General features: G+C 63.5%; 47 protein-coding genes (2 of these 47 only partly in view). 17 read left to right on the top strand and 30 right to left on the bottom strand.

Annotated features, from left to right (window positions below; all coding sequences use genetic code 11):
- Together hisZ and LG373_RS02105 are read right to left on the bottom strand one after the other, a co-directional pair.
- Positions 1-737, bottom strand: the 5' end (the start) of a protein-coding gene (hisZ, locus tag LG373_RS02110) for an ATP phosphoribosyltransferase regulatory subunit (RefSeq protein WP_216529779.1). 979 nt of this gene lie to the left of the window's left edge; the window shows 737 of its 1,716 coding nt (coding positions 1-737); its start codon is at positions 735-737; the stop codon falls past the left edge of the window.
- Between the two features lie 929 nt (positions 738-1,666).
- Positions 1,667-2,560: a DUF2797 domain-containing protein gene (locus LG373_RS02105; protein WP_216529778.1), complete on the bottom strand. Its 894-nt coding sequence runs from the start codon at positions 2,558-2,560 to the stop codon at positions 1,667-1,669.
- A gap of 314 nt (positions 2,561-2,874) precedes the next feature.
- Here LG373_RS02105 and LG373_RS02100 point away from each other — a divergent pair, with 314 nt between their 5' ends.
- Positions 2,875-6,345 carry a hypothetical protein gene (locus LG373_RS02100; RefSeq protein ID WP_225748852.1) on the top strand — a complete coding sequence of 1,157 codons (3,471 nt, stop codon included), beginning with the start codon at positions 2,875-2,877 and terminating at the stop codon, positions 6,343-6,345.
- Positions 6,346-6,445: 100 nt separating this feature from the next.
- On the opposite strand, the gene LG373_RS02095 is transcribed toward LG373_RS02100, so the two are convergent.
- From LG373_RS02095 to gatC, 5 genes are all read right to left on the bottom strand, one after another.
- The gene (locus LG373_RS02095) at positions 6,446-6,721 is read right to left on the bottom strand and encodes a holotricin-3 (RefSeq protein WP_114568028.1); all 276 of its coding nucleotides are present in this window, start codon (positions 6,719-6,721) and stop codon (positions 6,446-6,448) included.
- A gap of 55 nt (positions 6,722-6,776) precedes the next feature.
- Positions 6,777-8,291, bottom strand: coding sequence for a sodium:alanine symporter family protein (locus LG373_RS02090; protein WP_114568029.1), 1,515 nt, complete (start codon positions 8,289-8,291; stop codon positions 6,777-6,779).
- Between the two features lie 63 nt (positions 8,292-8,354).
- Positions 8,355-9,929: an Asp-tRNA(Asn)/Glu-tRNA(Gln) amidotransferase subunit GatB gene (gene gatB / locus LG373_RS02085; RefSeq protein WP_216529776.1), complete on the bottom strand. Its 1,575-nt coding sequence runs from the start codon at positions 9,927-9,929 to the stop codon at positions 8,355-8,357.
- Positions 9,930-9,931: 2 nt separating this feature from the next.
- Positions 9,932-11,557: an Asp-tRNA(Asn)/Glu-tRNA(Gln) amidotransferase subunit GatA gene (gene gatA / locus LG373_RS02080; protein WP_216529775.1), complete on the bottom strand. Its 1,626-nt coding sequence runs from the start codon at positions 11,555-11,557 to the stop codon at positions 9,932-9,934.
- Positions 11,557-11,868 (bottom strand): Asp-tRNA(Asn)/Glu-tRNA(Gln) amidotransferase subunit GatC, encoded by a 312-nt coding sequence (gatC, locus tag LG373_RS02075; protein WP_114568032.1) that lies wholly within the window; start codon positions 11,866-11,868, stop codon positions 11,557-11,559. Before gatC ends, gatA begins: the two co-directional genes overlap by 1 nt.
- 659 nt (positions 11,869-12,527) lie before the next feature.
- On the opposite strand from gatC, the gene LG373_RS02070 reads away from it, so the two are divergent.
- The 3 genes from LG373_RS02070 to LG373_RS02060 are packed head-to-tail and all read left to right on the top strand — an operon-like array spanning position 12,528 to position 14,504.
- The gene (locus tag LG373_RS02070; RefSeq protein ID WP_114566865.1) at positions 12,528-12,842 is read left to right on the top strand and encodes a PadR family transcriptional regulator; all 315 of its coding nucleotides are present in this window, start codon (positions 12,528-12,530) and stop codon (positions 12,840-12,842) included.
- Entirely contained in the window at positions 12,839-13,477 is a 639-nt protein-coding gene (locus LG373_RS02065) for a DUF1700 domain-containing protein (RefSeq protein ID WP_225748851.1), read from the top strand. The genes LG373_RS02070 and LG373_RS02065 overlap by 4 nt, the downstream gene beginning before the upstream one ends.
- The gene (locus tag LG373_RS02060; RefSeq protein ID WP_225748850.1) at positions 13,464-14,504 is read left to right on the top strand and encodes a DUF4097 domain-containing protein; all 1,041 of its coding nucleotides are present in this window, start codon (positions 13,464-13,466) and stop codon (positions 14,502-14,504) included. The genes LG373_RS02065 and LG373_RS02060 overlap by 14 nt, the downstream gene beginning before the upstream one ends.
- A 74-nt stretch (positions 14,505-14,578) precedes the next feature.
- On the opposite strand, the gene LG373_RS02055 is transcribed toward LG373_RS02060, so the two are convergent.
- From LG373_RS02055 to LG373_RS02045, 3 genes are all read right to left on the bottom strand, one after another.
- Complete coding sequence (locus tag LG373_RS02055) at positions 14,579-15,277, bottom strand: pirin family protein (protein WP_225748849.1); 699 nt, start codon at positions 15,275-15,277, stop codon at positions 14,579-14,581.
- A 145-nt stretch (positions 15,278-15,422) separates the two neighbouring features.
- Positions 15,423-18,764, bottom strand: a complete 3,342-nt coding sequence (locus tag LG373_RS02050; RefSeq protein ID WP_225748848.1) for a hypothetical protein — start codon at positions 18,762-18,764, stop codon at positions 15,423-15,425.
- Between the two features lie 198 nt (positions 18,765-18,962).
- Positions 18,963-20,984 carry a RecQ family ATP-dependent DNA helicase gene (locus LG373_RS02045; RefSeq protein WP_225748847.1) on the bottom strand — a complete coding sequence of 674 codons (2,022 nt, stop codon included), beginning with the start codon at positions 20,982-20,984 and terminating at the stop codon, positions 18,963-18,965.
- A gap of 290 nt (positions 20,985-21,274) precedes the next feature.
- On the opposite strand from LG373_RS02045, the gene LG373_RS02040 reads away from it, so the two are divergent.
- Complete coding sequence (locus LG373_RS02040) at positions 21,275-21,730, top strand: RNA polymerase sigma factor (RefSeq protein ID WP_225748846.1); 456 nt, start codon at positions 21,275-21,277, stop codon at positions 21,728-21,730.
- Positions 21,720-22,481 carry a hypothetical protein gene (locus LG373_RS02035; RefSeq protein WP_225748845.1) on the top strand — a complete coding sequence of 254 codons (762 nt, stop codon included), beginning with the start codon at positions 21,720-21,722 and terminating at the stop codon, positions 22,479-22,481. The genes LG373_RS02040 and LG373_RS02035 overlap by 11 nt, the downstream gene beginning before the upstream one ends.
- Positions 22,482-22,529: 48 nt before the next feature.
- On the opposite strand, the gene LG373_RS02030 is transcribed toward LG373_RS02035, so the two are convergent.
- The 5 genes from LG373_RS02030 to LG373_RS02010 form a co-directional block, all read right to left on the bottom strand.
- A complete protein-coding gene (locus tag LG373_RS02030) occupies positions 22,530-23,843 on the bottom strand; it encodes an amidohydrolase family protein (protein ID WP_225748844.1) in 1,314 nt (437 codons plus the stop codon).
- Positions 23,844-23,942: 99 nt separating this feature from the next.
- The gene (locus tag LG373_RS02025; protein WP_225748843.1) at positions 23,943-25,202 is read right to left on the bottom strand and encodes a GNAT family N-acetyltransferase; all 1,260 of its coding nucleotides are present in this window, start codon (positions 25,200-25,202) and stop codon (positions 23,943-23,945) included.
- 9 nt (positions 25,203-25,211) lie between these two features.
- Complete coding sequence (locus tag LG373_RS02020; protein WP_225748842.1) at positions 25,212-26,339, bottom strand: aldo/keto reductase; 1,128 nt, start codon at positions 26,337-26,339, stop codon at positions 25,212-25,214.
- A gap of 87 nt (positions 26,340-26,426) precedes the next feature.
- Entirely contained in the window at positions 26,427-27,491 is a 1,065-nt protein-coding gene (gene ychF / locus LG373_RS02015) for a redox-regulated ATPase YchF (protein ID WP_225748841.1), read from the bottom strand.
- A 363-nt stretch (positions 27,492-27,854) separates the two neighbouring features.
- A complete protein-coding gene (locus LG373_RS02010; protein ID WP_114566848.1) occupies positions 27,855-29,237 on the bottom strand; it encodes a sodium-dependent transporter in 1,383 nt (460 codons plus the stop codon).
- Between the two features lie 382 nt (positions 29,238-29,619).
- On the opposite strand from LG373_RS02010, the gene LG373_RS02005 reads away from it, so the two are divergent.
- Positions 29,620-30,645: an LCP family protein gene (locus LG373_RS02005; protein ID WP_225748840.1), complete on the top strand. Its 1,026-nt coding sequence runs from the start codon at positions 29,620-29,622 to the stop codon at positions 30,643-30,645.
- Between the two features lie 21 nt (positions 30,646-30,666).
- Here LG373_RS02005 and LG373_RS02000 read toward each other — a convergent pair whose 3' ends face one another.
- Together LG373_RS02000 and LG373_RS01995 are read right to left on the bottom strand one after the other, a co-directional pair.
- Positions 30,667-31,422, bottom strand: coding sequence for a GNAT family N-acetyltransferase (locus LG373_RS02000; protein ID WP_147269863.1), 756 nt, complete (start codon positions 31,420-31,422; stop codon positions 30,667-30,669).
- A complete protein-coding gene (locus LG373_RS01995; RefSeq protein ID WP_114566845.1) occupies positions 31,409-32,152 on the bottom strand; it encodes a MarR family transcriptional regulator in 744 nt (247 codons plus the stop codon). The genes LG373_RS02000 and LG373_RS01995 overlap by 14 nt, the downstream gene beginning before the upstream one ends.
- Before the next feature lie 290 nt (positions 32,153-32,442).
- Between LG373_RS01995 and LG373_RS01990 the strand changes: the two genes are divergently transcribed.
- Entirely contained in the window at positions 32,443-33,261 is an 819-nt protein-coding gene (locus tag LG373_RS01990) for a MerR family transcriptional regulator (RefSeq protein ID WP_114566844.1), read from the top strand.
- Positions 33,262-33,427: 166 nt separating this feature from the next.
- On the opposite strand, the gene acs is transcribed toward LG373_RS01990, so the two are convergent.
- Together acs and LG373_RS01980 are read right to left on the bottom strand one after the other, a co-directional pair.
- Entirely contained in the window at positions 33,428-35,422 is a 1,995-nt protein-coding gene (gene acs, locus LG373_RS01985; RefSeq protein ID WP_114566843.1) for an acetate--CoA ligase, read from the bottom strand.
- 28 nt (positions 35,423-35,450) lie between these two features.
- Entirely contained in the window at positions 35,451-36,101 is a 651-nt protein-coding gene (locus tag LG373_RS01980) for a hypothetical protein (RefSeq protein WP_225748839.1), read from the bottom strand.
- Positions 36,102-36,469: 368 nt separating this feature from the next.
- Between LG373_RS01980 and LG373_RS01975 the strand changes: the two genes are divergently transcribed.
- From LG373_RS01975 to LG373_RS01955, 5 genes are all read left to right on the top strand, one after another.
- Complete coding sequence (locus LG373_RS01975; protein ID WP_114566841.1) at positions 36,470-37,162, top strand: DUF3793 family protein; 693 nt, start codon at positions 36,470-36,472, stop codon at positions 37,160-37,162.
- Positions 37,163-37,277: 115 nt separating this feature from the next.
- Positions 37,278-37,700 (top strand): flavodoxin, encoded by a 423-nt coding sequence (locus LG373_RS01970; RefSeq protein WP_114566840.1) that lies wholly within the window; start codon positions 37,278-37,280, stop codon positions 37,698-37,700.
- 209 nt (positions 37,701-37,909) lie between these two features.
- Positions 37,910-39,157, top strand: a complete 1,248-nt coding sequence (locus tag LG373_RS01965; protein WP_225748838.1) for an MFS transporter — start codon at positions 37,910-37,912, stop codon at positions 39,155-39,157.
- On the top strand, positions 39,154-39,429 hold the full coding sequence (locus LG373_RS01960) for a metal-sensing transcriptional repressor (RefSeq protein WP_114566838.1): 276 nt from the start codon (positions 39,154-39,156) through the stop codon (positions 39,427-39,429). The genes LG373_RS01965 and LG373_RS01960 overlap by 4 nt, the downstream gene beginning before the upstream one ends.
- Positions 39,430-40,045: 616 nt before the next feature.
- Positions 40,046-41,995 carry a cation-translocating P-type ATPase gene (locus LG373_RS01955; protein ID WP_225748987.1) on the top strand — a complete coding sequence of 650 codons (1,950 nt, stop codon included), beginning with the start codon at positions 40,046-40,048 and terminating at the stop codon, positions 41,993-41,995.
- On the opposite strand, the gene thrH is transcribed toward LG373_RS01955, so the two are convergent.
- A complete protein-coding gene (gene thrH / locus LG373_RS01950; protein WP_114566836.1) occupies positions 41,976-42,578 on the bottom strand; it encodes a bifunctional phosphoserine phosphatase/homoserine phosphotransferase ThrH in 603 nt (200 codons plus the stop codon). The two genes, LG373_RS01955 and thrH, sit on opposite strands and share 20 nt — an antisense overlap.
- A 308-nt stretch (positions 42,579-42,886) precedes the next feature.
- Between thrH and LG373_RS01945 the strand changes: the two genes are divergently transcribed.
- Positions 42,887-43,795 (top strand): NAD(P)/FAD-dependent oxidoreductase, encoded by a 909-nt coding sequence (locus tag LG373_RS01945; protein WP_225748836.1) that lies wholly within the window; start codon positions 42,887-42,889, stop codon positions 43,793-43,795.
- A gap of 139 nt (positions 43,796-43,934) precedes the next feature.
- Here the strand turns inward: LG373_RS01945 and LG373_RS01940 are convergent, their stop codons facing one another.
- Positions 43,935-45,350: an MATE family efflux transporter gene (locus LG373_RS01940; protein WP_225748835.1), complete on the bottom strand. Its 1,416-nt coding sequence runs from the start codon at positions 45,348-45,350 to the stop codon at positions 43,935-43,937.
- Between the two features lie 150 nt (positions 45,351-45,500).
- Here LG373_RS01940 and LG373_RS01935 point away from each other — a divergent pair, with 150 nt between their 5' ends.
- Both LG373_RS01935 and LG373_RS01930 read left to right on the top strand, forming a co-directional pair.
- Positions 45,501-45,917, top strand: a complete 417-nt coding sequence (locus tag LG373_RS01935) for a hypothetical protein (protein WP_225748834.1) — start codon at positions 45,501-45,503, stop codon at positions 45,915-45,917.
- Positions 45,911-46,612, top strand: a complete 702-nt coding sequence (locus tag LG373_RS01930; RefSeq protein ID WP_225748833.1) for a helix-turn-helix domain-containing protein — start codon at positions 45,911-45,913, stop codon at positions 46,610-46,612. The genes LG373_RS01935 and LG373_RS01930 overlap by 7 nt, the downstream gene beginning before the upstream one ends.
- On the opposite strand, the gene LG373_RS01925 is transcribed toward LG373_RS01930, so the two are convergent.
- The 5 genes from LG373_RS01925 to feoB form a co-directional block, all read right to left on the bottom strand.
- A complete protein-coding gene (locus tag LG373_RS01925) occupies positions 46,498-47,460 on the bottom strand; it encodes a sensor histidine kinase KdpD (protein ID WP_225748832.1) in 963 nt (320 codons plus the stop codon). The two genes, LG373_RS01930 and LG373_RS01925, sit on opposite strands and share 115 nt — an antisense overlap.
- A gap of 15 nt (positions 47,461-47,475) precedes the next feature.
- The gene (locus tag LG373_RS01920) at positions 47,476-48,252 is read right to left on the bottom strand and encodes an ABC transporter permease (RefSeq protein WP_225748831.1); all 777 of its coding nucleotides are present in this window, start codon (positions 48,250-48,252) and stop codon (positions 47,476-47,478) included.
- Positions 48,243-49,166, bottom strand: a complete 924-nt coding sequence (locus LG373_RS01915) for an ABC transporter ATP-binding protein (RefSeq protein ID WP_225748830.1) — start codon at positions 49,164-49,166, stop codon at positions 48,243-48,245. The genes LG373_RS01920 and LG373_RS01915 overlap by 10 nt, the downstream gene beginning before the upstream one ends.
- A 496-nt stretch (positions 49,167-49,662) precedes the next feature.
- Positions 49,663-50,373: a response regulator transcription factor gene (locus LG373_RS01910; RefSeq protein WP_225748829.1), complete on the bottom strand. Its 711-nt coding sequence runs from the start codon at positions 50,371-50,373 to the stop codon at positions 49,663-49,665.
- Positions 50,374-50,491: 118 nt separating this feature from the next.
- On the bottom strand, positions 50,492-53,080 hold the full coding sequence (feoB, locus tag LG373_RS01905) for a ferrous iron transport protein B (protein WP_225748828.1): 2,589 nt from the start codon (positions 53,078-53,080) through the stop codon (positions 50,492-50,494).
- A gap of 265 nt (positions 53,081-53,345) precedes the next feature.
- Here feoB and LG373_RS01900 point away from each other — a divergent pair, with 265 nt between their 5' ends.
- Positions 53,346-54,491, top strand: coding sequence for an ABC transporter substrate-binding protein (locus tag LG373_RS01900; protein ID WP_225748827.1), 1,146 nt, complete (start codon positions 53,346-53,348; stop codon positions 54,489-54,491).
- Positions 54,492-54,766: 275 nt separating this feature from the next.
- Here the strand turns inward: LG373_RS01900 and LG373_RS01895 are convergent, their stop codons facing one another.
- The 4 genes from LG373_RS01895 to LG373_RS01880 form a co-directional block, all read right to left on the bottom strand.
- A complete protein-coding gene (locus tag LG373_RS01895; RefSeq protein WP_225748826.1) occupies positions 54,767-55,642 on the bottom strand; it encodes an ABC transporter ATP-binding protein in 876 nt (291 codons plus the stop codon).
- Complete coding sequence (locus LG373_RS01890) at positions 55,639-56,769, bottom strand: iron ABC transporter permease (protein ID WP_225748825.1); 1,131 nt, start codon at positions 56,767-56,769, stop codon at positions 55,639-55,641. The genes LG373_RS01895 and LG373_RS01890 overlap by 4 nt, the downstream gene beginning before the upstream one ends.
- The gene (locus LG373_RS01885; protein WP_114566828.1) at positions 56,766-57,311 is read right to left on the bottom strand and encodes an FmdE family protein; all 546 of its coding nucleotides are present in this window, start codon (positions 57,309-57,311) and stop codon (positions 56,766-56,768) included. The genes LG373_RS01890 and LG373_RS01885 overlap by 4 nt, the downstream gene beginning before the upstream one ends.
- A 109-nt stretch (positions 57,312-57,420) precedes the next feature.
- Positions 57,421-57,671: the 3' portion of a metal-dependent transcriptional regulator gene (locus tag LG373_RS01880; RefSeq protein ID WP_181792559.1), read on the bottom strand. The gene runs 145 nt beyond the window's last position; 251 of the gene's 396 nt are visible here — the last part of the coding sequence; the start codon falls outside the window, past its right edge; the stop codon is at positions 57,421-57,423.

Below are 57,671 nucleotides of genomic sequence, written 5' to 3'. Positions count from 1 at the left end.
CGTACCTCGTCGATCGCCTCGCGGCCGCCGCGGACGCGCGGCAGCGCGCGGATGGCGGCGGCGAACACCGGAGGGACCGCGACGCGACCCGTGAAGCGATCGGGATTCGAGACGGGATCGACCGGCGGGACCGCCCCCTCGGGGCTTGTCAAGCGATCGAGCTCCACGAAGTTCGAGGCGTGGTACGCATCGAGCACCTGCTCCTTCCACCAAGCGGGCGCGCCACTTGCCTCCAGAAGCGCGCGCAGGACGCCCACCGTGGCAAGCGCCATGGTGCAATCGCGTACGCCCGCCAGGGAAAGCGCCTCGGCGAGAAGCCCCACCACCTCGGCATCGGCCTCGGGGCCCGACACGCCGATGCACTCGACGCCCATCTGCGTAAGTTCGCGCGCGGCGGCTTGCAGCTCCACTTCGGCCTCGCGGAACACGCGTTGCATGTAGCGGAACCGGAACGGCCCGGGCTGGCCCGGCAGCCGCGTGGCCACCATGCGCGCCACTTGCAACGTTACGTCGGGACGCATGGCCAGCAGGTCGCCTTGCGAGTCGAAGAACTTGAAGGGGGATCCGGGCAGACGGCCGCTCGCCCGCATGACGTCCATCGCTTCGAGCGTGGGCGTTTCGATGGGCGCGTATCCGCACGAAGCGAACCGATCCTGCACGGCGCGTGCGATGAGCTCGCGCTGCTGCGCTTCTTCTGACAGCACGTCTCTGAAACCTGCCGGCGTTGCGAAATTCATCGGCTCCTCTTCCCTGCTCGTCTTGGCATTGCACCTGTTCGTTATGGCGCGCTGCGGCGTTGTGGCCGCGGGCGCGCTGCGTGGCGGCGCGGCTTGCGTTGCCGTGCGGCTTGCGTTGCTGCGCGGCTTGCGTTGCCCCGCGCGCCTCCACGCTGCGGTCGCGAACCCGCCCCGTGCGTCGTACTTTATCACAGTAGAGTAGTAAAGCAAGAAGAATATGGGATTGCCTGCATTTTACGACGCGAACGGCACATCGAGAGCGGTTTACCGGCAAAAGCAGCGATGCGCTGCGTGCAAGCGGCGACAAGGCATGTCGCCAGAAGCGCCAGCTTCGACGCGTGCGCGCGGCGGCGGAGCCTGCTCGCTATTCACGAGCAGCAGCAAGAAGGACCGACACGGCATTTGCAACTCGAAGCAAGGGGGCGCGCACGAAAAACCGCCTTCGCTGGCAGGTTTTGACGGTTTGAGGTCTTCGAAAGCAGCAGGACGAACGCCCGCGAACGCGCGATGCAGCAGACCAGCGCTATGAGCAGGCGAAACGCAAAGCAAGCCGCACAGCGGCGGACAGGACGCTCGCCCTGACGACCCCTAAACGTCAAAACCTGCCAGCAAACGGGATTTTTCGTGCGCAAGGCATCTGCGCAGGAGTCGCAATGCCTCTGCGCGGAGGCCGCGAGCACGCAATCACACGTAGGGCCTTCGTCCACTCCGGCAGCATCGAGGCAAGACCTCCGCGCGGCAATCGCAAACACCCGCACATGCACAAAAGGGACGCACACCCCTTCGAAGCCAAAAACGAACCGATGGCGCACCCCTGCGCCTCGCTTCGCCTGCCAGCGGCGCAAGCAGGAGGCGGGTCAGCCGCCCAAACGACCACCGCTCTCCCGCCAGCGCGTGCGCCGCCGCCCGCACAGCGGCCCGCGAACAACCTAGAACAGCGAGAACTGCTGAGGCTCGAAGGCGTATTCGCAGATGACCTCATCCTTTAGAAGCTCGACCTCATGGGACTCCCAATCCTTCACCGCCACCACGTAGTTGGTGCCGCTCTGCTCGAAAACGAGCGCGCCGCCCACCATGCCGATGCAACGGCCGCCGCATTCGCCTTCGTGCCCATCGGGAATCTGCAGGTCGTGCACGTCAGGCGACGGGCCGCCGAAGTAGTAGGGCGAAAGATCCTGCGCCGGCTCGGCGTCCTCAAGGCCCAAGCGCTCCGCCGTAGCGTCAAGCACGCGCTTCGCCTCGGAAAAGTCGAACCGCGCCTCGACGAGCAGCTTCGTCTTCACGGAAGCGCGCATGGTTTCCAGAATGCCCTGCTGCGAACACAGCGCGGCTTCCAGTTCGCGCGCATCGTCCGCACAGCCGAACCGCCCCACAATGCGAGCCGCACGAGCGCCCTGCTCGAGCAAGCGCTCGATGCCGCGCGTTTCAGACGAGATGCCGGCCTTCACGTGCTGGGGCGAGAAATAGGCCAGGTACGTGAAATGCGGCGTCAGATTGTAAGCGCGCTGCTGGGCGGAAATAAAGTCGGCATAGTAGAACGAAGGGTTGAAGCCCGTGGCTTCGATACACGCGGGGCACATGGTTTCCTTCGCATCGGGCAGCAGCTCCACGTTGAGCGGGCACGTGCTTTTCACCTGCGTTTCCAAGTCGAAACGCCCTACGCAGCGACGTCGCGGCAGTCGCTTGAGCGAGAAAGTCTTGCCCAGAACCGAAAAGCGCAGCTGCTCCGCTCGGTCCACATCGTTAATCAACAGATAGGGGCCATTCTCATCGAACCCGTGCCCCGCCAGAACAGCCGTGCGGCCGTGAAAAAAATTCGTCATATCAGCATCCTTGTGCAACTCGTACAGACCAGATCACCTTTTTCGCCCGAAATGATAGCGCACAAGAAGCATTCGATGCGAGGGTAATCGGGCAAACGTCAAAAATCCCACGCATCCCAAACACGAGGCGCTTGCGGGACGCCGCGCGCGATCGCGACCAAACGCAACCGGCAAGCGACCCGAAAGAAGACAAATCCTCGCGCCGGAGACGATCTTCTGCGGATCCGGCGCCTTCTGTACGCATCTGGTGTTTTATACTATCGCTGATGCGTTTACCAGTAAAACGGTCCGCCCTGCCATAGAATCGAGGCACCATGACGCGCCCCACACCAGCCTCCGCATCCATGCCGCTTGCTTTTGCGATGATCGCAGCGCTCCTGATCGCCGTCGCCTGCGCGCTTCCCGCGCATGCGTACGCCGAGGAAGCAGGAGCCGACGACCCGCCCATCCCGAAGATCGTCGGCTCGTTCGACAAGGACGCGTACGAACCCGGCGATCAGGCCGTCGTCACGTTCTCCGTTGCGAACAACACGCCTGTCACCTGGAACAAGGTGCGGCTGGAAGCCCAACTGCCGCAGGGCGTGAAGCTGGCTCGCGACGGCGATGCCACGGCTCGTGAGGCCGACACGCTGGCAGCTGGCGAAACGATCGAGCTGAAGCTGAACGTCTTGTTCGAATCCTCCCTGTTCAAGCGGCTTGCGCCCACGGGCGATAGCGGAAGCGCCGCCGGCATCGCGCTGGCGGCCGCTGCAGCTGCGGGCTTCATCGCGCTGGCGGCCGCCACGTTCTCGCGCAAGCAGGCGCGCAGCCGCCGGGCGAAGGGGACCATGGGGGCGCTCATGAGCGTCGTGCTCGTAGCGGGCTTGGCGCCCCTGGTGCCGCGCGAAGCCCACGCTGACGAAGCGAGCGAACAGGGCGCGGTGACCTCGTTCACCCTCGAAGGTTCCGCAACCTGCACCGTGCCGGGCGCCACCGTAGCCGCCACGCTCACGGTTGGGTCCACCGACCAGGAAGCCGCGTTCTCCCAAGCGAACGTGGAAGTGGTCGACGGAGCAGCCGCCTCGGCGAATGCGAAACGCGCCCGGATCAACCTGGTGTCCAGCCTGCCCTTCGCCGACAAGCCGTCCATCGACGCCATCTCGCTCGACGGCGATTTCAAAAACCTGTCCGTCACCGCCGTCGAACATGCCGGAACCGCGACGATGCTCGACGGCACCGAGGGATCGGCCCTCGCCGTCACCCTCGAAGGCGACCTTGGGGCACCGGGCGCGCGAGGAGTCATGATCTTCGGCCCGGGATCGTTCGCCGACGCCGCCGCAAGCGGCGAAGCCACGCTGGCCGTCGAAGGGGCCCTCATCACGTTCGATGTTGACGAGGGTTCCTACGAAAACAGCACGTTCACCTTCCCCGTTTCGCTCGAGAACGGGCGGTTCTCTGCAGGCGCGCAGGCTGCGCATTTCGCCTTCAGCGATCGAGCCCTATCCGCTGCGTCGTTTACCGTCGACGCGAACGACGCGACGCGCGGCACCCTTGCCGTGACGGTAACCGCCGACACGCCGCTCAACCAGTTCAAGGCGCTGTCCGCCGCCCTCGATGCCGACGACCAGCTTACCGTCGATCCAGCCGCCCTTGACGGAGAAGCCCCCGTCGCCATCGCGCACCCCTATTACTATGATGGAGACGATGCTACCGAAGACGCTGTCTCCACCGCCGATGCCGCAGCAGCCGTTCCGTACGGCACGGTAAAGGCGGAAAGCGTCACGGAAAACAAGGACGGTTCCCTGACCGTGCACAGCACGGTTGAGTTCAGCGCACTGGACGGCAGCGTGAATATCACCGATTCCAGCCTGACCAACAACTCCCAGATCACCCTACCGGGTCAAGCCCCCACCCTCCCCCCCGGCTACGACACCAGCGAATCGGGAGACGAGGGAATCCTGGAAAAGAACCCAGGAGCCGTGAAGTTCACCGAGGTGCGCAAGAACGGCTTCGATTTCGATTTCGCCATCGACGCCGCCACGGTGAAAAGCTGGTATGGCGCCTATGTTGACGCGTACGCCGGAAGCGGCCTTTCTGAAAAGGAGGAAAAAGAAAAGGCTCGGGAGCAGTTCCTCAACGAGATGACGCAGCTCATGTGCGGCCACGAGGTCGACCTGGCCGACGGCGTGGTCCTCAACAAGCTGGGCATCGCCCAGGGACCCTGCGCCATCAACCTCTCCGACGAATCGCTGGCCAACATCGTAGGTGGAACGGCGCTTTACAGCCAAGAGGACGACATGCGCACCGCGAAAATGGTGTTCGAGGTGCTGGAGAAGCTGGTTTCGGCTATCAGCTACTTCTGCTCGTCCGACCCATCCAACATCGGCCAGGGCATCTCGCAGATCCTGGGTATCATCGCCGCGCTGCTGGAAACCGGCCCCCAATACGACATCAAGGACGTGCTTGACGAACTGAATCAGATGAAGGGCCAGCTCACGCGCATGGAAACCAGCGTTGACAACCTGGCTATCCAGCTGCGCGCCATCGACAAGCGCGGCGGCTTCGAGTCGGACTGGTACCAGGTGAAGTGGCTCATGGACCATCTGAACAGCTACGGAACCCTGTACACGGCAACCATCGGGAGCATGACAAAGGAAGAACTGGCGAACGGAGGCGCGGACGCGGAGGTCTTCGAAAAATTGACGGACGAGAACCAGGAGACGCTGACGAACTTCAAGCAAGCCATCGACGCCAAAAACGGGCTGCTCAGCACCACCGTGTACGCCGACACGGTGAACCTGGGCAGCATGATCACAGGAACCGGTACCAAAGACGTGGTGAGCGACTACTACAACTGGATCGAAACGTACTACAACTGGGATCCGGAAACCTTCGAGATCAAAGACGTGTACCTGGGCTGCATGATCACCTCGTACCTGTACGGCTACATGTCGTCCATGGCATACCTTTCGGCAGTCGAGGGCACTGGCACTGACGCCGAGAAACTCAACGCCACGCTCGCCAAAGAAGACCTCAAGAAACAGGCAGATCAGGTGTTGAAGAAGCTTGTTGGGCAACGAGAGCGCGTGTGGGACCAAGAATCTATGACCTATAAGGAAAAGTTCCAGAAGTCCCCGCTGCGCCAAGCAACCGAGCCGCTTGCGAACAAAAAAATACGCTGCTTGATCAACGAGCATGTGTATTCGCTCGACAACCACACCGGCCCGCTTTCCGGGCGCATGTACGACGATGCATACTTCGGAAACGCTTCGTTCGGGAAGAGCGTAGATCGCGAAGACGTCCTGATGTACTCGTTCACCGGCGATCTCAATCTGGCTCAATGGCAGCAGATGGAAGCAAACCTGCCCCAGATCCGAAAGATCAAGTACAACCAAAGGCCCCTTCACGACTACGAGCTGAACATGAGCGACGCAAGCAACATCTTCAGCGAACTGCGCGCGCTAGGCTTCACTATGCTCGCGACCCGCACCAGCAACACCCATACCGGCGACTACCCCAAGGGGCGTCCGAAACCGCTCGTGCAGTGGAAGAGCAAGGAAGCGCCGCCCGCCCATGTGGTGGTAAGCGATGCGAGCTACAACAAGGTGAGCGACCAGCTAGCTGTTCGCCACGTGCGCACCGTTTCGGTAGACGTGTACGACATCAAGACATCCCGGGTAATGCGCGGCGTTACGGCCGCGCGGCACGAAAGCGTGTACTGGGTGGGCTACGGCTGGGGCTACCTCCACGACGTATGGCCCTGGTGCACCTCGGAGACGAAATACGAAAATAGAGGAATGGTATAGGACACATTGGAACGAACAACGAAAAGGGGCGGGACCCGAATCAGGATCCCGCCCCTTTTTTGCGCAAAGCCCGTTTCAACGACGGCGGCACGCGAATCGCTTAGCCAACCTGCATCGCCTGCACGGCTTGCGACATGGTCCACGCGAAGTACACGGTTACGGCTACGAACACCGTGCAGAGCAGCTTCACCACGATATGCCAATCGCTGCGCCACACCAGCACGATACCCACCGGCCAGAATATCACCAAGAAGAAGATGATCCAAAACGTCTGGTCGTACCACTTCTTAGGATTATCGTCTTCTACCAGGTCGTTCGCGTTCTGTCGCAGATCCTTGCGCTGCCAGTCTCCCGGACGCCTTTCGTTGCCTGCCATGAGTCGCTTCCCTTCCCGTGCATGTTCTCGGGCGACCGAGCCGCCCGACTCTTCGCTACTTCAATCCTGCGTACTCCGCATCAAGCGCCTCGTCCAGATACTCCTGCACCGGAGGCTTGCCGTAATCCTCGACCTCCGACACGTGCCAGCAATCGGTCTTCGGCAAACCGGGAATGCTGTCGGCCACGAACACCGGGTCGACGCCCTGCTTGCGCTGGCGCGTGTAGTCGTCGAGCGCAGCCAGCGCCCATTTGCCCAGAAGCAAGATGGCGATCAGGTTCACCAGCGCCATGAAGCCCATGAAGATGTCGGCCAGGTTCCACGCCAGGTCGAAGCTATTGACGGCACCGTAGAACACCACGCCCAGGCACACCAGGCGAAACACCGTCAACAGCACTTTGCTGTTGCCCTTGATGAAGCGCAGGTTGCTTTCGGCGTAGAAATAGTTGCCGATCAAGCTGGAGAACGCGAACGCGAAGATGGCGAACGTGATGAAATGAATGCCGATCTCGCCCACCGAGTTGTTCACGGCCATCTGCACAAGCGGCATGCCGTTGAGCGACGCGGCAGCCTCGGGGTCCTGCACGTAGAACACGAGCACCATCATAGCCGAGCACGTGCAGATGAGCAGCGTGTCGATGTACACGGAGAGGCTTTGCACGAGACCCTGCTTGACCGGATGCGACACGCTGGCCGTAGCGGCGGCGTTCGGAGCGGAGCCCATGCCGGCCTCGTTGGAGTACAGGCCGCGCTTGATGCCCAGCATGACCACCGATCCGGCGAATCCGCCGAAGATGGACTGGAAATCGAACGCCGAGGCGAACACGAGCGAGAACACGGCCGGCAGCTCGCCGATGTTGACGATAGTGGTCCACAGCGCGATGGCGATATAGCCGAGCGCCATGATGGGCACGATGATGGAAGTGATGATGCTGATGCGCTTCGCACCGCCGAAGATCACGAACGCGGTCATGACGGCCAGCACGATGCCGCAGGCCACCGCCGCACCGTTCGTGGCGTAATCGGGAATGTAGTACTCGAGCGCCGACGTCGCGTTGAACGCCTGCAGCCCGTTGAACCCGAAGGCGAAGCACAGGATGAGCAGAATGGCGAACACGATGCCCAACCAGCGCGCGCCGAGCGCCTTTTCAATGTAGTACGCCGGACCGCCGCGGAACTCGCCGTCCTTGCCGCGCACCTTCCAGATCTGCGCGAGCGTCGACTCGACGAACGCCGAAGCCGCGCCGATGATCGCCATCAAGCCCATCCAGAACACCGCGCCCGGGCCTCCCGTGGCAATGGCCGTGGCCACGCCTGCGATGTTGCCCGTGCCCACGCGGCTGGCAGTGGAAACCATCAGCGCCTGGAACGACGAGATGGAGCGTTCCCCTTGAACGTGCTTCTTCTCCGTCAACTGCGTGAACATATCCTTGATGTAACGGATCTGCACGCCCTTCGTGCGAATGGTGAAGTACACGCCCACGAACACGAGCAGTATCAGCAGGATGTACGTGTACAGGTACCCGCTTACCTCGCCGGTGAAATTCACCAGCATTTCGTTGATGTCCATGCATCCCCTTTCTCAAAAGTCCGCGGGCCGTCGCTCCTCCCCGAAGAACGACGGCCCGTCACGTTAGCCCAGCTTGCTTGCAAGCAGTTCGTTGATAACCTTGGGATTGCCCTGGCCGCGCATCTCCTTCATGCACTGGCCCACGAAAAATCCGATGAGGCCGGTCTTGCCGCCGCGATACTGCTCCACCTTGTCGGGGTTCGCAGCCAGAACCGCGTCCACCACAGCCTCGATGGCGCCCGTGTCCGACACCTGCTTCATGCCGCGCTCGTCCACGATGGCCAACGGATCCTTGTCCTCGTCGAGCACGGCTGCGAACACTTCCTTGGCCTGCTTGGACGAGATGACGTCCTGAGCCTGCAAGCCCACAAGCTCGATCGCGCGCGCGGGCGTGAGCGGCGAGGATGCCAAATCAACGTCTTCGTGCGCGTTCAGATACGCCGTCACATCGTTGATGACCAGGTTCGCCACGGGCTTCGCCAGCTTACCTGCGTCCGCGCCCGCCGCCTCCATGCACTCCTCGAAGAAGTTCGCTGTGACGCGGTGATCCACCAAATGGCGCGCATCGTAGGCCGAGAGCCCGAACGCGTCCTCGAAACGGGCTGCCTTCTGAGCGGGCAGCTCGGGCAGCTTCGCCCGCACCGACTCGATCCACTCGTCGGACAGATCGTAGGGAGCCAGATCGGGATCGGGGAACAGACGATAGTCGTCGGCCGTCTCCTTCACGCGCATGACGATAGTGCGCTTCTGGGACGGATCCCAGTGACGCGTCTCCTGGTAGATCTGGCCGCCTTCTTCAAGCACCTCGGCCTGGCGGCAGATTTCGTAGGCCAAGCCGTCGTGGAGGTTCTTGAAGCTGTTCATGTTCTTGAGCTCGGTCTTCACGCCGAACTCCTTCGCGCCCCGACGGCGCAGCGACACGTTGCCGTCACAGCGCATGCTGCCCTCTTCCATCGAGCAGTCCGAGATGCCGAGCGCCAGGTAGATCTGGCGCAGCTTCTGCATGAACAGGCGCGCCTCTTCGGGCGTGCGCAGGTCGGGCTCGGTCACCAGCTCGGTCAGCGGCGTGCCGGCGCGGTTGTAGTCCACCAGCGAATGCGTAGCGCCGGCGATGCGGCCCTCGCCGCCGCCCACGTGCACCATCTTGCCCGCGTCCTCTTCCATGTGGATGCGCGTGATGCCCACGTGCGCGGTGTAACCGTCGGCCGTGCGCGTCACGTTGCCGCGGCTCTCGCCCACCTCGAGCCCGTCCAGGTCGATGCGCTCCTTCGCAGCCGGGCCGTCCACGTCCAAATCCAAATGCCCGCGCATGCAGAAGGCCACGGGGCCCTGCGTGGTCTGGAAGTTCTTGGACATGTCGGGGTACATGTACGTCTTGCGGTAGAACATCGAGTGCTTCTCGATGTCGCAGTTCGTAGCCAGGCCCGCCAGCACGATGGACTCGATGGCGGAGCGGTTGGGAACCGGCAACGCCCCGGGAAGCCCCAGGCACACGGGACACGTGTGGGTGTTCGGCTCGGCGCCGAACTCCAGCTTGCAGCCGCAGAACATCTTGGTGTCGAGCGTGGTGAGCTCGGCATGGATCTCAAGGCCGATGACGGCCTCCCAATCCTGCAGGACCTCTTCAAGCTTGCGCATGGCTACTCACCTGCCCTTTCCACCTGCGAGGGAGCGCCGTCGGCAGCGCCCTTCTCCGTTAGCAAACCCGGCAGATCGACGCCCGGAACCGCATCGGCGGCGTCGGGGATGGTCGCGGGAGCGGTCTTGATAGCCGGAGCCTCGCCCGTAAAGTCCGGCGCCACGGGAGCCGGCCCGTACACCGTTTCGAGCGCGGCGGCCACGCGCAGCATGTTCTCGTCCTTGAACGGCGGCGCGATCAACTGCACGCCGACGGGCAGGCCCGTTTCGGCGCCCAGCCCCACCGGCAGGCTCATGCCGCCGTTGCCGGCGATGTTGATGGAGATGGTGAACATGTCGGACAGGTACATCTCCGTGGGGTCCGACACCTCGCCGAACGTGAACGCCGTGCGCGGGGCAACAGGCGAGAGAATGCAATCGACCTGCTCGTAGGCGCGTGCGTAATCCTGCGTGATGAGCGTGCGGACCTGCTGCGCCGGGTAGTAGTACTGCTCGTACACGCCCGCGGACAGCAAGTAGCTGCCCAGCATGATGCGGCGGCGCGCTTCCGGACCGAAGCCCTTCGCGCGGCTGGCCTCGTACTGGCCACCCAGGTCTTTATGGTCCGGGTCGCAGTAGCCATAGCGCACCGAATCGAAACGCGCCAGGTTGCTGAACGCCTCGCACGGGCCCAGCACGTAGTACGCGCTCATGGCGGCCTGCGCGTTGGGCAGGTCCACCTCGATCAGCTCGGCGCCCAGCGCGCGCAGATGATCGGCCGCTTCCTCGACCTTCGCCTTCACTTCCGACGTCAAGCCCTGCGCGTCCATGAACGCCGGCACGATGCCGATCTTCATGCCGCGCACGCCCTCCGCCAGATTCGCGGTGAAGTCCGTGCGCACGTCCTGGCTGGTGCAGTCGAGCGCGTCGCGGCCGGAAATGGCGTTCAGCGCGTACGCCGCGTCCTCGACCGAGCGCGCGAACGGCCCTACCTGGTCGAGCGAGCTGCCGAACGCCACCACGCCGTAGCGCGAGACCACGCCGTACGTGGGCTTGACGGCCACGATGCCGCAGAAGCTGCCGGGCTGGCGGATGGAGCCGCCCGTGTCGCTGCCGAGCGAGATGGTGGCCAGGCCCGCAGCCACGGCCGACGCGCTTCCGCCCGAAGAGCCGCCCGGCACGCGGGAGAGGTCCCAGGGGTTCTTGGTGGCGCCGAATGCGCTGGTCTCCGTGGAGGAGCCGAACGCGAACTCGTCCATGTTGAGCTTGCCAAGCGGGATGCCGCCGGCTTCGATGGTGCGCGCGGCGCACGTGGCGGTGTACGGGGACACGTAGTTGGCCAGCATGCGCGAGGAGCACGTGGTGTGCGTGCCCGCCAGGTTCATGTTGTCCTTGAACGCCACCGGCACGCCCGCGAGGGGGCCGGCCGCAGCCAGATTGCCGGCCGCCACGGCGGCGTCCACTTTCGAGGCTTGCTCGAAGGCCAGCTGCTGCGTGGTTTCAAGGTACGCATGCGTGGCGCCGTCGAGCGCGCGCACGCGAGCGAGCGACGCCTCGGCGATCTCGCGCGCCGAGAACTCCTTCGCGGCAAGACCTTCCCGAATGGCGCGCACGCTCATGCAGGTGAACACGTTGCTTGCTTGCGTCATCAGCGATCGCCTCCTTCGCCCAAAATGGACGGGATGAGGAAGCTGCCGTCCTGCTGCTTGGGCGCGTTCTCAAGCGCGACCTCTTGCGAGAAGCCGGGCTCTTCGGCATCCTCGCGCATGACGTTGGACAAGCCGCCGATGGGATGGAAGGTGGGCTCGACCCCGGAAAGGTCGTATTCGGTGATGGGCTTCAGGCTGTCCACGATGGCGTTGAGGTCGACGGTCATCTGCGCCACCTCGTCGCCGGAAAGCCCGATGCGCGCGTACTCCGCGATGTCGCGGACGTCGCGTTCGGTCAAATGCTGGGTCATAGGGCTTGCTCTTTCCTTCTCTCGTTTTCACCCGCGTCGCGCGCTTTGCGGCAACGGGGGTGGAAGAGGTGAAACCATAACCGAACCATAATAGCAAACCCGCAGCCCCTGCGGCGAAATACGCCCTATGCGCTTGGATATTTCTTGGCTGCGCGGGGCATGCGGAGACGCGCGGGCGCAAGGGACGTGCGTGAAGGGCGCGGGTGCAAACGCTGCCCATGGTCACGCTTTCTGCACGGTTTTGCCCTCAATGTTGCGCATGGTTCGCGCATTGGACGCGCCCTCCCTTGGAAGCGTGCACCCCCGCGGACGTTTTACCTGGTCGCACAGGGGCGGGATCGGGGCGTACCAAGCCGAGCGCAACATTGAGGGCAAAAGTGCGCATCGCAAGCTTGATTCGCGCCCAGGCTCTCAAGAACCATCTTCGCTTGAGGATGAAATCCGTAGACCCAATCGCCGCGGAAGCCCCGCCCGCCCACGCCGAGACGCGGCTCCCGCGGCGATTGACAGCGAAAAAGACGCCGATAAGGCGAAGGACGGGACTCGATACCGGCGAGCGCGCTCCCCGACACCGGACAAAGCGGCTCCGACACGCCCTCCATACCACTTGACGCCTTATACTATGTATCATATAGTATAAGGCGAAAGGAGGTATGCGAATGGATGCACAACTGAAGCGAGGCTTCCTCGACGTCTGCGTGCTCGCGTCGATCAATCGGCAGGATTCCTACGGGTACCAGATAGTCAAAGACGTCCCCGAAAGCCTGCACCTCACGGAATCGACTCTCTATCCCCTGCTCAAACGATTGGAAGCAGCGGGATATCTGACCGTGTACGCAGTCGAACACAACGGGCGCCTGCGCAAGTACTACCGGATCACGCCGGAGGGCACCGCCTACCTGAACACCTTCCTGGACGAATGGGATGACGTCATGAACGTCTACGACTACGTAAAACGAGGTGCAAACCGATGAACAAATCAGAATTCGCACGCGATCTGCGGCGAGCATTGGGCAAACTGCCATCATACGAAGTGGAGCAGTCGATCAATTTTTACACGGAGGCCATCGAGGATAGGATCGAAGACGGCATGACTGAGCACGAAGCCGTAGCCGCGCTCGGCTCCGTAGACGCGATCGCAGCGCAGATCATCGCCGAAACGCCGCCCATTCCGAAGGCCATCGCCAAGGCGAACACCGGCAGCCGCACGCTCAACATCGTGCTGCTGGCCGTGCTCTCCCCCATCTGGGTGACGCTGGCGTTGGCGTTCGCTATCACGGTGCTCTCCATCTACATGGCCATTTGGGGCGTCATCGTGGCGCTGTGGGCCGCCGTGATCGTACTGCTGCTGTGCGCGCCCATCGGCGCGTTCGGCCTCGCCTGGTGCGCGGCCATCGGGCACCCGATCTCGGGCGCCTGGATCTTCGGCTGCGGGCTTACCGGCACCGGCATAGGGCTGTTCTCCTGGTTCGGCGTCCTTACCGCCAGCAAGGGCCTGGTCAACCTCACCCACACGTTCGCCTGCTGGGTGAAGGGGCTGTTCATCAAGCTGCAGCGCACCGACGCCAACCCGATCGCACCGGAAGGAGCAACCCATGTCCAAAGGTAAGAAGACGTTGCTTATCGTGGCAACGGTCCTCGTCGTCAGCGGCTGCGCCATCTCCTTCGGTGCGTTCGCGGCGGCCGGGTTCAATCCCGAGAACCTCTCGACCGAATCACGCAGCTGGACTCCCACCACGAAGACGTTCCGCCCTGAAGCGGAAAGTCCCCACACCGCCATCGTCCTACGCGACGAAGGCCAGAACGTGCGCATCGAGGCAACCGACGGCGACGCCATCGAAGTGACGTACTGGACGAACGAACGGAAGCGCTTCGACGTGACGGACAACGGCGGCACCATCACCGTCAAGGGGTCGCACGAATCGTACATCGGCATCATGATGATCGGATCGTTCGAGGACCATACCACCGTCGTAAAGGTTCCGCGCAGCTACGTCGGCACGCTCGACGTCGACCTTATGAGCGGCAGCATGGACATGACGGGCCTGGACGGCTTGGATTCCGTCACAGCGAAGACCGCGAGCGGCGACGTCAAGCTCGCCCGCCTCGTCGCCAACGACATCACGACGAGCACGGCCAGCGGCAACGTGCTGATATCGAACGCTCGGTGCTCTCAGCTGAGCGCCACCACGATGAGCGGCAACGTGGATCTCTCCGACATCGAGGCGTCCGAAATCGTGAAGCTCGACACCACGAGCGGCAGCCAACTGCTGCGGGGCGTGAGCACCCTCGCCCTCGATGCGCATATGGGCAGCGGCGACATCCTGGCAACGAACGTGTCCGCCGTCGACGCGAAGTTCGATGCCGTGAGCGGCAGCGTGAGCGCCTCGTTCGTCGGATCGGATCGCGAGTACGTCATCGAAGCCTCGTCGGCGAGCGGCAGCGTGTACGCTCCGGCGGGCAGCGCCACGGCTTCACGCCGCGTGAGCGCCCACACGATGAGCGGCGACGTGACGCTCACGTTCTCCGACGGCGGTGCGAGCGGCAGCGAAAGCAGCGCCTCGAACCCGCCATCCTTCCCGGAAGCGCCCGAAGCACCGAAGGCTCCCGAAGCGCCTGCGGCTCCGACCCTCTAAACCCCCTGCGCGAAAGCATGGAGGAGGCCCGCGGCAACCGCTGCGGGCCTCCTCCGCACAGCAAGCAGGCGCCCCTACTCGGCTGCAAGATCGAGCAGGATGTAATGCGACGGCTCGACGGCCCGCACGACCACCTCGCGCTCCGCGGTGATCTCGGCGGCATCGCCCTCTTCAAGCGAGAATCCGTTCACCGTGCCCTCGCCTTCGATCTGCACGAGGTACGCCTGGCGACCGGGCTCGAGGTCGTAGCGCAGCTCCTCGCCCTCGCCTATTGCGGAAACCGAAATGCGCACGTCCTGGTGCACTCGAATGGGACCGTCCTGCGACCCCGACGCCACAAGAAGCCACGTGCCCACGCGATCCTCCCAGGCGAAGCGACGATCCCCGTAATCGGGATCGAGGTTCTGCTCATCGGGCGTAATCCATATCTGCAAGAACCGCAAAGGGTGCTCGGTCTTGTTGAATTCGCTGTGCAGGATTCCCGTGCCGGCGCTCATGTACTGCACGTCGCCACGACCCAAGCGGTTCCCGTTGCCCAAGCTGTCCCGGTGCGTGAGCTCGCCCCGCACCACGTAGCTGAGTATCTCCATGTTGTCGTGAGGGTGGGTGTCGAAGCCGCCGTACGCGTCGAACACGTCGTCGTTGAGCACGCGCAGCGCCCCGAACCGCATGTTGTCGGGATTGTAGTACTCGGCAAACGAGAAGTGGAACCTGCTGTGCAACCATCCGTGCTCGCCCGAGCCCATGCTCGCGCTCTTGACGACGTTGACCATGGCGAACTCCTTCAGTCGAGGGTTTCGCTCATCATAGCGCGCGAACATCGCCGCAGCATGGCGGATGCATGACGGGGCGGCAACAGTCGGCGCTCGACCGACACAGCCGATCGAGCGCCGAAAGCGAACCGCGTTGCCGCTGCGCTTACGGAACGGCGACGATGGGGTACAGATGATGACGGTAGCCCCACCAAACCGGGAACACCAGGTACACCTCATGATGCCAGCTTGCCTGATGGGTCTCCACCCTGCCCGTCATCAGGTTGAAGGCATCGAGCGTGGTCGTACGATTATGCTCCGCGCCGGCTTGGTCGTAAATCTTGTTATAGGCAGCGTCGTTTACGGCAACCAGATAAGGTTTGTACTGCGACCAGTACCAGGTGGTTTCCGCACTATGCCATTCTCCGAATTCCCCGTACTGGTAGTCCCCGCGAATCAATCGAGTGCCGTCGTCGAACCCAAGAGCACGCAGCTCGTCGTAAACGCTCTGGACCTTCTCGAAGTTCCGAGCACCGCGCACCTGCGGCAGGTTCTTCCACATCTGCTGCCACTGGGCGAGCGTGATGCTGCCCGAATGCTTGTACAGGTGGATGTCGTCCTTCTCGACGCTGTCGGAGAAGTTGGAAGGCGCACCCTGGTAGATGGTCTTCATCAGCAGATCGGTTCCGTAGGCGGTATCGTTGAGCAAGCAGCGAATGCGTCCGTCAGACCGCGGCTCCGTAGCCAGACGATACGCTGATTTCTCCCTCAGGTACGTCTTTTCGTTGAAGGTGTCGTAAGCCACGGTGCCATACAGCTTCTTGACCACCGTGTCCGCCTGGCTCTTCAGCTGCTTGATGGAGTCCTGGTATATGCTTCCTTCACCGGGACCGAAAAAGTCGTCGTCGTCGATGGCATCCATGGTGTTCAAGTAGGCCATGGACACGCCGTAGCCGTACACGTAGGCCGTGAACAGGCTTTCCATGTACTCCGATTTCGAAACGAACGTCTCGGGGTCCCAGTTGTAGTACGTCTCGATCCACGAGTTGTACTCGCCCACCGCATCGGAGCCCAAGCCCTCGAGCATGCTGCCCAAAGCCAGCGTTTCGGCCACGACCGTCGTGCTCATCAGGCGATCCTTCTTGTCGACCGCATTCGCAAACGACTTGAGCGTTTTCTTGTTCGCTGCGCTCAGGTCGTCGTAGGTCGCGCCGGCATCAGACTTCTCAAGCTTGTCCATCAGCCTGGAATAGAGATCTTCGTAGCTTTTCAAGGAGTCCAGATGACCCTTCACCACGTGCCATTTCGACAAGTAGCCCGCGCGCTTGTCCACGGCGTTCAGTTTCACGGCAAGAGTATCCACGCTTGTCTCCAAGCGCGTAAGCTGTCCCTTCATCAGCTGCAACTCGTCGTAGATGTCCTGCAAGCTGGGGCCGGGGTTGCCGTCGATCAAGTTGGCGATCATGCCCAGCAAAGACGCTATGCCGTTGCCGATGGACGCCTTGTCCTGCTGGCAGAAGCTTCCGATGGCGTTCGCGATGGCCTCGAGCGTTTCGAACGCCGTTTTGGCATCGCCCGCGGCAGACCCGACCTCGCCTTCCGCCGCGACGGGGACGCACGACACCGTATGGGGCCCCTGCGCTATGCCGAGTTTGTTGAGCACGACGCCCTCGGCAAGCTCGAATTGCAGGGAGGCCAAAACGGATTCCACGTCGTCCATGAACAGCTGGCGAGCCTCGTCTTCGACCGCAGGATCGACCGGCGCAGCGAGGTCGGGCGCGGCCGCAGGATCGACCGGCGCAGCGAGATCAGCTTCGGCCGGCTGCCCTTCGACCTGCGGGGACAACAACTCACGATAGCCGTCCAGCCATCCTTGGGCCGTTTCCGCCTCGATGGACATCGTCAGCGAGAACCGGTCGCTTCCCAGCACGCCTCCCACGGACAGCCCCATGCCCTCAGGGAGCAGAATCTGACTTGCATCCAAAAGAGCCAGCGAGCCGTTGACGGCCTCCAACTGCACGGTCGCAACCACTTCAGCCAAACCGTCGTCGTGAATGCGCACGTCCGTCGCATCCACGGTGCCATGCGGAAGGGCGTCGACCGCGTCGGCCGCACCCGTCAGTCGATCATCGGCTACCGCATACGCGCAGGCCAGATCGGGCTCGCCCATCAACAGGCGGGGATCCATACGAAACGCAGCCGGTTCGAAAGCGTCGAGCGCCGCCGTCAGAACCTCGAACTGCTCTTCCGGCGAGCCAGCCTGCACGGAGATCTCGAGCAAGCCCTTATGCGCGTCAGCCGCATCGACCGAGAAGCCTTCGACCCGTATGCGGTCGTCGTCGAACCGGATCATGTCCTTCGTTGCACCGGAATCAAGCTTCCCGTTTTCCACGAACAGGGAAATTCCGAACACCTCGCGTTCGTACGAAGCGGATGCCATGTCCAAGGCAACGCGCGGGCTTTCAATCGACACGTACGCCGCAGACACCGAGGATGCGTCCGCAAACGCTTCGCGGGAGAAGGCGATGACGCCATCGGTCCCAGGGGAGCCGGGATCGCCGTCGATGCGCACGGTAGCCGCGTTAGGACCGGTCAGGGTCACGGCAGAAACCGACGATCCCTCGAACGCGTCGGACAAGGAAAGCGCGCTGGCGGAAAGCGCTTCGGAAAACGGCGTGTCGGAAACCACGTCCACCTGCGTGAAACGCGCGTTGGCGGAAACGGCCTGGCTGTCGGCAACCTGCACCGTCGCTATCTTCGCGCTGGCGGGAACCGCAGCCGACCCGACGGTCAGCGTGGCGGGAATCGTCGTTTGCAAAGATGCGCATACCGCGGATCCGCTTACCTGAAGCGAAGACGCTTCGTCAGCGTGCGCGATGCCGGGCACCTGCGGCGCGAGCCCCGCCGTCAAGGCGACGACGACCAGAATCGACATGCCGCCACGAGCCCGGGAGCGTCGTCCGCCCTTGCGAGAAAACGTCGCGCACGCCAGCACCGCGAATGCAACCACGCACGCCGCCAGTGCAAGCGAGGCGGCTCCGCTATCGCCCGTCGAGACCAGGCGCGTACCCGTCATCGAGCGAAATACCACGTCAAACGACATGTCGATCGATTCTCCTGGAGCCACGCTCTGCTTCGAGGCCGCAAGGGAAGCAGTCGCATCCGCCAAGCGCACGTTGCTGGGCAGGCTGGCCTCCAAACGAACGTCAGACCATGTAGCATGCGTGGAGTTTTCCGCCTTGAACGTAACCCGAGCGCGCTCCCCCGAAGCGTAGGACTGAGCATCGAACGACCCTTCGACGCGCGGGGATGCTCCCGAATCTTGATCAGCACCGACGTTTTCCGCATACGCAGGCGACGGAAGCAGGGCAAGGGCGAGCATCAAGCACCATGCCGCGAAAAACGCTGCAAGCGCCGCGAACGAGCGCTGTCTTGCAAGCCGCCTCACCTCCCCTGAAGAAAGCGGGTCGTGCGCAACATTCAAAAACGGGGCGGACGCGTATCGCATGGCGGTCTCGTTTCAACGAATCGGACAGGGCAGACCTCGTCTTCATTATAAAAGCGCGAGCTTGCCGAACGTGCTTCCTAATTCGTAGAAATATGACCCTGTTTCGCTGAGAACGCACCCGATCGGCGGCGCGCGCATCTTGGCAAGCGGGCCCGACCGAGCAACGTCAAGCCGCTTTCCTCCCCGCCCGAAAAGAGCCTACTCTCCTCCGCGCTCCCAAGCGGCGATCTCGGCCAGAAACGCCTGGCCGTAGCGGGCAAGCTTCGTGGCGCCCACGCCGCTGACCTCAAGGAACTCCTCGTCGTTCGCAGGCTTCTTGACGCACATGTCGCGCAGCGCGGCATCGGAGAACACGATGTACGGAGGCTTGCCGGCTTCGTCGGCCAAGCGCTTGCGCAACGCGCGCAAACGTTCGAACAAGCTCGAATCGACCTCGCCGAGCGCCGACGAGCCCGACGATCCGAACGCGCGGCCGCCCGCGCCTCGTCCTTGGCTTCGCTCGGACTTGCGGGATACGCGCTTCATGGTCAGCGAGAAGCCGTCCTCCGCCGCCTCGCGTGCTCGCGGCCCCAAGCCGACCGTGGGATAGGAACCTTCGGTGATGGACAGGTACCCTCCCGCCGCCAACAGCTCGATGATCTCTTTGACCTGGGCAACCGATGCGTCCACGGTGCCGTAGCTGGCAGCCTCGTCCAGGTGCATCTCAAGCACTTTCGCCACCTTCGATCCGCGCAGAACGTCGACGACCATACCCTTGCCGAAACGCCCGCGCAACTCCTGCACGCAACGCATGACGGCCCGCGCGGTGGCGGTCACGTCCACGGCTTCGAAAGCGCCGGCGCAATTCAAACAGCAGGCTCCGACTGCCTGCCGGCAGTCGGAAGAACTCGACGCTACGGAGGGCTCTGGCGCCGAATCTTGCGGCTCCAAGCCCTCCTCACGGCCCGAAGGCCGCTTCATCGGGCTTTCCCCGCAATCTTCAGCACCAGGACCCTCCTCGCTGACGTTACGAACAACCTGCGACGATTGCTCCCCAAAGTAGCGCAGGATGTACGCGCGCAGGCAGTCGGTGGTATGACAGTACCCGCACATGGCCTCGAGCAAGCGGCGCCGACTGGCGCGCACGGCTTCCGCCTCCTCCGGGGCAAGCTCCTCGTTTCCCGACTCCTGCTCGATGAAAAAGCGGCACGTGGACACGTCGCCATCGCTCCAGAACAGCAGGCATTCGGAAGACTCCCCGTCACGACCGGCGCGGCCGGCCTCCTGGTAGTACGCCTCGATGCTGCCAGGCATGTTGTGGTGAATGACGTAGCGCACGTTCGATTTGTCGATGCCCATGCCGAAGGCGTTGGTGGCCACCATCACGGGCGCGTCGTCGACGATGAACGCGCGCTGGCTTTCGGCACGGGCCGCCGCGGGCATCCCCGCGTGATAGCGAACGGCGCGCACGCCGGCTTCAAGAAGGGCCGCATGCACCTTGTCCACGTCCTTGCGCGTGGAGCAGTACACGATGCCGCTGTCCAAGGGGTGATCGAGCACGTACGCCGCGATGCGCGCAAGCTTGCGCTTCGGCTCCAAACGTTCCACGCCAAACGAAAGGTTCGGTCGATCGAACCCGGTTACCTCCTCGTACGGATCGCGTAGATCGAGCAGCCGCGCGATGTCGGCGCGAACGCGCGCCGTAGCCGTAGCGGTGAACGCCGCCACAACGGGCCGCTGCGGCAGCTGGGCGATGAAATCGCCTACGGCCAGATACGACGGACGGAAATCCTGCCCCCACTGCGACACGCAGTGGGCTTCGTCCACCGCAACGAGCGGGATACGGGCCTCGCGCGCGAACTCGATGAAACGAGGGTCGGACAAGCGCTCGGGCGCAACGTACATGATCTGGTACGCTCCTTCGAGCGCGCGGCGCAGCACGGTTGCCTGCTGGCCCGGCGTGAGCGTGGAGTTGAGGTACGCGCCCCGAACGCCCGCCTCGATAAGGGCGCGCACCTGATCGCCCATGAGCGACACGAGCGGGCTTACCACCAGGGTCAATCCGCCCAGCACGATGCCCGGCACCTGGTAGCACACCGATTTTCCCGCGCCCGTCGGCATGACTGCAAGCGCGTCGCGCCCGGATAGGATGGCGTCCACGACGCCCTGCTGCCCCGGCCGAAACGACTCGTACCCAAAATGGCTTTTGAGCGCCGTTTGCGCGGCGGCTGCGTGCATCATGTTCGAAACATCCTCCTTGGACGGCAAGCGGACGGGCGCGCAGCTGCAACAAGAGCATCGAAGAATGCGGCCCTTGGAGAATCTTACCGCAAGGCGCTCCCCTTCGGACGGTTCTCGGAATCGTTTCTACAGGTTCCGCCGACCGCAGAACAGGTGCACGGCGATCGTCGAAAACCGCATGGTTGCCGCTATACTGGATACATCGCATCCCATCCCGACATAATCCTTGTTCCCGTCGTGTTAGATTCGGAAAGGAAACAGCCCTGACGAACGAGCTCGACATAGCCGCGGTGTTTCACCGCCATGCGAAGACGGTCTACCGCCTGTGCTATTCGTACCTGGGCAGCTCCGCCGACGCCGAAGACGCGACGCAAACCGTGTTCCTCAAGCTGCTCGACAAGCCCCGCACGTTCAACGACGACGAGCACGAGAAAGCCTGGCTCATCGTGTGCGCCCAGAACCACTGCCGCGACATATTGAAAAGCGCGGCGCGAAAGCGCTCGGCAGAGCTTCCCGAAGACATGCCGGACGACCGCGCCCATGCCGAAAGCGACGAGACGCTTCGCATGGTGCTCGATCTTCCGGAAAAGTACAAGACCTGCGTGTACCTGCATTATTACGAAGGATACCGCACTGCCGAGATCGCCGAGATCACCGGCACGCCGGCGTCTACGGTGCGCAGCCACTTGAGCGAAGCCCGCGCGCTGCTCAAGACCCTGCTGGGAGGTGAGCGAAATGAACGATGACGAGCGCCTTGACGAGTCGGTCGACAAGCCCGATGCCGCGTTGGGCGATGCTCTGCTCCGTGCGTTCGATCGGATGACCCCGAGCGCCGAAGTCGAGGAGCGCATGCTGGAAGCCATCGCCTCGGCCTGCGAAGCGCCCGAAAACGCGAACGAGGACGAGAGCGAACACGAATGCGAGGACGAGGAACCCCGTTCCCACCTGGAAGACTGCGACGCGTCGAACAGAGCGTTCGTCCCCGCAACGGTGGTGCTCGGCAAAAACGGAGCGAACACCGAATCGTACCGCAAGGCAAGGCGCGTCTGGAACGTATCGGTTCCCGCGGCAGCCTGCCTGGTGCTTGCCGTGGGAATCGGCGGAATCGTTCTGGGCGTAAGCGGCACGGATCAGCAGGGCATGCAAGCCGCCGCGCCGAACGAGGGCGGCGCGACAAGCATGTCGAGCTCCGAAGCCGCCCGAGGCGCCGGCGCGGTCCCAACCCCCGAAACCGGCTCTGGACCTGCGGCGAACGCCGCTCCCCACCTGAACGTAACCCTGTCCGACGGGCTGCGGCTGCGCATAGCCTCCGGCGAAGACGGCCTTCCCCTGGCCGCAGACCCCGCGCTGGTCGGCGGCCAGGTCGAGATCACCAGCGCCTGGACCGATTCGCAGGAAAGCGTGGGCTGCACGGTGTTCGCCTACGGCGACGGCGTCCATCCCTACGCCGTGCGCTACGACGGGGACGAATCCTTCTACGTGGCCGGCATCGTCTGAGCGAAGCCCTGCGTGCCGTCCCGCACATGCAGGGCGGCACGCAGAAAGCTACGCCTGCGCCTTCGGCAGAAAGCCGTCCAGTTCCGCATCCAGCTGCGAAAGGCGCTTCACGCGCGGATGGCGGTCGAGCGCGCCGCGAACCATGACCATGCGCACATCCCGCAGCACCTCCAGGTTTTCAAGAGGGTTGCGGTCGAGCACGATGAGGTCGGCCGATTTGCCGGGTTCGATCGAACCGGTCTCGTCGCCCAAGCCCAGAATACGCGCGTTTCCCAGCGTGGCAACATGGAGCGCCATCTGCCGCGAAGCGCCTACGATGCGCTCGAAGTACACCACCTCGCGCCACATGTCGTAGTGCGTGATGTACGGGCACGACGAATCGGTTCCCAAACCCACGGGGATGCCCGCCTCCAATGCCTGCTGGGCGGCACGCACGATGCCCTCGTAGACGATGCGGCCGTTCACCTTCTGGACCTCGGTCGATTTCGTCTTCTCGGGCGAAAGCTTCACGAACGGCAGCGCGGGAGACACGGTGCAGGTGAGCGAAGACGAGCGACTCGCGCCGTTGCGCTTGAACAGCGCGATCAGCTCGTCATCCAGTTCGGCGCCATGTTCGATGGTGTCCACCCCCGCCTCCAGGCCGACGCGCACGCCTTCGGCGCTCTCGATGTGCGCGGCGGTGCGCATGCCCAGCTTGTGCGCCTCGTCCACGGCCGCGCGGGCGATGTCGGGCGGCATGCGCAGCACGCCCGGCTCCCCTTCGACCTCTGCGTCGAACACGCCGCCCGTGATGAACAGCTTCACGTGGTCACACGCGTGCGCGAAGCACGTGCGAACGATCTCGCGCGCCTGCTCGGGCGTGCTCGCCACATGAGCGAACAAGCCCGCGCCGTGACCGCCCGGCACGGTAACGCCCACGCCGGACGCGAGCAGTCGCGGCCCCGGGAACGCGCCTGCGTTGATGGCGTCGCGCACCTCCACGTCGGCGAACCCCGGATCGCCCACCGAGCGCACCGTGGTCACGCCGCTTGCCAGCTGCTGCTGCGCGTGACTTCGCAGGACGTGGCGAAGCGCCCACCTGCCCACCGGGTTTCCCACCACGCCGTCTATGAGGTGACCCGCGCCGCCCGCGCTCAGCGGCTTGCCCGACCCGCACAGATGCACATGCGCGTTGATCAGGCCGGGCATGAGGTACGCGCCGGCCAGGTCGATTTCCTCCGCGCCCGCAGGCGGCACCGTGCTGGCTGCGGGTCCCACCTTGTCGATGCACCCGGCGTCGTCCACGACCACCGTCATGTTCGGCAAGGGAGCCATACCTTCCGTACCGTCGAGCACCGTTGCGTGCGTGAACACGTATGCCATAGCGCGCCGCCTCCCACGGCGCGCATGCGCCGTATCCTCGTCTGCTTGAATCTATCCGCTCAGTATACGCCTGGGGCAACACCGGAGAAAGCGCCGCAGCTACTGCGAGGCGCGGCGGTCGGCCAAAGCATCGCGCTCTTCCCTCGTGATGGAAAACGCCACATGGGGCATGCGCACCCCGCGGTAGTGCTTCACCACCGTTGCACGCGGGGTCATGCCGTTTCGGCGAGCAACCGCCTGCGACGGTTCATTCGTGTCGCGAATCAAAGAATACACCTCGCGAGCACCCAAGGCGTCGAAGGCGTAGTCGCGACAAGCAATGGCTGCCTCGGTCGCGTACCCCCGATGCCAGAACGCTTTCATGAACAGGTAGCCCACCTCCATGACCTGGGCGTCTCGATATTCCTGCAACGTGACCCCGCACTGTCCGATCATGCGATCCGTCTCCTTGAGCACCACGGCCCAAAGCCCGAAACCATCGGTACGATAGCGCGCCGTCTGCCGATCGAGCCACTCCCGCACGCCAGTCTCATCGAAGGGGCCTTCGTAGGCATACATGACATCGGGGTCCTGCAAGATGATCCGAAGCGCGTCCAAATCGCCTTCGCCCATTTTTCGCAAGGTCAAGCGCTCGGTCTCCAAAATGCGTTCCATGCTCGCCCCGGAGCGGCGGTCGGCCATGATTCGGGCGGCACCCGACGTCTCGGCAGCCCGCAGCAGGGAATCCGCCGTCAACGCCTCGCCTTTCGGCACGTGCACGGCCAGGCACGAAAAGCTCGGCTTGTCGGCGGTGAACAGGCCAAGCTCCCGCGAGGCGGCGCGCACGTCGTCTTTCGACAACCCGCCGCGACGCAGGGGCGAGATCACGCCCAGCTCCGCAAGCGCCCGGAAGCCGGGGCGGTTCGCCGGATCATCGGTGGTGTTCGTGCCGTCGACCAGCACCTCGTACCCGTCGCGCGCCATGCGCTCGAGAATGGTCGAGAAGATGAACGTCTTGCATCGATAGCAGCGATCAGGCGCGTTTTCGCAGATGTCGGCGTGCGACAGGACGTCGGCGTCTATCAGCTCGAAATCGGCTCCGAGCTGGCCTGCCAAGCGAAGCGCGTCCTCGACCTCGAACGCAGGCTGAAACGCCGTGCGCACGCCGTACGCTTTCACCTGGCACCCGGCCCGCAATGCGGCGGCAAGCAAATACGAGGAATCGCACCCGCCCGAAAACGCCACCGCTACGCGCGGCGTGCGCGCGAAAAAATCCTCCAAAGGCTCGACGCCCGCCTGCTGCCCGGGCCCGACGACAACGGGTCCGTCGCGGCGAGCGCTCTCGTTATCGTACGCGCTTTCGTTGTCGTACGCTGCCATGCTCCTCCTTTAGCGCTCGAACAGCTCTGCCGCGCGCGCCAGTTCCTCGACGATGGGGATATGCTGCGGGCACACGTCTTCGCACGCGCCGCACGCAATGCACGACGACGCGAGGCCGTCCGACACGTTCCAATCGTAGTTTTCCTGGGCGCGGAACTCGTCATGGTAAAGCGCCAGGATGTTGAGCGACGCGAGCGCCGCCGGAATGCGCACGTCCTGCGGGCAGTTCTTTAGGCAGTACCGGCAATCCGTGCAGGGCACCGTGGAGATGCCGTCCAGAATAGCCCGCACCTGATCGAGCAGCGCGCGCTCCTCGCTGGCCATCGGCCGGGCGTCGCGCATGATCCGCACGTTCTCCCGCACCTGATCGGGAGTGGACATGCCGGACAGAACGGAAACCACGCCCGGCAGCGACGCGGCGAAGCGCAATGCCCACGAGGCCAGGGACGCGTCGGGCTGCGCCACGCTCAGCAGGTTTGCCGCCGCATCGGGAAGCTTCACGAGCGATCCGCCCTTGATGGGCTCCATCACCACCACGGGCAGGCCATGGGCGCGCGCAACCTCGTAGCACTTGCGCGATTCGATGGTCGGGCTTTCCCAATCGGCGTAGTTGATCTGCACCTGCACGAAATCCATGTTCGGATGAGCGGCCAGAACCTCTTCGAGCACGTCGGCCTTGTCATGAATGGAAAAGCCCAGATTGCGAATCAGGCCCTTTTCCTTCTTCTGCGCAAGAAAGTCCCACAGACCGTACTCGTCGAACTGGGCGGTGCGGTCCTCCCCCAGGTTGTGCAGCAGAAAGTAATCGAAGTAGCCCGCGCCGGTTTCGCGCAAGGACTTGTCGAACATGGCGCGCGCATGATCGGCGTCCTTCGCCAGCCACGCCGGCAGCTTCGTGGCGATCTGGAACGATTCGCGCGGATAGCGCTCGACGAGCGACGCGCGCAACGCAGCCTCGGATCTGCCGCCATGGTAGCCGCGCGCCGTGTCGAAGTACGTGAAGCCCGCGTCCATGAACAGGTCGACCATTTCCTTGACCTGCTCGATGTCGATCTCCTTCGACCCGTCCGAAAGTTCCGTTTCCGGCAGCCGCATGAACCCGAAGCCCAACGGCGCCAACTCTTCGCTCGTCTGCATGTTCGTCCTCCGCACGTTCCCCCAATAAAAAAGCTGCATAACGCCTGACGAAAGGCTGTTATGCAGCTTATCGCATCATCGCGCTGCTTACACGTTGAACTTGAAGTGCATGACGTCGCCGTCCTGGACGACGTACTCCTTGCCTTCTTGGCGCAGCTTGCCGGCGTCGCGACAGCCCTTTTCGCCGCCCAGGCCCACGTAGTCCTCGTACGAGGCCGTTTCGGCCTTGATGAAGCCGCGCTCGAAATCGGTATGGATGACGCCCGCGGCCTGCGGAGCCTTCGCGCCGATGGGGATAGTCCAAGCGCGCGTTTCCTGCACGCCCGTGGTGAAGTACGACTGCAAACCCAGCAGCTTGTACGCTTCGCGCACCAAACGGGCCAGGCCGCTTTCCTCAAGGCCCATGGCCTCCAGGTACTCCTTCGCCTCCTCCGGATCCAGCTCGGCCAGGTCCGCCTCCACCTTCGCGCTGATCGGCACGGGGCGGCACCCGTCGATCTCGGGCAGTTCGGCGTCCAGCTGATCCTCGTCCACGTTGGCGATGTAGAGCATGGGCTTCATGGTCAGCAGGTGCAAATCGTAAATGGCGGCCTGCTCGTCCTCGTCAAGCCCCAGCGTGCGCGCGCGATGCCCCTCGTCCAGGCCCGCGAGCACCTTCTTAGCCGCTTCGACCTTCTTGGCGCCGTCCTTGTCGCGCTTCGCTTCCTTCTCCAGGCGCGGCAGCGCTTTCTCGATGGTGGCCATGTCGGCCAGCATGAGCTCGGTCTTGATGGTATCCACGTCGCTGTGCGGATCCACCTTGCCCGCAACGTGCACCACGTCGGGGTCGCCGAAGAAACGCACGACCTCGCAGATGGCGTCCGTTTCGCGGATATTCGCAAGGAACTGGTTGCCAAGGCCCTCGCCTTGGCTGGCGCCGGCCACCAGGCCCGCAATGTCCACGAACTCGATGGTGGCGGGCACGATGCGCGTAGGATGATCGATGTTGGCCAGCGCGTCCAGGCGCGCGTCGGGCACGGGCACCACGCCCACGTTGGGCTCGATGGTGGCGAAGGGATAGTTAGCAGCAAGGCCGCCCTTGTTGGTAAGAGCGGTGAACAACGTGGACTTGCCGACGTTCGGCAGGCCGACGATACCGATGGACAATGACATGGAGTAATCCTTCTCAAGCGTTTGAAACGTATCGAACCATGATAGCAAATGAAAAGGGTCCGTGCGCCTGCACGTACAGACCCCACGCAACCTATCAGCAAACCCATCAGCGCATGCAACTTCGCGCACCGGACCGCGCCGGACCGCATTGTCGCCCCAAACGTACGGTTTTCGCCGTCAAAGCGTCCGTTTGGGGCGACAATGTTTCCCGGCGTGTGCCCGTGCGGGCTGGCGGCCCGCCGCCTCGTGCGGCCTGCCCGATCCGGCGCAGCGCCGGATCGGGCAGGCCGCACCTCAACGCACGAAGCGCCCCGACGATGCGGGGCGCTTCGAAAACATGCGACAGGCGAACGCAAAGCGACGCTAGAACTTGATCAGCCCGAACGTTTGAGCGACGAACGCCACCAGGATGACGACCACCAGCACCGGCGCGACATACTTGATCATGAACGCCCAGGCATTCTTGATCTTGAACGGACCGGTCAGCTCCACTTCGTCGATGATGGTCTTCGGCTTGATGATCCAGCCAACGAAGACGCAGGTAAGAAGCGCAACGATAGGCATGATCACCGAGTTGGAGATGAAGTCGAAGAAGTCGAGCAGGCTCGATCCCGGACCCAACGGCTCGATGAACGACAGGCCGTTGTACCCCAAGTTGACGAAGATTCCCGCTGCGACCACCACGCCGATAACGGTGATGAGTGCCTTCTTGCGCGACCAGCCGGCACCGTCCTGCACGATGGAGACGCAGGTTTCGGTAAGGGAAATAGCGCTGGTCAGCGCCGCGAACAGCACCAGCAGGAAGAACAGAAAGCCCATGATGGTAGCAGCACCGCCCATGTCCGCGAACACGGTGGGCAAGATGACGAACATAAGCGACGGGCCGGAGTTCTCCGCAACGGCCTCGCCCGAGCCCATGGCCACGAACGCGGCGGGCACGATCATGAGGCCGGCCAGGAACGACACGCCGATATCGAAGCCGCCGATACGCGTGACGCTCGAGGTCAGGCTGGACTTCTTGTCCAGGTAAGAGCCGTAGGTGATCATAATGCCCATGGCGAGCGACAAACTGTAGAACATCTGGCCGAGCGCGCCGATCACCAGTTCGGGAGAGAACTTGCTGAAGTCGGGCACCAGGTAGTACAGAGCGCCTTCAAGAGCGCCGGGCATGGTGAGCGTGTAGATGGAAATGCCCACGGCCATGATGATGAGCGCCGGCATCATGACCAGGTTGGCCTTCTCGATGCCGCCCTTCACGCCCAGGGACACCACGATGAACACGACGGCCATGAACAGCAGCATCCACAGGAAGCTCTCGGTGTTGCTGGTGATGAACCCGGTGAAGAAGTCGCCGCCGTCGGCAAGCGCCTCGGGGCCGTTGATCAGGTACGCAGCAGTGTACTTCGTCACCCAGCCGCCGATGATGCAGTAGTACGGCGTGATGATGAACGGCACCACCGATGCCAAAATGCCGATGAACGCGTACTTCTTGCCGAAGCTCTTGAACGCGCCGATGGCGGATTGGCCGGTCTTGCGGCCAAGCGCCGTCTCAAGCAGCAGCAGCGATACGCCGAACGTGAACACCAGCACCAGGTACGTGATCAAAAAGGTGCCGCCTCCGTATTGGGCGGCCAAGTACGGGAAGCGCCACATGTTTCCCAAGCCCACGGCCGAAGCGGCCGCAGCCAGGATGAACGCCCATTTGCCCGACCACGCAGAGCGCGCGGGCGCGTCGGTAGATGCCATTCGATTCCTCCATTGTCGATCAAATATTGACAGGGGTTCCCGCCAACCGATCTCGCTCGCGGGAACTCGGACGCCGTCACCTGCGGTCTCTCCCTACCAGCACGGCGATCCAGGTGCATAATTATAGCGGCAAACGACCTTCGTCTGGTCATGTTTTGCCGCAAGAACCACCTGGGAAAAGGATTTTTTGCGAAATTGCACGGCTATGCCCCGCGAGCGAGCGGTTTAAGCGCCCCAACGGCTTTCCGCAGATGGCGACGCGGCTCGATCAGGGCGGTTTTTTCCGCTCGGCCAGAGAGCGCTTTCCCGCAAGACCCGCCGTGCGCTACCATAGAGCGCGCAGACGCGACAATGCAGCAGCACCATCAAAGGGAGGGTGGACATGACGAAAACGGGAAAGGCGAACCTTGTCGGGAAGGCGGTCCTCGTGCTGGCGGGAGCGCTTTTGGCGGCGCTGCTCTGCTCGTGCTCCGCCGCGCAGCAACCCGACAGCAAGACCGCAACCGACGCGCTCGACGCGCAAACGGTGCGCGATGCGCCGCTTGCCCAGCCGGAGCACCCCGACGCCCAGTACGTGCTCGTCATAGGCGACGACTCCTGGGGCGCCTACACCCCGGGGCGCGCGGACCTCATGATGCTCATGCGCCTGGATTTCGAGCGCAACCAGATATCGCTGGTCACCGTTCCGCGCGACACCAAGTACGTAGCGCCGGACGGCGGCGTGTCGAAGCTCAACCAGGTGTACTGCAACCAAGGCCCCGAAGCCCAGTGCGCTGCGGTTTCGAGCGTCGCGGGCGTGGACGTGACGCAGTACGTTGTGATCGGGTTCGAGGGGCTCCAAGGCATCGTGGAGCACTTCGGCGGCCTGAACGTGAACCTGCCGTACGCCCTGGACTACAGCTTCTACACGAAGGACTACCCCAACGAGCAGTTCGCCGAGGGTGAGCAGACTCTGACGCCATGGCGCGCGATGGCGCTTTCGCGCACCCGCACAAGCTACGGCGACTACAACCTGGAGCAGGACATGATGCGCCAGGTGGTGGATCGGCAGATGATGGTGAACCTCATCCAACTGGCGTTCGCCGACCCTTCGCAAACCAAGACCCTGCTTGGAGCCCTGCAGGGGTTCGTCACCACGAACGTGACGCTTGAAACGCAGTCGCTGTGGGCCGACGAGCTTGTCGACGGGTCGCAGATCACCGTGCACGCCACCAGCGGTCCGTACACCGGAGGCATCGACGAGGAAACGCAGTTGTGGCTGGTCACACCCGATCCCGAGAACTGGAAAGCGCTCATGACCGCCGTCGACGCAGGGCAGGGCCCCGCGCAGGCAACGGCGGCGTACGCCTCAGCATCGGAGTCGCCCCGAGCCCCCGTCAGCACGTCCGCCACGATAGCGCTGAACTAACGGAGCGCAAGCCCCGCCAAGCTAGCAGGCGGCGACCAACCGCACCTGAGAATCGGCGTCGGTGCCAAGCGGCTCGCCCACGGGCAGGGTCAGACGGTACTTGTCGGACACATGCTCGTAGCCGGCCGATTGCGCCAGGTGCCGCATCGAATCGTTGTGCGTTTCCATGTAGATGGTGTCGATGCCCAGCATAGGGGCCATGGACGTCCATGCCGACAGCATGCGGCGCATGAACCCCCTGCCGCGATGCTGCGGCGGCGTGTAGCACGCAACCACGGTAGCGCTGCGCTGAGCGCCGCCGTGGGCGCTGATGGTGGGAATGCGGTCGGCAGCTTCCAGGCCGGACATCGAGACAACCTCGCCGCCCTGCTCCACCAGCGCGAAGAACACGCTGGTGTTGAGCGTGCGGCGCAGGAACGCCTCGGTCTCGGCATGGAACAGCCTGCACGCATCGCCTGACGGGGCGAGCCCCCAGTACTCGACCGACTGCGCGCAGCGGAAATCGCAGATGGTGGCTATATCTTCTTGGTGCGCGAGGCGAAACGTAGCCGCAGACCCGACGATCTCGCCGTCTTCGTTCGCGGCGCGCAGATCCGAGTCGTCCTCGCCAAGCTGCAAGACCAGCCCGAACGCCATGGCCCGCATCTCCTCGGAAAAGCCGCCGGAGAAGGCGCCTTCGGCAAACGGATCGATCACGTTCGCCGGAGCAACGGAGGACGCGCCCACCACGACGCTCCTCCTCGAGTCCGGGACGTTCGTTTTATTATGCTCCCTCATGTATGCTGCCTCCTCGCCTACCGCCGCGCCGGGTGCCGTCGCGACCATCGCGCCGTTTGCCGCCGAACGAATCGAATCCTTCAAAATGGGCCAATGCCCCGAACGCCGCAAAGTGGGGAAGCCCCTCTTCCGCATCGAATCGGTCATCCTCGCCGAACAACCTTCGAAACGCCTCTTCGCGTTGACGGCGAACCGCTTCCAAGCCGCCTTCTTCGCATTCGTCTATCTCGTCTTCAAGCACAGCCACGACGCGATCGAGGTATGAGCCGAACAGCTCCTTCTCGAACTCCTCGAGGCAGTCGAACATATCCGCAGGGCCTTCCTTGGCGGAAGGCTGCTTGACGGCCCGGCCCTTATCCGTAAGCTTGACCACCATCACGCGCCCGTCTTCTTCCGACTGCTCGCGGGAAACGTAGCCCTTGCCTTCGAGCTTTCCCAGAAGCTCGTTGAGCGACGAGGTCCTGATGTCGAGCACGTTGGACATGTCTTTCGTACTCACGCCGTCTTTCACCTTCAGGAGCGCTAAGATCCTGCCCTGCCCGCGCGTCGGATCGGCCAAAGGACTTCCGCCTTCGACCGAGAACCGTCTTCGTATAAGCAGGTGCTGAAGCGCGACGAGCTTTTCGTAGAGCAGCACGTTGGCGTCGAGCGCAGGCTCGTCGACGATCCGATTCGCCGCCGCCTCGATGCCTTCGCCCCCGTGATTGGAGCACTTCGAATTCTCGTCCATATCGCGCTCCCCCAGAAGGTTTGACAGGTACCTTTCATAATGCAGGAGCACATAATAATCCGGTACCTGTCGGAAATCAAGAACTTTCTGACAGGTACCGGCTCTTTTTACGCAAGATTGACGGTCGCTTGCGGGCGCGTTCCCCTCGCTGCCCGTTTCCGCGACCGATTGCGTACGCGCGCGTGCTAATATTTCCTTTTACCAACGGTCGGATTCGAGCCGGGTCGCTCGCGCCGTGCCGCACCAAAGATCGTCCGGCGCCGCGCCGCGCCCGCGAAAGGAGGCAGCCCATGCTGCTCTCGTCGGGAGAATTCTCTCGCATGTGCAACATCAGCAGGGAGCTGTTGATCCACTACGACCGCATCGACCTGCTAAAACCCAAGATCATAGCCGACAACGGCTATCGGTACTACTCGCTTGAGCAGCTGTACCTCTACGACGCCATCCGCTTCTTCATGGACGCCGGCATGTCGACGAAGGAGATCCGCGATTACCTAGACCATCGCACCACCGAGCTGTTCTTGGGAAGCATTCAAGAACGCATCGATTGCCTGCAGCGCCAGCGCGACGTGCTGAACGCGCGCATCGGCATGATGGAGAAGATGCGCTACATCACCCAGCGCGCGCTTCGCTTCCCCAAAAGCAAGCCCTCGCTTGCCAACTGGGACGAGCTCTGCTTCATCACCACCGACATCGCGTGCTCGCACACGGAGCACACCTACGCCCAAGCCATCAGCGAGCACGCGCGGTTCTGCAGGACCGCCGCGAGCGTTGCCACGTTTCCCCTGGGAAGGATCGTGGACGTCCCGGACGCCGAGCACGCTGAAGCGTTTCGCTACACCAAGCTGATCACCTGGATCGATCCGCCGAAAAACCCCGAGAAGCTCGACGGGCGCATCTTGCGCAAGCCCAAGGGGACGTATGCGGTCATCCTGCACCAGGGAGGCCCTTGTACGGTCGCGCAATCCTACGCCGACCTGCTGACCTACATCGAAGAAGAGGGGTTCACCCAGACGGGGCCCATTTTCGAGATGGACGTGAACTCGTATCTGACCTCGGATTCCCCCGAGGACTACCTTCTGCACATATCCACCTTGATAGAAGAGTAACGGCGCGCATGCGCGCCGTGCGGGCGAAACGAACGGCGCCCTCGGTCGGCGAGGCTCCCGCCCGCACGGCAGCCTTGAACCAAAGGGCAGCTTGAAATTCGGGTGCAACGCAAAAGAAGGGCCGCATCTTTCCTCGATGCGGCCCTTCTTCCATTCCATCGACCGGCTAGGCGCTCATGCGGCCGGTTTCCTTGATGAGCTGCGCCACGACGGACGGCTCGGAAAGCGTCGATATCTCGCCCAGGTTGTCGGTTTCCTTGGCGGCGATCTTGCGCAGGATACGACGCATGATCTTGCCGCTTCGGGTCTTGGGCAGCGCCTTCGCGAAGTGGATCACGTCGGGCGTGGCGATAGGCCCGATGACCTCGCGCACCTGATTGCGCAGTTCGTCACGCAAGTCGTCGTTGATGACCGCGCCCTCCTTGACCGTCACGTACGCGTAGATGCCCTCGCCCTTGACCGGATGGGGGTATCCCACCACCGCGGCTTCGGCAACCTGCAGGCAGGACACGAGCGCGCTTTCGATCTCGGCCGAGCCGATGCGATGGCCCGACACGTTGATGACGTCGTCGATGCGGCCCGTGATCCAGAAGTACCCATCCTCGTCGCGATAGGCTCCGTCGCCGGTCAAGTACGCGCCCGGCACCGGGAAGTACACGTTCTTGAACGTATCGCGATTCCCGTGCACTCCCAGCATCATGCCAGGCCACGGGCGCGCGATCATAAGGCTTCCCGACTCTCCCGCCGCGGTTTCCTCGCCGTCGGCACCCACCACCTTGGGCACGATGCCGAAGAACGGCAGCGCAGCGGATCCGGGCTTCATGTCCACGGCGCCGGGCAGCGTGGTGATCATGACGCCGCCGGTCTCGGTCTGCCACCAGGTGTCGGCGATGGGGCATCGGCCCTGGCCGATGGCCGAGTAGTACCACAGCCACGCTTTCGACGTGATAGGCTCGCCCACCGACCCCAGCAAGCGCAAGCTGCTGATGTCGTGCTCGTTCACCCAGCGCTCGCCGTCCTTCATCATGGAGCGAATGGCGGTCGGAGCCGTGTACAAAACGTTCACGCCGAACTTCTCGACCACTTCCCAGTACCGGTCGGGCTTGGGATAGTTGGGAACGCCCTCGAACATGAGCGCCGTGGCGCCGTTGGCCAAAGGCCCGTACACCAGGTAGGAATGGCCCGTGATCCAGCCCGCGTCGGCAGTGCACCAGAAGATGTCGTTCTCCTTCAGGTCGAACGAGTACTTCGTGGTGAGCGTCGCGTACAGAAGGTACCCGCCGCTGCCGTGGACGATGCCCTTGGGCTTCGCCGTGCTGCCGCTTGTGTACAGGATGAACAGCGGATCGTTCGACTCCATGCGCTCGGGCTCGAACGACGGAGCCTCGCCGGCCATGATGTCGTCCCACCACACGTCGCGATCGGCCGCCATTTCCGTGCGCTTCTCGATGCGCCGCACCACCACGCAGTGCTTGACCTGCGGGCATGCTTCCACAGCCTTGTCGCAGATGTCCTTGAGGTGCAGGATCTTGCCGGAACGGTACCCGTAGTTCGCGGTGATCACCACGGTAGCGCCCGAGTCTTCGATGCGGTCTTTGAGCGCTTCGGCGGAAAGCCCGCTGAACACCACGCAGTGCACGGCGCCGATGCGCGCGCACGCCAGCATGGAGATGACCAGCTGCGGCACCATGGGCAGGTACAGCACCACGCGGTCGCCGCGCTTCACGCCCAAACTGGACAGCATGTTGGCCGCCTTGCAAACCTCGCGGTGGAGGCGCTGGTAGGTGTAGACGTCCACTTCCTCCGAAGGTTCCCCCTGCCAGATGAGCGCGGCCTTGTTGCGGCGCGGGCCGTCCAGGTGGCGGTCCAGGCAGTTGTACGACACGTTGATCTGTCCGCCGCGGAAGTAGCGGACGAAAGGCTCGTCCGAGCTGAAGTCGTACTCCTCCACCGCGTCCCAGCCGCGGTACCAATCAAGGTTCTCGGACGCCATCTGGCCCCAGAACGCCTCCGGCTCTTCGATGGATCGGCGGTACAGCTCGTCGTAATCCTGGCGGCTCTTGACAAGGGCCTTGTAACTGAACTCGGGGGATGCCTCAATAAGGCGCTCGTTTTCGAGCATCTGCCTGATGAAGGCGTTGCGCGTGTTCGTCTTTCTCATAGCGGGCTCCTATCTTTTCTTTCGTCGATTACGCCACGTTGTCGACGAGCAGCGGTCCGCTCGCGATCATGGGGGTGTACACGGTGCGGGGAATGAAGCTTTCCGGGGTGCATGCCTGCAGATCGGCGCGCAAGTCGGGTCGGCAGTGCGCCAGCTGGGCGAACGCGTCTTCCAGCAGAACGGACTCGTTGATGGAGCGGCATCCGCTCATGGCTGCGCACAGCACGTGCCCAACGCCGCGATCGCAGCGCGCGCACCAGTCGAAGCCGCTCTCGTCCATCAGGGCCACGGCGAACGCGATCAGGTCGGGATCGCCAAGGCACGGCAGCAGGCGCTCGATCTTCTCAGCTGCGACAGGACCCTCGTCGAGCACTTCCTCGATGCGGCGCAAGGCGTCGCGCCGGACGAACGTCGCCACGTCGGCGCATGCAAGCGAGATCAAAAGGTCGACGTCGTCGAGCGCGGCCGTGGCGGCGATGCGCGCGGCGCGGCTGACCCGATCGGATGCCGCGAACGCCAGAAGCTCGGCTTCGTCAAGCCCTCGCACGGCGCAGCGGAGCTCTTGCCCATGGAGCTGGCCGATCCGAGCCACAAGCTCGTCTGCGCCAGGATACGATGCCGACGCCGCCGAGCGGACCGAAGCATTCTTCGCTGCTGTCTTCTTATTGGTTGCCTTCATGGTTCTGCCTCCTTCTTCTTCGCTGCTCTTGCTTGGACAGGTTCGTAACGGAAACGAAGCGGATGAAAACCGAAACGGGCGTTCATCGCTTTCGGGCGTGGGTCCATCCTGGGGGTTGCAACAATTACAAGGTCAACCGGCATCCCCGATACCCGCCTGCGACCGGTTCCTTCCCTGCCGCGAACGGGCACGCGAAACGATGCCGACGCCGAAAAGCCCCCTTCGCGCCGCGTCGCCGGCGCGCGGCCCCCTCCGCCGCAGCGCAATCGAGTGCATCTTGCAGCTTTTTTCGCACGCATCCCTTGACGCGTACCGCTTCGTTCGTTATAAGTTACCCTAACCTAACTTTTCCGAGTAGAACGGATATTATGGACGACATGCACTACCGGTTGGACTTCGAGCGAAAGCTCATCCACCATTGCACCCCCGTGCTGGCAGCGCTCAAGCCGGCCAACCTGTTCACCTGCCGCGACGAATCGGTGCCGGGAATTCGCGGAAACGGACCGAACCCGGTGGACCCGCACGAATACCAGGACAGCTTCTCGAAGGCGCTTCGCACCGCGCGCGTCAAGCTGGCACCGTGCGGCGTGCGCATCGAGGTGCTGGCGCGACGACCGGCCGGCCCCCTTGTATACGTGTACCGACCCCATCTTCTCAAGCTGAGCATCCAGCAGGAAAACGTAGCGGCATACCTGCGCAAGGAAGGCTACGACCCCTCCTGCCTTTCCACATGCATAGAGCGCCTGCACCGCCGCATCTGCGGAACGGACGTGAAAAGCCAGCTGACCGGCTGCTGCTCGTTCCCTCACGAGATCGGGTTCTTTTTGGGCTACCCTTACGAAGACGTGGTGGGATTCATCGAGAACCGCGGCGAGAACTTCCTGTGCAGCGGCTGCTGGAAGGTGTACGCGCAGGAACGCGACGCCCAAGCATGCTTCTGCTGCTACAAAAACTGCACCACCGTGTACGAGTGCTTGTTCGACGAGGGGGTTCCCCTGGAATGCCTCGCCTCGCTTGACGAGGACTTCCCCGCCGCAGAGGCGTTTCGCGCCGCCGGCTAGAACCACGTGCCGAACCCCGACGCAGGCGTCGGGCGACACGGGCGCGCAGCTTGTTTCGGCAACGCGTCCGCGTCGCTCGACCAGCGAAGGAACACCAACCCGATAGGAGCATGACATGAGCAAGATCGCAATCGTTTTCTGGAGCGGAACGGGAAACACCGAGGCCATGGCCGACCTTATAGCGCAGGGCGTGCGCGCGAAGGGAAGCACGGCGGACATCTTCCAAGCGTCCGACTTCCACGCATCCCACGTGGCCGATTACGACGCCTTCGCCCTGGGATGCCCCGCTATGGGCGACGAGGAGCTGGAGGACGGCGAGTTTCTTCCCATGTACGAGGAAGTGGAGCCTAAGCTGGCCGGTCGCACGGTGGTGCTGTTCGGCTCGTACGATTGGAACGACGGCGAATGGATGGAGCTTTGGGAGCATCGCGCCGAGGAAGCCGGCTTGATCGTGGCGGACTCCGTCATCGCCAAGGACTACCCCGACGACGAAGCCAGCGCCGAATGCGTGCGCGTGGGCAACGTGCTGGGCGAATAGGGATTTGAGTCGTCGGGCGGGCGGCTGAGGCGGTTGCAGCCCTAGCCCGCGTGCGCGGTTGCGGCTGCCGCGCACGCGGGCTAGGCTGCCGCCCGCCCGACGTCCGCACATTTTGTGAACCCGCGTTCAATCCTGGTAAAATCGCCGCGCTGTCCGCAGCAGCGGTGGCATACTGGGTCGGCTCGATCTCGAAAGGACCGCACCGACCCATGAAACGAAGCCTCATAGCCCTTGCCACCGGATCGTTCGCCTTGGGATTTTCCGAGTTCGTCATGATGGGCATCCTTCCCATCGCCGCGGCCGGCCTGGGCGTCAGCGTCCCGGACGCCGGAACCTTCATATCCTCGTACGCCCTGGGCGTATGCGCAGGAACGCTGTTTCTGGTGTTCGGAAGGCGCGTGCCTCCGAAAAGGCTCTTGCTCCTGTTCGTGGCGCTGATGATCGTCGGCAACGCCGCCGCCGCGGCAGCTCCCAATGCAGAAGCACTCACGGCGGCCCGTTTCGTTTCGGGACTTCCCCACGGCGCGTTCTTCGGCACCGCCACCATCGCGGCCAAAAAGCTGGCCGACCCGGGGCACGAAGGCCAGGCCGTCTCCATCATGGTGCTCGGCCAGACGATGGCGAACATGCTCGGCGTGCCCGGCGGCACGCTTTTGGCGGGCATGCTGTCATGGCGCGCGGCGTTTCTTTTCGTCGCGGTTTGGGCCGTCGGGTCGCTGCTGCTCGTGCTGCGCTTCGTCCCGCGCATCGATCCCATTCCCGACGCGGGCCTTGCCGGCCAGTTCCGCTTCCTGAAAAAACCCGGCCCCTGGCTGGTCATCGGCGCGGTGCTGCTGGGAAACACGGGCGTGTTCTGCTGGTGGAGCTACGTCTCGCCCTGGCTGACCGACGTAGGAGGGTTTTCCGCATCCCAGGTTCCCGCGCTTTTGGTGCTGGCGGGCCTGGGCATGGTGATCGGGTCGCTGGCGGGCGGGCGCGTATCGGACCGAACCACGCCGGGAAAGACGTCGGCAATCGGGCAGACCGTGGGGTGCGCGATGCTCGCGCTTATCTTCCTGTTCTCGGGAACGCAGGCATCGTCCGCCGCGCTCATGTTCGCGTGCGCGTTCGGCATGTTCTTCGTATCCAGCCCCCAACAGCTGCTCATGGTGAACGTCGGGCGCGGCGGCGGCGAGATGATCGGGTCGGCGTGCGTGCAGGTGGCGTACAACCTGGGCAACGCGTTCGGGGCGATGATCGGGCAGGCCGTGCTCAACGCAGGAGCCGGATACGCGTGGCCGAGCCTTGCGGGAGTGCCGTTCTCGCTTATGGCGGCCGGTTTGCTGGTGGCGTTCTTCCTGCGGTTCGAGAAGCGCTACCGCGTCGCGCCCGAACGCGCCGGCTGCGCTTTTCCAGTACAATACGAGCATGCGCCGCAAACGACGGGACATGCGGCGCCGTCGAAAGGAACGTCATGAAGCAGTGCATGGACGCCGACAACCTGCATCGCAGGCTGAAGAAAATCATCGGGCAGGTGCAGGCCATCGACCGCATGGTGGACCAAGACGTGCCTTGCGAAGACGTGCTTTCGCAGATCAACGCCGCAAAATCGGCGCTTCACAAGTGCGGGCAGGTAGTTCTTGAGGGACACATCCAGCATTGCGTACGCGACGGCATCGAGCACGGCGACGCCGACAAGACCATAGAAAGCTTCACGAAAGCGGTGGAGCGCTTTTCGAACATGAAGTGACGGCGCGCAAGAGCCACCGCGCCCCAACGCCGAACGCTGCGATCACAACCTGCTCGCAGCGTTCGGCGTTTTACGCGCGCGAAAAACCGTGCGAGTCGCTTCGACGCCCCGCCCCGTTGCTTCCGACCGCCGCGCTTCGCCTTGCCGCGCAGTTGAAGCCGGGGCTCGGCTGCACGACAGAGTCGCCGACCCGAGAGCGACCGCACGGCAAGGTCGCCGACCCGAGAGCGGCCGTACGACAGGATCGCCGACCCGGGTCGGTCGCCGCATACCTCGCAGCGGGGACCTTGCGCGCGAAAAACCGCCTTCGCTGGCAGGTTTTGACGGTTTGAGGTCGTCGGGTCGAGCCTTCCCTTCGCTGAAGCACAGCGTGCTTTCCGTTTTGCCTGGTCATAGCTTTGGGCTTCTACGGCGCGCGTTCATAGACGCCTACCCGGACGAATGCGACAACCCCTAAACGCAAAAACCTGCCAGCGAAGGCGGTTTTTCGCGCGCAAGGTCCCCGCTGCTCCCCCATACGACAGCGAAACATGCTTCATACCATAAAAGTTTTCCTTGGATAATTTTTATCGGCGCGCTATTATACATATACCCCTATAGGTATATGTATAAGGAGATGGTCGTGGTGCGCATACCGACGTTGGAAAAGGTCGAAGAGCTCATGGATGCGGGCGGCACCCGCAAAGACATCGTCTTGCTGGCGGTTTCGGCCTTGGCGCTTGCCGTCAGCTTCTTCGCGCCCGGACTGCTCCCCTTCGATCCGGCATGGATCGCCATCGTCTTATGCGGCGCGCCCATCGTGATCGGCGCGGTCATAGGCCTGGTCACCGAGTTCGACGTCAAAGCCGACGTCCTTGTTTCCATGGCGCTCATCGCCGCGGTGGCCATCGGCGAGAATTTCGCCGCGGGCGAAGTCGCCCTCATCATGCAGCTTGGCGCGCTTTTGGAGGAGCTGACAGTAGCGAAAGCACGGGCAGGCATCGAGGGCCTGGTCAAACTGTCCCCGCGAACGGCGCGTATCGTGCACGGAGACGACGTGCGCACCGTCCCCGCCCAAGACGTGCAGGCTGGAGACGTTGTGCGCGTGCTTCCAGGAGAAACGGTGGCGGTCGACGGCACCGTGATCAGCGGCTGCACCTCCATTGACGAATCGGTGATGACCGGCGAGCCGCTTCCCGTGGACAAAGCACCGGGCGACCAGGTGAAAAGCGGTACGGTGAACCAATTCGGAGCGTTCGAGATGCGCGCCGAGCGCGTTGGCGAGGACAGCTCGCTCGCCCGCATGATCAGCCTGGTGGAATCTGCCGACGCGGGCAAAGCCAAGATCGTTCGGCTGGCCGACCGCTGGGCTACGTGGATCGTCGTCGTGGCGTTGGCGGCCGCTGGCGGCACCTGGATGGTCACGGGCGAGATCATCCGAGCGGTCACTATCCTGGTCGTATTCTGCCCTTGCGCTCTGGTTCTGGCTACGCCGACCGCCATTATGGCGGCCATCGGCAACGTGACCAAGCACGGGATTCTTGTGCGCGAAGGCGATGCGCTCGAACGCCTGGCAACGGTGCGCAAAGTGGCGTTCGACAAAACGGGAACGCTCACTCACGGACAGCCGCAGGTAACCGCCGTAAGCGGGGGCGATCGCCTGTACTCCTTGGTTGCCTCAGCGGAAAGCATGAGCGAGCATCCCCTGGGCAAGGCGGTGGTACGCGGGTGGCGCGAGCACGCGACAACCAAAGCGAGCGCAGCCGACCCCCTGCCCCCCGCAACCTTCCAGATGATCCCCGGGCGCGGCGTTCGAGCTTCCGTTCAAGAAAACGATGTGCTTGCCGGCAACCGGGGGCTTTTGCTGGAGCAGGGAGTTCTCGGCATCGAAAGGATCGAGGCGTCCTCGCTGCCGCACGCCGACCAAGGATGCACCTTGGTGCTCGCCGCCGTGAACGGGCGCGCAGCGGGATTCGTCGCCCTGTCCGACACCGTGCGGGACACGGCGCGCAAAACCATCGAGGGCATCAAGGCGCTCGGCATCGAGCCCATCCTTCTGACGGGAGACCACGACCGAGCGGCACGGCGCATAGCAGCGCAGGTCGGCATCGAGAACGTGAGCGCCAACTGCCTGCCCGAAAGCAAAACCGCCGCCATCGAGCGCCTTGAGGCGGCGGGCGAGCCCGTATGCATGGTGGGCGACGGCATCAACGACGCGCCCGCGCTCAAGCGCGCAACCGTGGGCATTGCCATGGGGGGAACGGGCAGCGACATCGCCGTGGACGCCGCCGACATAGCGCTCGTGCACGACGACATCGCAGCCCTTCCCCACTTGCTTGCGATCTCTCGCCGTATGATGACCGCCATCAAGCTGAACATGACGTTCTCGATGACCCTCAACTTCATCGCAATCGCCCTGGCCATGACGGGCGTGCTCGATCCCGTTGTGGGGGCGCTCGTGCACAACGCAGGATCGATCGTGGTCATTGCGAACTCGGCCACGCTGCTCTCATGGAAGGCGGGCGGTACGCCGAGAACAGCGCGCCGCCCGCTTGAAGACAGCGACGCTAAACCAGCGCTGCCTTGATGGCCGCCAACAGGTCGTCGTATTCGTCGAAGGCCGGCAGCTCGGGATTGTCGGCCTTGATGGAATCGGGGCTCTTGAACAGGAAGCCCGCTTTGCCGGCCTTGATCATGCCCAAGTCGTTGAAGCTGTCGCCTGCGGCGATGGTGTCGAACCCGCACGATTGCAACGCGCGCACCGTGGTCAGCTTCGACTGCTCGCAGCGCATGCGAAAGCCGGTGATCTCGCCGCTTTCGGCAACCTCGAGCTCGTTGCAGAACAACGTAGGCCAGCCCAGCTTCGCCATGAGAGGCATCGCGAACTGCGTAAACGTGTCGCTGATGATGATAGCCTGCGTCGTGGCGCGCAGCTCGTCCAGGAATTCCTTGGCGCCTGGAAGAGGATCGATGCGCGCGATGGTTTCCTGGATCTCCTTGAGGCCCAAGCCGTGCTCGCGCAGGATGTTCAGGCGGTACGCCATCAGCTTGTCGTAATCGGGCTCATCGCGCGTGGTGCGCTCGAGCTCCGGGATGCCGGTCTCCTTTGCGAACGCGATCCAAATTTCCGGGACCAGCACGCCTTCCAAATCCAAGCAAACCAGGTTCATAAGGGCCTTCCTCCTGATAGAGCGACGGATGCCGTCGGCAATCGGGTTTCTCAACAAGCCCATGATAGCGGCTAACCTGCGCCGCCTGCGCGAAAAGCAGACGTGCGGGCCGCTTTTCCGGGCGCTGCCGACGCGACAAGCGCCGCCCGCGGATCGGCAGGGACTTGCGATCCAAGCGCCTGCAAAGCAGCCACCGCACCCCGACCGCATCCATAACGCATCGTTATAGGCAGATAAGCAAAGGTGCGGGCACCCCGGAAGCACGCGCGCCTACAATGGACGAAACGCCATGCGAAGGAGGCATCATCATGCACGATTACGACATCGTCATCGTAGGAGCGGGACCGGCGGGCATCAGCGCCGGCATCTACGCAGTCAGCCGCGGCCTCAAGACGCTTGTGCTGGAGCGGGAGTCGGTGGGCGGCATCATCGGAAGCGTATCGACCGTCACCCATTACGCCGGAATGCCCGAAGCGGAATCCGGCGCCGCGTTCGCGCGGAGGCTGCAAGACCAGGCGATCGCGGCGGGCGTCGACATCGCGTACCAACAGGTTCGACGCGTTGCGCTTGCCGACGAGGTCAAAACGATCAGCACCGGCACGGACGTCTACCGCGCGCCGCGCATCGTGCTGGCAAACGGCGGCACGCCGCGCGTCTTGGACGTGCCCGGCGAAGTCGAGCTGACGGGAAAGGGCTGCGGACTCAACGCCGCGCGCGACGGGGCCGCCTATCGCGGAAAGAGCGTCTACGTCATCGGAGGTGCGGACGGAGCGGTCAAAGAAGCGCTGTTCCTCGCGCGCTTCGCGCATCGCGTTCGCATCGTGTGCGTGGAGCGCGAACTTGCCTGCGTCGACGAATTCCGCCGCAAGGTGGCAGCAACCCCCGCGATCGAAGTGATCCCTTTCACGGCCGTCGGTGCCCTGCACGGCGCCGACCGCGTGGAGGCGATCGACCTCGTATCGCTCGCAGACGGCAGCGCGCGCACAATCGAAGATCCCGGCTGCGGAGTGTTCGTATACGCGGGCTGCGCCCCCAACACCCAGCTCTACGCGGACCAGCTGGTGCTGCAAGACGGGTACATCCCCACGAACGAGCGCATGGAAACCGCGCTGCCCGGCGTGTACGCCGCCGGCGACATTCGCGTGAAGCAGGTGCGGCAGGTGGCCACCGCCGTAGCCGACGGAGCCGTGGCCGCCGTCAACGCCGCTTCACGCTAGCGCGCCCGCCGCTCGCTTGCAAACGAAGGGCGAGCCGAGCGGAGTCCGAGCCGAGCCGAGCGGAGTCCGAGCCGAGCCGAGCGGCGCGAGGCGCTCGCAACGCCTTGCGTCCCGCCCGACCCGTCCGTCCCGCAAGGCCCTACGCTTGCGCAAGACCCTCGTTATCAGGCGGCGCCTCGCATGCGCCAGCAGACCGAGCGCCCGATCCTATCCGGCGAAGCGTCGAGACCATCACGATGACCGTAGCCACCGCCAACAGGGAGTCGGTCAGCATGCAGGCCAGCCACACGCCGTGAATGCCCAGACCGGCAATGCGGGGAACGGCCAGCACCAGCGGAATGAACAGAAGGATGGGGCGCGCCAGCGCAAGGACGGTCGCCTTGCCTCCCTGCCCAACGGCCTGCAGCAGCGTAATGCCCATGACCATAGCCCCCATGGCAACGTACGGGAAGAACAGGATGCGGAAATCCTGCGCGCCCATGGCCACGATGGCCGGGTCGGTAATGAAAAGCGAAAGCGCCGCGTGCGGAGCCAGCATGGCGGGAATCCAGAACACCAAGGCCAAGCCCGTCGATCCCAAACAGAAAGCCGCCGTCACCTTGCGCACGCGGTCGTACCTTCCCGCGCCGAAGTTCGTTCCAACCGCCGGCTGGTAGCCGTTGCTCATGCCCCACAGGGGAATGAAGGCGAACGCCTGGATGCGCATGGCGGCGCCGAAAAGCACCTGCCATTCAGGTCCGCCCCATTCAGCTGCGGCTCGGTACACGACGGCCTGCTGAACCAGCGTCAGCACCTGCATGAGAAAAGCCGACACGCCCACCTTCAGAACTTCGGACATAACGTCTCGATCAATGGCCAACCGTCCGATACGCGCCGTTTTCTCGCGCTTGACGAACCACCACAGCATGACCCCTCCCAGAACAACCTGGGAAAGCACGGTGGCAATGCCCGCTCCTTCGATGCCCAGCCCCTGATCGCGCAAGGCAAGGATGAACAACGGAGCCAGCACCATGTTCAGAACCGCACCGCCGCCCATGATGGCCATAGCGCGAACAAGCTCGCCTTCGCCGCGCATGACCATGTTCGAGCTTTGCGCGAAGTTGACGAACAAGCTTCCCATGAAAAGAATGCGCAGGTAGGACACGGCCATGTCGAGCATCGGGCCCTCAACGCCCGTCAGCATCAGCAACGGCCGCGTGAACATAACGCCGACCACCGTGATGACCAGGGAAAATCCCACACTAGCAACCACAAGGTTTCCCATGACCTTTTCGATGGTTCGCTGGTCGCACGCGCCGATGGCGCGAGAGAGCACCGAAGCCGACCCCATGCCGATCATGGCCGCCAGGCCAGAGCTGACGAACGTGAACGGATACGCTACCGAAACGGCGCCCATGGCGTCCACGCCGATAAGCTGACCGGCGTATATGGCATCGACGAACGTGTACAAGCCTATGACGAGCATGCCGACGATGCCCGGAAGGCTCAACGACGCCATCAGCCTTCCGGGCGATTGCTCAAGCATAACGGCGCGCTTTTCTTGCTGACGAGTCATGGCGTCTCCTTCGGAACGTGTGACTATTGCGAACGACGGCATGCGATGCCGCACGTTCCTCCTTTTATGTTAACTTTATCTAACTTATGAGTCATGCAAGCAACGCGCAAGCGCAAGAGAGCAAACGCGTCGAATCGCAAGGAGGTCGCGTTGAATCGACAGGAAGGCTCTACGTTCAATATCATGCAAGACATCGTGCTGCCCTGCGTACGCGACCTGAACATGCGCGAAGCTCCGCGCACGAGCGCCGACGGGCACGCTACGCCGCTGCGCGAAGGGCGCTTCTTTTACGCGCCCGAAGACCAGGCATCCGGCTACTATTGGGTGTACGCGAATCGGGATTTCGCCGTATCGGTCACCTCGATGAGATTTCGCCGAGATTTTCAGCAGCATTGCCTTCATCCGCGACTCGTGTCGGTGAGCTACCTGCAAGCAGGATCGTACGTCAGGCAGGACACGGGGCTCGTCGTAAAAGCCCCGTACTTGGAGGGGCAGCCACCAAAGGATGCTCTTGGAACTCCTCCCACAAAGCAGGCCAGCTTCTGCACAGCGTGGGCATCATGCTGACGCCGCCCTTTTACGAACGCTACCTGGGCGCGATATATCGCGGAGAGTCCTTTTCCGCCGAAGATGCGTTCGCAAGCATTGACGGACTGACCGATTTTTCCGAGATGATCGTGCTGATGAAGCAAATCGAAGCGTACCGCGGCACGGGGGCATCGGCACGGCTGTTCTATCGAAGCAAGGTGGAGGAGGCGGTAGCCCTTGTGGTGGACAAGTCGCGCAGCCTAGCCGCGCGGTCGGGCGCCGACGAAGCAAGAAGCCCGTTCGCAAGCGCGCTTTCGCGCGAAGACGCCCGCGCGATCGAACGCGTTCGGAAACGCCTCAACGAACGGCTGGCCGATCCCGTCAGCGCCCTTGAACTGACGCGCATCGCGTGCATGGGGCAAACGAAGCTGCGTCGAGCATTCAAGCAAGCCTACAGGTGCACCATCGTCGAATACCGTCAGAGAAAACGGTGTGCACGCGCGGCCGAACTGCTCGCCTCGAGCGGCGCGTCCGTCGCGCAAGCTGCCGCAACCGTGGGCTATCGTCCCGAACGGCTGGCCGAGCTGTTCGCGCGCATTTACGGCGCCACCCCGAGCGTCTACCGAGAATCGCTTGGGCAAGCGGGCAATCTAGCCTCGAACACGATCCACGTCGACGCGTCGCGTGCTTCGACGCGCGCATCAAGCGTGCCGCCCATACGTTCCACCAGGTGACGCGCGATCGAAAGCCCTAATCCGGAGCTTTCCTGGGATCGGGCGGCGTCGACCGTGTAAAACGGCTCGAACAAGCGCGCAACCTGGTGCTCGTCGATGCCTTCGGCATCGTTGGCAAACGACACCGTCACCCAGCCGTCGCACGGCGCCGATCCTTCGCGCGCGTACGCCGCATCCACGACAAAACAGCTTTCCGCGTACTTGCCGGCATTGTGCACCAGGTTCGCGAACACGCGCTCCACGGCATCGGCGTTCGCGCGCGCGAAAAGCGGGCCGTCCGGGATGGACGCGCGCACGCTCGTCCCCCGCCTCTCCAGCAACCGGTACTGTCCCGCGATCGATTCGCGCAGCAGCCTTGCCGCGTCCACCTTTGCAAGCTCCAGGGAAAACCCCTCGCCGCGCACGCGCGAAAGCTCGTAGAATTGCGCGATCAGGCGCTGCAGCGATTCCGCCTTGCGCTCGACCGTGGCAAGCGCCGCACGATCCTCTTCGCTCAAAGGCCCCGCATCGACAAGCGCCAAGTAGCCCTGGATCGAAGTGAGCGGCGTGCGCAAGTCGTGGCTTATACGCTCGATCTGCTCCTTCAGCTGAACCTCGCGACGCGCGTAGAGCACCGACTGGCGGCGGATGCCGTCAAGCGCGCGGTTCACGGTGCGCAGGAAGGCTTCCAGATCGCGGTCGGGACACGGCATCTTCACGATGCGGTTGTCCTCCAGATGCTCGACGATGTCGCGCAGCTCGCGATCGGCGCGACGCAGCGACCGCTTGAGCGCGAAGCAGCGCATGCCGAACCATGCCGCCGCGCCCAGCGCGAGCAGCAGCGCGATAGCGAACGCCCCGTTCGGCATGCCCTCCCCCTTCCGCTACAGTTCCGTTTTTCCAATGCGCCACAAGCCCGCCACCGAGAACGCCGCGATGCCCGCGAACCCGGAGATCAGGCACTTCGCCAAGCCTTGCGGCGTATCCCATAAGAACTCCGCCGCGCCGCTCATGTTGATGAGCACCTCGTTCGCGAAGAAGTTGTACGGCATCCAGCTGGCAAGCACGGCCACCGGCTCGACCACGCGGCCCACCGCGTCGAGCGCCACGGGAACCAGGCACACGACGGTCAACCATATCATAAACGCGTTGGCGGGCTTCGGCGAGACGATGCACGCGGCAACTGCCAGCACCACGCACGCCACCGTGAACGGCAAAGCCGAGAGCACGCCTTTGACCAGGTGCGTCGCAGGTTCTAAAACGGGGCCTTCCAGAAGCAGCGCCGCGCTGCCAACGTACACGATCAGGATGACCGCCAGCCCCATCAAGCCCCACGCAATCGACACCAGGCACTTGCCTGCGAACAGGTCGCGCCGCGCAAGCCCTTGGGCTATCTCGTTTTTGAGCGTGCCGTTCTTGCGATCGTCGCCGAACAACAGCCAAACCAGCAGCCCGGCCATGAAAAACAACGCCCCCAGCGACATGATCACGTTGCTGAGTGAAAAACGCGCGGTGGCGTACGGGAAGTCGGGCGTGCCGGCCATGACGGCCAGAAGCACGTTCGCAGCCAGCACGATCGCGCACAAAACGCCCACGAGCAGGTATCCTTCCTTGCTCCGCGCAATGCGGTACCACTCGCTTTTCATATAGTTCAGCAGCATGTTGCCCCCTGCTCCTTCATTTCCAGATAGTACTGCTCAAGCGACATCTTCCGACGTTCCAGCTTGGAAACGCCCATGCCGTGCGCGCTCGCCAGCGCGCTGAACGCCTCGATGCCGTGCCGCGGATCGAGAATGCGAACCGTGGAGTCAGGAAGAACCTGGTAGCGGTCGTGGTGCAGCTCGGTTTCCAAAAGAACCGCGTAGCGCGGGGCGTCCGACACGGCGATGTCTATGCAGTCGGCGCAGCGCACACGAAGCTCCTCGGCGCCCACCTGCTCCAAAAGCCGGCCCTTGCTCAAAAACGCGTAGACCGTGGCCATCTGCTCAAGCTCGGCCAGATGATGGCTCGACACCACCACGGTGATGCCCTTTTCCCGATTGAGCCTTTGCAGAAGAACGCGCATCTCGACGATGCCGCTGGGATCGAGCCCGTTCGTCGGCTCGTCCAAAATAAGCACCTCCGGCTCCCCCAACAACGCCATGGCCAGGCCCAACCGCTGTTTCATGCCCATCGACAGGTCGCGGCACGCACGGTCCTTCGCGTACGACAGCCCCACGGTGTCGAGCGCGCGCGAAACCGCGTCCCTGCCGGGAACGCCCCTGCGGATGCGGCAGCATTCCAAGTTCTTCTCCACGCTCAAGGCCGGATAGAAGCCGGGCTGCTCGATGACGACCCCGATGCGCGCCCGCTGCCGCTCAAGGTCGCGCGGCGCGCTCGCGCCGAGCAGGCGCAGTTCGCCCTCGGTGGGAAACGCAAGGCCGCACAGCAGCTTGAACAGAGTCGATTTACCGGCTCCGTTGTCTCCCACCAGGCCGAACACCTCGCCGCGGCGCACGATGACGCTCACATCCTCGAGCGCGCGAACGTCGCCGTAGCGCTTCGTCAGCCCTCTTGTCTCGATAACCGATTCCATGGTTTCCGCTTGCCTTTCCACATCGTCGCTTCGCAATGGGCGGACCTCGTCGATCTCGGCTCGCCATCGCACGAGAGAACCTTACCGCCCCGACGTGAAATAAGTCCTCAAGAAAGGATAAAGAAAGAATAAAGATGCGATCGCGCGTCGAGCTTTCGGCAGGAGGCCGACGCGCCGTCGAACCCGCCGAGCCGCCCGAGCCCGACGAACCACGCGCTCGTCCCGTCACATCCTTTTCCCGTCGTCGCTCCGCCACACCCTCTTCATCGAGGTTCTGTCAAAACGAACGAGTTTTGCTGGTCCTCAAGTCAGGATAAATGCAACGCGCAAGCCTCTGAACAGGCATGATGAAAAACGCCCCTTGGCAACCTGCCTGCAAGAGGCGAAAAATCCCCGCAAAACTCGTCCGTTTTGACAGAACCTGGAAACCTCCGTGGCGAATTGAGGCGTTCGCCCCCGTCAATCCCACCAGCCCCGTCCGGACCCCCGAAAAGACTCACGACAGCTTGAAACCGATGCCCCAAACGGTTTTGACGTACTCTTCATCCGGCTCGACGGCAGCAAGTTTCTTGCGGATGTTGCTCACGTGCACGTTGACCGTGTTGTCCTCGCCGTAGTAGCCGCTCTTCCATACCAGCTCGTACAGCAGCTCGCGCGAAAACACCTTGTCGGGCGCCTGCATAAGCACGTGCAGAATATCGAACTCGTGCGCGGTCAGCGCCACCTCCTCGCCACCGAGAAACACCCGGCGCGTAGCCGCATCGAGGCGCAGGTTCTTGAACGAGTACGACTCCTCGCGCTCTGCCGGCAACGCGGCGCCCGCGCGCCGCAGCACGGCCTGCACGCGCGCGACCAGTTCTTCGGGCTGAAACGGCTTCACCAGGTAATCGTCGGCGCCCTGTGCCAGCATGTCCACCTTGTCGGACAGCCCCGCCTTTGCCGACACCACGATGACGGGCGTCTTCAGCCCCCGATCGCCGCGCATGAACGCGATCAGCTCCGGGCCGTCCATGCCCGGCAGCATCATGTCCAGCAAAACCAGGTCGAACGCTTCGCGCTCCAGATGAAGCCGCGCCTCGGTGCCCGAATACGCATGCACCGCGCGATAGCCGGCCCGCGTCATGACGGTGCCCAGCAGCGCGTTGATGTCGGGGTCGTCCTCCACCACGAGAATGCAGCCCAACGCCGCACCGTCCATCTCGACCATCAGCAGTCAATCCTCCCGTATTCCCAAGCACGCGTTCGCATGGCCGCCCGCGCGAACGGCTCGACGCGGCAGGGCGGCGGGCAGCCTCGATGCCGCCCGTTTCGCCTTCGTTGAAGCTCTAGCGCCTTCGCGCCCGATCGTCATGCTGCGCATCGGCGCGCGCAGGCTCGGATTCGAACGACCCGCCGTCCCCGTCAACCGCGCGCGGCACCGGCACCTGCGCGCAGCCTTCGCAGCCATCGCACGACGACCCGCATCCGCTTCCCCTCGCGCGGCGCGAGCGCATGCGCGCCAAAGCCAGCACGACGAGCACCGCCACCAGCGCTCCCACCGCCAGCGTCCACGCGTTCTCTCCGGCGTCCACCGCAAGCGTTCCCACGCCGTGCACGACGAACGCGGCAACCCACGCCACCGCCAACTGGCCGAACACCACGCCGAGCGCCCACTTCCCGCCCAGTTCGCGCTTCACCGCCGCCACCGCCGCCACGCACGGCGTGTACAGCAGGCAGAACACCAGCAAAGCCAACGCGGCCACGGAGCTCATGACGGCAACCAGGCTCGCCGTGCTGCCGAACAGGATGGACAGCGTGGACACGACGCTTTCCTTGGCCATGAAGCCGGTGACGAGCGCCGTCGAAATCCGCCAATCCCCGAATCCGAGCGGCGCGAACACCGGGGCGATCCAGCCGGCCACCACGGCCAGCATGCTGTCCTCGGAGCTCGCCACCATGTTCAAGCCGAAGTCGAACGTCTGCAAGAACCAGATGACGATGGTCGCCACGAAAATGACCGTGAAGGCGCGCTCCAGGAAATCCTTCGCCTTCTCCCACAGCAGCTGACCGACGCTGCGCGCGCTGGGCATGCGGTAGTTCGGCAGCTCCATGACGAACGGCACGGCCTCGCCCGAGAACAACGTGCGGCGCAACGCCAGCGCCACCAGCACGCCCACCGCAATGCCGCCGAAATACAGGCCCACCATCACCAAGGCCCCGCTCGTCGGGAAGAACGCCGCCGTGAAGAACGCGTAAATGGGCAGCTTAGCCGAACAGCTCATATACGGAGTGAGCAGGATGGTCATCTTGCGATCCCGTTCGGACGGCAGCGTGCGCGACGCCATCACGGCCGGAACCGTGCACCCGAATCCGATCAGCATGGGCACGATGCTGCGCCCCGACAGGCCTATCTTGCGCAACAGCTTGTCCATGACGAACGCCACGCGCGCCATGTAGCCGGAATCTTCAAGAAGCGACAGGAAGAAGAACAGCGTGACGATGATCGGCAGGAAGCTGAGCACGCTTCCCACCCCGTTGAACACGCCGTCGATGACAAGCGATCGCAGCCCCTCGTTCACCTGGGCGGCGGTCAGCGCAGCGGCGGTCACGTCGGTAAGCCACCCGATGCCGGCGTCCAGAACCTCCGAAAGCCAGGCGCCCACCACGTCGAACGTAAGCCAGAACACAAGCGCCATGATGGCCGCAAAGGCAGGTATGGCCGTATAGGTGCCGGTCAGCACGCGATCGACAAGCATGCTGCGCGCATGCTCGCGGCTCTCGTGCGGCCTGACCACCGTGTCTTCGCACACGCGCCCGATGAAGCAGAAACGCATGTCGGCGATAGCCGCCGCGCGGTCGAGACCGCGTTCAGCCTCCATTTGGGCCACGATGTGGTCGAGCATGTCCTTCTCGTTTTGATCCAGATGCAGCTTCTCCAAAACAAGCGCGTCGCCCTCCGCCAGCTTGCTGGCGGCGAACCGCGGCGGAATGCCCGCGCGCTCGGCATGGTCGTCGATCAGCGCCATGATGCCGTGCAGGCAGCGGTGCACGGCGCCGCCATGCTCGTCAGCCGCGCAGAAGTCCTGGCGAACGGGCGGCTCCTGGAAACGCGCCACATGCAGCGCGTGCTCCACCAGCTCCTCGATGCCCGCGTTCTTGGACGCCGAAATGGGAACCACCGGAATGCCCAGCAGCTCTTCCATCTCGTTCACCAGGACGGTGCCGCCGTTGCCCTCCATCTCGTCCATCATGTTAAGGGCCAGCACCATGGGTATGTCCAGCTCAAGCAGCTGCATGGTCAGGTACAGGTTGCGCTCGATATTGGTGGCGTCCACGATGTTGATGATGCCGCGCGGACGATCCTCCAGCAAAAACCGCCTGGTAACCACCTCTTCGCTCGAGTGGGGCGACATCGAGTAGATGCCCGGAAGATCCGTTACCAACGCCTCGGGATGCCCCTTGACCACGCCGTCCTTGCGGTCGACCGTCACCCCGGGGAAGTTGCCCACGTGCTGGTTCGCTCCGGTCAGCTGATTGAACAGGGTTGTTTTGCCGCAGTTTTGGTTTCCCACGAGAGCGAAGGTGAGCGGCGTTCCTTCGGGCAGCGGGCTTTCGGCGGCCTTGTCGTGGAACTTCCCGCCCTCGCCCAAACCCGGGTGAGGCAAGGGGCGCCGCGCAAGCGGCTCCCGACGAGGTTCGCTGGCTTCGCGCACATCGTCGATCTCGATCTTCTGCGCATCGTCCAAACGCAGCGTCAGCTCGTAGCCGTGGACGCGCACCTCCACGGGATCGCCCATGGGAGCATGCTTCACCATGGCGATGTCGACTTGCGGAATAATGCCCATGTCCAGGAAGTGCTGGCGAAGCGATCCTTCGCCGCCAACCCCCACCACCGTGGCGGCCTTCCCAATGGGCAGGTTGTTCAGGGTGCCCAATGCGTCTCCTTGCGCGGCTGCGGCGAATCCCCCGCCGAGCCGCCGTCTCTCGTCTTTTGCTCGCAACCATGGTACCGCGAAACGGGCGCCTTGGGGCACAGAAAGTTGCCCGAGGCAAACGTCGAGCACGCATGAGCAGCGCAACGCCCGCAACCGCTCGCTCTTCTTGGTGTTACGAATTCCGATTTAGTATTAATTTAATGTTACGAATTTCTATTCCGTGTTACCATCGCGCAAGAGGGAGGCCTAAACGAAAGGAATCAACATGCCCCAACTGAAAACGACGAAACGGCTTCGGCTGATCGCCGCGGTGCTGCTGGCCGCCGCGATCAGCATCCTATGCCTAGGAGGATGCGGCGCCGGACAAACCGAGAGCGCACAGCAGGATCCCCCGGCAACTTCGCAAACCGTCACGGTTACCGACATGCTCGGTCGCAGCGTCGAAGTCCCCGCCGAAGCGCAACGCCTCATAGGCATCGGATCGAGCTCGCTGCGGCTGATCTCGTACCTGAACGCCGCAGACAAGGTGGTCGGCGTGGAGCAGTCCGAGCTGAAGGACAACGTCACCTGCAGCTATCGCCATGTCAACCACGAAACGTTCAAGAACCTGCCCGTCATCGGCGACGGAGGGTCGAAGGGAACCACCCCGAACGAAGAAGCCATCATGCAAGCGGCGCCCGACGTCGTGTTCGCCTCGATCGACAAAGACGCCGCCGACGCCCTCCAAGAAAGGACCGGCGTTCCCGTAGTGTGCCTGACCTTGAGCAACGTGGTGTTCGACCAGGCGTTCTACGACAACGTCAACCTGGTTGGAAGCATCGTTGGCAAGCAGGAGCGCGCGGCGGACATCGTCCGCTACATGGAGGACACGCGCGCAGACCTCGAGAAGCGCACGGCTGGCCTTCCCGCCGACCAGGTCAAAACGGCGTACGCAGCCGGCATCAGCTTCCGCGGCGGCCACGGCTTCGCGGGAACGGAAGCGAACTTCCCGCCCTTCCAAGCGACCAACGTGAAGAACGTCGCCGACGTGAACGGCGCGAGCGGAGCTTTCGACATCGACCTCGAAGCCATCTCCAGCGCACAGCCCGACTACGTGTTCGTCGAAAGCGGGAACCTGCCGCTCGTGAAAGAGGACTACGAAGCCAATCCCTCCTACTTCTCCGCGCTCAAGGCGGTGCAGGACGGCAAGGTGAGCACGCTCATCGCCTATCGCTTCTACGCCACCAACATCGAGCTGGCCTTGGCAAACTGCTACCAAGTAGGAGCAACCGTCTACCCCGCGCAGTTCGCCGACATCGATCCCACGCAAAAGCTCGACGAGATCACGGAGTTCTTCTTGGGAGCCAGGCTTTCGAGCGACCTTGCCGCCGAAGGGTGCGAATTCAAGCAGATCGATCTGGCAAGCCTGTAGCGCCCGAGCACGGCCGCAGGGCTACGGAGCAGCCGCGCAACCTCCCGCATTCGTGCGTTCGGGTGCTCGACCTCGGCGTCGAGCACCCGAACGTCCCGTTGCGCGCCCGCGCAACGGGACGGCGGCACCCGTCACCTCGCTCGTTCGCGGTCGGCTCCGGGAATTGTCGATCCAAAAACACGTTTTCGGCCCCGAAAACGTGTTTTTGGATCGACAATGAAAGCGGGCGCGCCTTGCGACCGCGAACGATAGCGAGCACCCGTTGCGCCGCGCCGTCAGCCAAGCGGCACGGCTACCGGAACGTCGCCCACCGCGTCCACCTTGAAGCCCACGTCGTACGTGGCCGACAGAGCCTCGTCGGTCACCGCCTCGCGGTCGCCGTACGCCACCACGCAGCCATCGCGCACCAGTAAAAAACGATCGCAGAATCGCAATGCCAGGTTGATGTCGTGGATCACCAGCACCGAAGCGATGGACTCCGAAGCGGTCACGTCGCGCACGATGCCCAAAACCTCCAGCTGGTTCTTCGGATCGAGCGCGCTCGTGGGCTCGTCGAGCAGCAAAACCTTCGGCTCCTGCGCAAGCGCACGGGCGATGAACACCTTCTGACGCTCGCCTCCGGACAGCTCGTCAAGATAGCGCGCGGCGAATCGCTCAAGCCCCAGACGCTCGATCATAGCGGACACCACCCGGCGATCGCGATCGGACAACGACCACGAAACATGCGGCTTTCGCCCCAACAGCACCTGGTCGTACACGCTCAAGTGAGGGATACGCTGCTGCTGCGCAACCAAGGCAATGCGGCGGGCGACGTCGCGGCGGCCGAGCGACGCGACGTCGCGACCATCGACCTTCACCGACCCCTCGCTCGGGCGAACGATGCCCGCCAAAACGTTGAGCAGCGTAGACTTCCCTGCTCCGTTGTTTCCCAGGATGGCCAGCATCGACCCCGCGGTCGCCTGCACGTCGATGCCGCGAAACACCGGCTTTTCGGCAGCGGGGTACGCATACGCCACCGCCTCGGCGGACAGCACGGGGCGCTCGGGGATTCGCGAATCGGCCGCAGGAGCGTCGAACACCTCCTGGAGCAGTGCCCGCGCCTCCTCGACGCTCACGGCAGGATCGCCCTTCCCCAACTGCTCGCACCTCATCGCTTGCACCCCTTGTACAGCAGGTACAAAAACAGCGGCGCGCCCAGAAACGACGTGATGGCGCCAATGGGGAGCACTACGGGCGATATGACCATGCGCGCCGTAAGGTCGCTGGCCAGCATGATGATCGACCCCAGGACAAGCGATGCCGGCAGCAAGAAGCGGTAGTCGTTGCCCACAAGGCGGCGAGCGATATGAGGGGCAATGAGCCCGATGAAGTTGACAAGCCCCACGAACGACACCATCGCCGCCGCCATGACCGTAGACGCCACAACGCCCAGCACGCGGCAAGGCACCACGTTCACGCCCAAGCCGCCCGCAACCTGGCCGCCGTTTTGCAACGCGTTGTAGTTCCAGCGATTCGCGAAAAAGTACAGCGCGCACGCAGCACCCACCAGGGCCATGAAGCCGATTTGAGACCACGTTGCGCGGCCCAGGTCGCCGAACTGCCAAAAGATCACTTTCGTCAGGGCAAGGTCGTCCGAAAAATACTGGATGATGGTCGACGCGCCCGCCCACAAAGCCGAAAGCGCAACGCCCACCAGCACGATGCTCTCCGGGCTGGAAGACCCCAGCCGCGAGAACAGCAGCACCACCGCGCTCGACGCCAAGGCGCCAGCGAACGCGAACAGGGCGACGGCGCCCATGCCGATCCCCGTGGAAGCGCCCGCCACAACAGGAGCCACCACAAGAAGGGCCAGCGTGGCGCCGAAGGCAGCTCCCTGGGAAATCCCCACGGTCGATGCGGATGCGAGCGGATTCTCCAGAACGCTTTGCAGCACAGCTCCCGCCAGCGCCAGGCCGGCGCCGGAAACGATAGCGCACAGCACGCGCGGCAGACGAATGGATCGCACGGTCATGACATCCTGCGCAGACCCGATCCCCAACAGCGCCTGCGCGCTGGCTAGCGGGTTCATGTCGGAAGCGCCACTTGCGAGCGCGCACAGAGAAACCGCGACGCACACGGCAACGAGCACGGCGACAACCAGCCAGTTCCGTCGCTCGATGCGCGCCTGAGCATGCGCCGCCCTTCCCGAACCGCGCGCCGAGGCCGCCGAAGCCGAAGCTGCCGAAGCCGAAGCCGAAACGCCCGCATCGCCTTCGGCAGCCATCAGGGACCGAATCACCAGATTCCCTCCCGCGCGTACGCGTCGTAGCAATCGCGGCACACCAAAGCGCCCTGCTGCACGCGCAGGCCGTACTCGGCCGTCGATTCGCCGCACACCGCGCACTCCTGCGACGCGAACAGCCGCGCAGGCTCCGGAAGACCGTACGAGGGCAGCCCCACGTCGAACAGCTGGTCGTACGGCGTGCTCAGGATGTACGATTGAAATTCGTCGCGGCTTCTCTCGCCGGATCGGGCCGTGAACACAAGGCGCACGGCGCGGTCGGTGCCGCGCACGAAGAACGAGAACGCCATCTTGCCGCGCAATCGCGGAATCAGGTTCGACTTGCCGTACGTGCAGCCCAGAACAACCTGCACGGCATCCACGCCGCACGCATCGTTCTCGGTCACGCACACGATCTCCTCGTCAACGGCGGGAAGCTTCGCCGCATCGAGCCCCAGCTCCGCAATGGCCCCTTCGCACGCTTTGAATCCTATAGCGAGCCCCGGGCACGTGTGCCCATGAAACGACGCCGCCCGCGTCCACCACGTTTCGTCCAGCATGGCATATTCCTTCCGTACGATGTGCAACCGTTTCGTCGCGCATCGTAACACGGAATTCAATTTCGTAACACTTTCAATCTGCGGACGGTAGAGAAGCGGACCCGTGCTGCTACGAATGCGGCCTTTCGGAGCACTTCAGGCCAATGCTGTCAGCGTAGGCGACCCAACGCTCGAAGGACTCGTCGCTAATGGCATGCTCCATCTTGCAGGCTTCCTCGTCTGCGACGTCCTCATCGATGCCGATGACCTTTGTCAAGAACGCCAGAAGAAGCTTATGGCGGTCGAGCACGGAGGTGCCGTACGCCATCCCCTTCTCGGTCAGGGTGATGCCACCGTAAGGCTGCTGGTCGACATAGCCTT

Origin of the sequence: Paraeggerthella sp. Marseille-Q4926 (assembly GCF_916618935.1) — a bacterium.
Classification (GTDB): Bacteria; Actinomycetota; Coriobacteriia; order Coriobacteriales; family Eggerthellaceae; genus Paraeggerthella; species Paraeggerthella hominis.
This window is presented reverse-complemented; position numbering and strand designations above follow the sequence as displayed.

Excerpts from the sequence above, each read along its gene's own strand:
- LG373_RS02105 (WP_216529778.1), bottom strand. The coding sequence starts at position 2,560 with ATGACGAATTTTTTTCACGGCCGCACGGCTGTTCTGGCGGGGCACGGG.
- LG373_RS02100 (WP_225748852.1), top strand. The coding sequence starts at position 2,875 with ATGACGCGCCCCACACCAGCCTCCGCATCCATGCCGCTTGCTTTTGCG.
- LG373_RS02095 (WP_114568028.1), bottom strand. The coding sequence starts at position 6,721 with ATGGCAGGCAACGAAAGGCGTCCGGGAGACTGGCAGCGCAAGGATCTG.
- LG373_RS02090 (WP_114568029.1), bottom strand. The coding sequence starts at position 8,291 with ATGGACATCAACGAAATGCTGGTGAATTTCACCGGCGAGGTAAGCGGG.
- gatB (WP_216529776.1), bottom strand. The coding sequence starts at position 9,929 with ATGCGCAAGCTTGAAGAGGTCCTGCAGGATTGGGAGGCCGTCATCGGC.
- gatA (WP_216529775.1), bottom strand. The coding sequence starts at position 11,557 with ATGACGCAAGCAAGCAACGTGTTCACCTGCATGAGCGTGCGCGCCATT.
- gatC (WP_114568032.1), bottom strand. The coding sequence starts at position 11,868 with ATGACCCAGCATTTGACCGAACGCGACGTCCGCGACATCGCGGAGTAC.
- LG373_RS02070 (WP_114566865.1), top strand. The coding sequence starts at position 12,528 with ATGGATGCACAACTGAAGCGAGGCTTCCTCGACGTCTGCGTGCTCGCG.
- LG373_RS02065 (WP_225748851.1), top strand. The coding sequence starts at position 12,839 with ATGAACAAATCAGAATTCGCACGCGATCTGCGGCGAGCATTGGGCAAA.
- LG373_RS02060 (WP_225748850.1), top strand. The coding sequence starts at position 13,464 with ATGTCCAAAGGTAAGAAGACGTTGCTTATCGTGGCAACGGTCCTCGTC.
- LG373_RS02055 (WP_225748849.1), bottom strand. The coding sequence starts at position 15,277 with ATGGTCAACGTCGTCAAGAGCGCGAGCATGGGCTCGGGCGAGCACGGA.
- LG373_RS02050 (WP_225748848.1), bottom strand. The coding sequence starts at position 18,764 with ATGCGATACGCGTCCGCCCCGTTTTTGAATGTTGCGCACGACCCGCTT.
- LG373_RS02045 (WP_225748847.1), bottom strand. The coding sequence starts at position 20,984 with ATGATGCACGCAGCCGCCGCGCAAACGGCGCTCAAAAGCCATTTTGGG.
- LG373_RS02035 (WP_225748845.1), top strand. The coding sequence starts at position 21,720 with ATGAACGATGACGAGCGCCTTGACGAGTCGGTCGACAAGCCCGATGCC.
- LG373_RS02030 (WP_225748844.1), bottom strand. The coding sequence starts at position 23,843 with ATGGCATACGTGTTCACGCACGCAACGGTGCTCGACGGTACGGAAGGT.
- LG373_RS02025 (WP_225748843.1), bottom strand. The coding sequence starts at position 25,202 with ATGGCAGCGTACGACAACGAAAGCGCGTACGATAACGAGAGCGCTCGC.
- LG373_RS02020 (WP_225748842.1), bottom strand. The coding sequence starts at position 26,339 with ATGCAGACGAGCGAAGAGTTGGCGCCGTTGGGCTTCGGGTTCATGCGG.
- ychF (WP_225748841.1), bottom strand. The coding sequence starts at position 27,491 with ATGTCATTGTCCATCGGTATCGTCGGCCTGCCGAACGTCGGCAAGTCC.
- LG373_RS02010 (WP_114566848.1), bottom strand. The coding sequence starts at position 29,237 with ATGGCATCTACCGACGCGCCCGCGCGCTCTGCGTGGTCGGGCAAATGG.
- LG373_RS02005 (WP_225748840.1), top strand. The coding sequence starts at position 29,620 with ATGACGAAAACGGGAAAGGCGAACCTTGTCGGGAAGGCGGTCCTCGTG.
- LG373_RS02000 (WP_147269863.1), bottom strand. The coding sequence starts at position 31,422 with ATGAGGGAGCATAATAAAACGAACGTCCCGGACTCGAGGAGGAGCGTC.
- LG373_RS01995 (WP_114566845.1), bottom strand. The coding sequence starts at position 32,152 with ATGGACGAGAATTCGAAGTGCTCCAATCACGGGGGCGAAGGCATCGAG.
- LG373_RS01990 (WP_114566844.1), top strand. The coding sequence starts at position 32,443 with ATGCTGCTCTCGTCGGGAGAATTCTCTCGCATGTGCAACATCAGCAGG.
- acs (WP_114566843.1), bottom strand. The coding sequence starts at position 35,422 with ATGAGAAAGACGAACACGCGCAACGCCTTCATCAGGCAGATGCTCGAA.
- LG373_RS01980 (WP_225748839.1), bottom strand. The coding sequence starts at position 36,101 with ATGAAGGCAACCAATAAGAAGACAGCAGCGAAGAATGCTTCGGTCCGC.
- LG373_RS01975 (WP_114566841.1), top strand. The coding sequence starts at position 36,470 with ATGGACGACATGCACTACCGGTTGGACTTCGAGCGAAAGCTCATCCAC.
- LG373_RS01970 (WP_114566840.1), top strand. The coding sequence starts at position 37,278 with ATGAGCAAGATCGCAATCGTTTTCTGGAGCGGAACGGGAAACACCGAG.
- LG373_RS01965 (WP_225748838.1), top strand. The coding sequence starts at position 37,910 with ATGAAACGAAGCCTCATAGCCCTTGCCACCGGATCGTTCGCCTTGGGA.
- LG373_RS01960 (WP_114566838.1), top strand. The coding sequence starts at position 39,154 with ATGAAGCAGTGCATGGACGCCGACAACCTGCATCGCAGGCTGAAGAAA.
- LG373_RS01955 (WP_225748987.1), top strand. The coding sequence starts at position 40,046 with ATGGTCGTGGTGCGCATACCGACGTTGGAAAAGGTCGAAGAGCTCATG.
- thrH (WP_114566836.1), bottom strand. The coding sequence starts at position 42,578 with ATGAACCTGGTTTGCTTGGATTTGGAAGGCGTGCTGGTCCCGGAAATT.
- LG373_RS01945 (WP_225748836.1), top strand. The coding sequence starts at position 42,887 with ATGCACGATTACGACATCGTCATCGTAGGAGCGGGACCGGCGGGCATC.
- LG373_RS01940 (WP_225748835.1), bottom strand. The coding sequence starts at position 45,350 with ATGACTCGTCAGCAAGAAAAGCGCGCCGTTATGCTTGAGCAATCGCCC.
- LG373_RS01930 (WP_225748833.1), top strand. The coding sequence starts at position 45,911 with ATGCTGACGCCGCCCTTTTACGAACGCTACCTGGGCGCGATATATCGC.
- LG373_RS01925 (WP_225748832.1), bottom strand. The coding sequence starts at position 47,460 with ATGCCGAACGGGGCGTTCGCTATCGCGCTGCTGCTCGCGCTGGGCGCG.
- LG373_RS01920 (WP_225748831.1), bottom strand. The coding sequence starts at position 48,252 with ATGCTGCTGAACTATATGAAAAGCGAGTGGTACCGCATTGCGCGGAGC.
- LG373_RS01915 (WP_225748830.1), bottom strand. The coding sequence starts at position 49,166 with ATGGAATCGGTTATCGAGACAAGAGGGCTGACGAAGCGCTACGGCGAC.
- LG373_RS01910 (WP_225748829.1), bottom strand. The coding sequence starts at position 50,373 with ATGGTCGAGATGGACGGTGCGGCGTTGGGCTGCATTCTCGTGGTGGAG.
- LG373_RS01900 (WP_225748827.1), top strand. The coding sequence starts at position 53,346 with ATGCCCCAACTGAAAACGACGAAACGGCTTCGGCTGATCGCCGCGGTG.
- LG373_RS01895 (WP_225748826.1), bottom strand. The coding sequence starts at position 55,642 with ATGAGGTGCGAGCAGTTGGGGAAGGGCGATCCTGCCGTGAGCGTCGAG.
- LG373_RS01885 (WP_114566828.1), bottom strand. The coding sequence starts at position 57,311 with ATGCTGGACGAAACGTGGTGGACGCGGGCGGCGTCGTTTCATGGGCAC.